The sequence below is a fragment of the Dyella sp. 2HG41-7 genome (genome assembly GCF_021390675.1).
Classification (GTDB): domain Bacteria; phylum Pseudomonadota; class Gammaproteobacteria; order Xanthomonadales; family Rhodanobacteraceae; genus Dyella_B.
This window is the reverse complement of sequence record NZ_JAJEJV010000004.1, coordinates 1,782,962-1,838,875: the sequence shown is the minus strand read 5'-3', so window position 1 is coordinate 1,838,875 and position 55,914 is coordinate 1,782,962. Positions and strand designations below refer to the sequence as shown.

Sequence of the window (55,914 nt, the reverse complement as noted above, 5' to 3'; positions counted from 1 at the left end):
TGACGTAAAGGCCGTTATCGCTATCACCGCCCTGTCGCTCTTAACCGCCTGCAGCCACGTGGCGCAAAAGCCCGTATCTCTCCCGCCCGCCGTGGCAAAAGGCCAGACTTCAACGGGTATTCCGGGCTGCGATGCGTACCTGAACAACTATCTGGCGTGCCATGAGGCCGCGGGTATTTACGACCGCGGCTTGCTGCAAACCCACTACCAAACCATGCGGGAGACGCTGCTCCAGGAAGCCAGCGACCCAAGCGTGCGTCCGTATCTTGCCGATCGCTGCGCTGGGCTTACGCGGCAGCTGAACGATGCGTTGCAGGGCCGTTCCTGCACGCCGCAGAACACGGTTAAACCTGTCACGCAGCACTGAGACTGCGCCAGTGAGCCCGCAACGCGGCCGATACCTGCGCCGGCTTGCATCGCCCAAGTTTTACCTTCGGCGTTCCATGCCATGAGGCTGTCGCCGCAACGGCCTGCGCCAATTCGGCGATGGTACGTTCATTGGGTGAAACGCCTTCTTCGAAATACAGCGCCTTGATTTCGAATACGCCTTCCGCACGATGCGCTTTCGCGTCAAGCCGCCCGATCAATTTTCCACGATGCAGAATCGGCAGTACGTAGTAGCCGTAACGACGCTTGGCGGCGGGTACATAGCATTCGATGGTGTAGTCGAAATCGAACATCGCGCGCACGCGTGCGCGGTCCCACACGATTGGATCGAACGGCGAAAGCAGCGCTGTATGCGTGGCGCGCAGGCGTCCCTCGCGCGCTTTATCGAGCAGATCGGCATGGTCGCGATGCACGTAGGCAACGCTGTCCCAGCCGGCCACCTGCACGCTGATCAACGCTCCGGAGGCGACCAAAGGCGCAAGTTCGCGATCGTCGACAGATGGCTTCAAGCGAAAGTAATCGGCGATCCAACGCGACTGCGCAATACCGAGCGCACGCACGCTGTCGAGAATAAAGCGCTGTCGAAGCGCATCGGAAGACAATGCGGCTGCCGCTGCATCGAAGGGCGGATCGAGTTTAGCCAGCACGCGTTCGGCAAGGTCGTACACGCGTTGAAAACGTTCGCGTCGCGTCACCATTAGTTCGCCGGATGCAAACCACGCTTCGAGCCAGCGCTTCTCCGGCTTCCATTCCCACCATCCTGAAACGCCGCGATCCGCGCGTTCGAAATCGGAGGCGCGTACGGGGCCGGAGATTCGCACGCGTTCGAGCAGCGCATCCATTTCTTTGAGATTGGCATCCCGCGCACGCGCAGCATGTCGGTCCGCCCAATGGCGGCTTTCGATCTGCGCACGCCACGCGCGATGCATGCCAATATCCGTGGCAGCGACGAAACAAGCTTCGTGCGCCCAGCATTCGGCAATATTCCCCAGCTCGAGCGCCTCCTCCAACCATGCTTGTGGGTAGGCGCCAAGCCGCGCATGCAACACCAAGTAAGGACTGCGCGCAACGACGTGGATGCTGTCGATCTGCAACAGGCGCATGCGTTGAATCGTTGTGAGCAAATCGCCGCGGCGCGCGCGTCGTTTAGGCGTTTGCAATAATCCTTGTGCGGCCAGCTGGAGCGCACGTGCTTGTGCAAGCGTTACAACCTTATTGCCGGATGAAAGTTTGCTCAACGCCGCAACGCCTTCACAAAATGGATACGCCATTATTGTGCTGGTATTTATGGGCGTGTTGTTAACTTGCCAATCAAGCTTGGTTGATCGATAGCGTGCCAAGCGCGATGGGTCGTTCGTCGGCGACGACGCAAGCCGTACGACCGCGGCCCGCATCCAAGGCTAACTTGCATGGAGCGACCATCATGATCTATCGCACACCTACTCTTATCTCTCTTCTCGGTATCGGCCTGTTTGTCGCGGGCTCCGGATTCGCGCAAACGCAAAGCCAACCGATGACGCCTGCCCAACCCGCTGCGCCTGCACAACAAGCCACGCCTGCGCAGCCCGCAACATCGGCGCAGCCTGCCATGCCCACGCAATCGGCCATGCCTGCACAAACTGCGACACCAGCGCAGCCTGCAACACCTGCGCAGTCCACAGCACCGGCACAACCGGCGGCGCCAGCACAGCCCGCAGCGCCTGCACAGCCGACGCAGTCGATGCAATCAGCGCCTTCGACACAAACCACATCAAGCATGTCCTCGTCATCCGAAGGCGGCAAGAGCGCGACATACAACACGGCTAAAGGCCAAGTCACGGTCAACTCGACCGTCGGGCAAGGTCCGTCCACCGCATCGCCCCCGTCGTTCGAGCAACTTTCCGGTGGGAAGAAATTCATCACCAAAGACCAGGCGAATGCCTACCCGCCGTTGGCCAACGATTTTCTGTACGTCGCAGGCCCCAACGGCTCGCGCATTACCAAAGCTCAATACGAGCATTGGCTGAAGAATTTGAATTGAGCGATCAGTCAGACGTCTGGTGACGGATGTCTCACACCGGCCATCGTCAGGATGGCCGGTTTTTTTATCCTTCGCGCAAATCGCTAGACTTGCCACAACAGCGCCGAGCACGGCGTTCGAGGATGCATCCATGAAACCTCTGCCCCGCAGTCTGCTGATCGGCGCGAGCGCCGGCTTGATAGCATTGCCGCTTTATGCGCAGAACATCGATCCCGCCACGATTCAAGCGTGTGCCGGCATCAATAACGATGCCCAGCGCTTGACCTGCTACGACCGCGCAACCGGACGCGATCAAACCGAAGTCGCACAGAAGCACGCCGAATCAAGCGCAGCGCCTACGTCTAAGGTTTTTAAGCACGATCAAGAAGCAACAGCTGCTGCAGGCGCGAAAAACGCGCCGTCTTCATTGTTGGAAAGCCGCTGGGAACTCTCGCCGGAAAGCAAGCTGGGCACCTTCAACATTCGCGGGTACAAGCCGATCTACGTGATGCCGGTATTCGCGACAACCAATCAGAACAACCTTCCCTACAGTCCAAACCCCACCAATGCGGTGCACACACCGCAAGGCATGCAAGATGTGGAAGGCAAATTCGAGATCAGCCTGAAAACGAAGATCTGGCAAGGTGTCTTCGGCGATGCCGGCGATCTGTGGGTGGGCTATACCCAGGATTCGTACTGGCAGGTCTACAACGCCAAGAACTCGCGCCCGTTCCGCGAGACCGACTACGAGCCCGAAGCGATGCTGGTCTTCAACACCGACTATCACGTGTTCGGCTGGGATGGCCGGCTGCTGAGTATCGGCGTGGATCACCAATCCAACGGGCAATCCGATCCGCTTTCGCGCAGCTGGAATCGCGTGATGGCGCAGGTCGGTTTCGAACGCGAGAACTGGACGATTTTATTTCGCCCTTGGTGGCGCATTCCCGAACCTGCCAAAGACGACAATAATCCCGATATCAGCAATTACATCGGCCGCGCCGATGTGGAAATCATCCACGAATGGCACGGTCAGGAATTCGGCCTGATGTTGCGCGACTCGCTACGCGGCGGCAGTCAGCAACACGGCGCCGGTCGCTTTACCTGGAGCTTCCCGCTGGTGGGAAATCTTCGCGGCTATATGGAACTGTTCAAGGGTTACGGCGAGAATATTCTGGATTACAACCACAATGCCACGTATCTAGGCGCGGGCATCTCGCTCGTCGATTGGTACTGAGCGCCAATCGAGTAACTTGCGATGCAAAGCCCGCCGACGATGTCGACGGGCTCGATCAGCATTAGTGGTGATGACCACCGGCGCCATGCACGTGTCCGTGCGCAAGTTCTTCTTCGCTGGCGGCGCGCACGTCGGTCACCTGGATATCGAAATGCAGCGTCTGGCCGGCGAGCGGGTGATTGCCGTCGATATGCACGGTCTGGCCGTCCACCTTGGTGACGGTCACGTGGATCACGCCCTGCGGACCCTGGCCCTGGAACTGCATGCCGGGCTGAATATCTTCCACACCCTGGAACGCATCGCGGGGCAGCTCTTGCACCAGCTCCGGATGATGCACGCCGTAACCTTCGGCGGGGGCAACGTCCACTTTGAACTGATCGCCGGCCACGCGGCCGGTCATGGCCTTCTCCAAGCCCGGCACGATCTGACCGCTGCCATGCAGATAGGTGAGCGGATCACGACCTTCGGAACTGTCGATCACCTGACCGTTGTCGTCGGTGAGCGTGTAGTGAAAGGAGGCAACTGAATTTTCGGCGATCTGCATGATGGTCTCGCTTAACGTGAAAGAGCGCCGACCTGCGCCGACGGTAAAGAATGCAAGGGTACCACCTCGCCCTCGCCCACCGCCGCAAACGTGCCAGAATGCCGGCAACTGCCCCGTGAAACCTCATGACGACGTTCATCGAAGCCTGGCGCCACCGCCCGACTCATCGGCAAGTGTGGGCGCTGGCCACGCCCATGATCCTGTCCAATCTCACCGTGCCCTTGGTGGCACTTGTGGACAGCACCGTGGCCGGTCACCTGCCGAGCACGCAGGATCTTGGCGCAGTGACGGTCGGCAGCGCGGTGTACGCGCTACCGGTTTGGAGTCTGGGTTTTCTGCGCATGGGCACGACCGGTTTTGCCGCGCAGGCCAAAGGCGCGAACGACGCTTCCGCTTTGCGCACCGTGCAGGCGCAGGCGCTGCTGCTTGCAACGGTGTTCGGCGTGCTGGTGGGTTTGTTGATGGTGCCGCTGCTGCCTTGGCTGGTCGGCCAAATGCATTCGACGCCGGCCATGACCTGGCGCGCATTGGGTTATCTGCACGTGCGACTTTTCGGATTGCCCGCCGCGCTGCTCAATTACGCGCTGGCAGGTTGGTTTATCGGTGCGCAGCGTGCGCGCACGACGCTGGGTCTGTTGCTGGTCACCAACGTGGTAAACATCGCGTTGAACCTTTTGTTTGTGCCGGTGTTTGGTTGGGGCGTTCCGGGTATTGCATGGGCATCGGTCGCTGGCGAATGGTGCGGTGTGCTGTATGGCATGTGGCGAGCACGCCAGCTGGTTCGCGATCTCGACGGTTTTGTCGATTGGCAAGCGATGCGCGAGTGGCCGCATTGGCGTCCTTTGCTGATGGTGAATCGCGATATTTTTCTGCGCACCTTGGCGCTCGAAGGCGTGTTTTTCAGTCTTTCGCTGCTCGGGGCACGACTGGGTGATGCCACGGTTGCCGCGAACGCCTTGCTGCTCAATGGTCTGATGCTGACCGCCTTCGGCCTCGACGGCCTCGCCAACGCGGTGGAGGCGCTATGTGGCCACGCCATTGGCGCTCGCGACCACCATGCGTTGCGGCGCGCGCTGGTGGTGGCCGGCGGCTGGTCGCTGATCGGCAGCGTGTGTTACGCCTTGTTCTTCGGCGGCGCCGGTCATCTTTTCGTAAATCTGCAAACCAACTTGCCCGAGGTACGGGACACGGCCTATCGCGACTTGCCCTGGTTGACGGCTTTGCCGGTGGTCGCGGTATGGAGTTATTTGCTCGACGGCTTGTTTATCGGCGCAACGCGCGCACGAGAAATGCGCAACGGCATGTTTCTGTCCGTCATCTTTTTTGCGTTACTGGCCTGGTTGACGCGCGGCCTTGGCAACCACGGACTGTGGTTTACGTTCCTCGCCTTTATGGCGATACGCGGATTAAGCTTGGCCTGGCTGGGATTGCGCATTCGCCGACGTCACGCATGGATTGCTTGAACCACGATGCTAACTACTCATAGGTCTATGACACCCGCCTTATCGCGTTATTTGTTGCGAACATGCACTGCGTGCATGCTGGTAGCGACTGCCGTTGCCACACCGGTCGCCGCGGCCGACTCCCGCATTTCCGCAACGGCAACGCCGCAGCAACTTACCGCGGCTATCGATACGCAAATCGAAGAGCCTCGATTTGCTTCTGCAAGCTGGGGCATCTCCGTGGTGTCGCTCGATACGGGCCGCACGCTCTACGCGCACGATGCCGATCGTCTCTTACAACCGGCGTCGACTGCCAAGCTGTACACCGCCGCGTTGGTGCTCAACACCATTGGCACGGATTACCGCATTCCTACACAGCTACTGACGACGCGACCGATCGTGCAGGGCCGGCTGGAAGGTCCGCTGATCCTGCGCGGCATGGGCGACCCGACGCTGGGCACACCTGATACGAACATGGATTGGGCCGATCAATTGGCCGAACAATTGGCGGCCAGCGGCATCCACGATGTGCAAGGGGATCTAATCGCTGACGATAGCTACTTCACCGGCTCGCCGGTCGGCTCCGGTTGGGAGGCCCGCGATCTGCAGAACTGGTTCGCCGTACCGTCTTCTGCGCTGAGCGTGCAGGAAAATACCGTCGGTCTCACCATAACTCCCGCGAACTCGCCCGGGCGTCCCGCGTCGCTGATGCTCGATCCATCCGGCGCCATTTCGCATGTATCGAACACGCTGATTACCGGCGTCAGCAATACGCGAGGCGATATCAATCTTTATCGCGCGCCTGGCGATCCCACGTTGTACGCATTCGGCAGCATCGCCGCGCATAGTGAACCGCAAACGTTCAAGCTCGCCATCGTCGATCCTGCATGGTTTGCCGGGATGCAACTGCGCGAAGCGCTGACGCGACACGGAATACATGTTCGCGGCAGCTTGCGCGTGCAGCATTGGCCCAATCAAAACACCGTCGAACTCGCTAAAGCCGTCGAACTTGCGCAAGTGCTTTCGCCACCGGTGATGGAAATTTTGACGCGAGGGTTGAAGCGTTCGCAGAATCTCTATCTGCAAAATCTGCTGCAAATTGCTGGCGTAAAAGCGCAGGCCAACGCGACGCAAACCAATGAACCGGCACCAGGCTTTCTCAGCAGCGAAGCATGGGGCATCCGTGCGCTAAGCGAGTTGCTCGATCAGATCGGCGTTGCTCCAGGCGCTGCGCAAATCGAAGATGGCGCCGGCTTGTCGCGGCAGGATTTATCCACGCCCACGGCGATGGTCCAACTGCTGACCTATCTCTCGAATCAACCGTATGGCGCGCAGTTGCGCGATGCCTTGCCGTCCGCCGGTGTCGACGGCACGCTTGAATGGCGCATGCGCGATACGGCCGCCGCGGACAACGTTCACGCCAAAACCGGCAGCATGACCAATGTGCGCTGTCTCGTCGGTTACGTCACGACCGCAGCAGGCGAACGACTGGCGTTCGCCATCATGCTCAACAACTACGTGCGCGATGCGGACGATCCCAGCCCAAGCCGCAATCTGGACGCTATCGTGGAATTGCTCGCGTCATTCCAGGGGCACAGCTGACGGCAGAGCCCTCGTCATTCCGGCGTAACCCGGAATGACGATCGAACGCGCGGCTTATCGCTTGCCCAAATCCTTCCCGATTTTCTCCGGCGTGTCGTTCGGCGCATAACGCTTCACGACATTGCCTTGCGCATCGATCAGGAACTTGGTGAAATTCCATTTGATCGACTCGCTTCCCAGCAGACCTTTGGCCTGCTTTTTCATCCATTGGTAAAGCGGATGCGTGCCGTCGCCATTCACCTCGATTTTGGCGAACATCGGAAACGTTACGTCGTAAGAGGTGGAACAGAACTGCTTGATCTCCGCCTCGTCACCCGGCTCCTGATGACCGAATTGATCACACGGGAAGCCAAGCACGATCAAACCTTGGTCGCGGTGCGTGCGCCACAGTTCTTCCAAACCTTTGTATTGCGGCGTGAAGCCGCATTTGGAAGCCACATTGACGATCAACATTTGCTTGCCGCGCCATTCCCCGAGCGAACGCTCGGTGCCGTCAATATCGCGTGCGCTAAAGTCGTAGGCCGTGGTCATGTCGTCGCTCCGTTATATCGATATGGCAGTCTACTTCAGACGGCCATCGACGTTGTGACTTAGAATGCCGGTTTCGACCATCAGCCAGGGTTCGTCGTGATCCGCTTTATCGATGTCCACAAGTCCTACCGCGTCGGCGGCAAGGATATTCCGGCCCTGGAGCCATTCGGCCTGGAGATTGCGGATGGCGAGGTGTTTGGCATTATCGGCCACTCCGGCGCCGGCAAATCTACGCTAATACGCCTGATCAATCTGCTGGAGCGCCCCAGTGGCGGCCGGATTCTGATCGGCGATACGGATATGACTGCCCTGCCCGAAGCCGAATTGCGCGCGGCGCGGCAACGCATCGGCATGATCTTTCAGCACTTCAATCTGCTGTCTTCGCAAACGGTCGCGGAGAACATCGCATTTCCGATGCGACTGGCCGGCCATAACGACGACAAGGCGATTCGCGCGCGCGTCGATGAGCTGCTGCAACGCGTCGGGTTGATCGCGCACGCAGACAAATACCCCTCGCAGCTTTCCGGCGGCCAGAAACAACGCGTGGGCATTGCGCGCGCGTTGGCGAACCGACCTTCCATCTTGTTGTGCGATGAGGCCACCAGCGCGCTCGATCCGCAAACCACCGCATCCGTGCTGGAGTTGCTCGCCGAAATCAATCGCGAGTTGAAACTGACCATCGTGCTGATCACGCACGAGATGGACGTCGTGCGGCGCGTGTGCGATCGCGTGGCCGTGCTCGATTCGGGGCGTATCGTGGAACACGGCACCGTGGCCGATGTGTTTCTGCATCCCGAACATGCCACCACGCGTCGCTTCGTCGAAGAAGCGCTGCCGGAGGAAGCGGCCGGCGAACGCGTGCCGTATCAAAACGTTCCCGGGCGCATTTTGCGTTTGTCGTTTCGCGGCGAAGCCACGTGGTCGCCGACGCTCGGTCGCGTTACGCGCGAAACGGGCGTGGATTTCAATATTCTTGCCGGTCGCATCGACCGCATCAAAGACCTTCCCTACGGCCAGCTGACGCTCGCCATGCAGGGCGCTAATGTGGATGCCGCGCTGCATGCCTTGCGCGACGCCGGCATCGAAGTCGAGGAGCTTGCACGATGATGGCCACGCACCAACCGCTGCTGCAGACCTTGTTCCCCAATATCGACGATTGGGGCGAAATGGGGCGTGCGTGCATCGACACGCTGCTGATGCTGGGCGGCTCGCTGTTGCTTACGGTGATCATCGGTTTGCCGCTGGGCGTGCTGCTGTTCCTTACGGGTAAGGGTCAGCTGCATGCCACGCCCAAGCTTTATGGCGTGCTGTCGCTGGTGGTCAACGTATTGCGCTCGATTCCTTTCATCATCCTGATGATCGTATTGATGCCGCTCACGTACGTGCTTGTAGGAACCAAGCTCGGTATTCGCGGCGCCATTCCGCCGCTCGTTATCGGCGCGGCCCCCTTCTTCGCGCGGCTGGTGGAAACGGCGCTGCGAGAGGTGGAGCAAGGTGTTATCGAAGCGTCGCAGGCGATGGGCGCCAGCACATGGCAGATCGTCCGCCATGTGCTGCTGCCCGAAGCGCGCGCCAGCCTATGGGCCGGTATCACGGTGACCGCCATCGCCCTGGTTGGCTACACAGCGATGGGCGGCGCCATTGGCGCGGGCGGACTGGGCGATCTGGCTTATCGTTACGGCTATCTCAGTTACAAATCCGACTACATGGTCGTCACGGTGCTGCTGCTGATCGTGCTGGTGCAACTGCTGCAGATGCTGGGCGACCGCATCGTGGCGCACTACAGCCGCCGCTGATTGGCTCGAACGAACCATCGGATAAGTCCGGCTTCTTTGCATCCGGCCGTATGGACGGCTATTCTGGTGCACCGCATCAGGATTGCCCTCCCCCATGAACAAGCTGATGGTTTTTCTGGCCGCCACCCTGCTCGTGGCCGGCTGCTCGTCATCGAGCCCCGGCAACTCGGACGGCCAGACGCTTACCGTGGCCGCCACTGCCGTTCCGCATGCGGAAATTCTCAAGGAAGTGAAGCCTATTCTGGCGAAGGAAGGCGTGGATCTTCAGATCAAGGTTTTCGCCGACTACGTGCAACCCAATACGCAGGTGGTGGAGAAAACTATCGATTTGAACTATTTCCAGACCAAGCCTTATCTGGATACGTTCAATCGCGAACACAACACGCATCTGGTGACGATTACCGGCGTGCACATCGAGCCGTTCGGTGCGTACTCGCACAAGTACAAATCGATGGACCAACTTCCGAACGGAGCCACCGTCACCCTGCCGAACGATCCGGCCAACGGCGGGCGCGCCCTGCTGTTGCTTGCGCGAAACGGCGTGATCACGTTGAAAGACCCGAATAACGAGTTGGCGACCCCGAAAGACGTAACCGTCAATCCGAAGAACCTCGTCTTCAAGCCGTTGGAAGCCGCCATGTTGCCGCGCACGCTGGACGAGGTGGATTTGGCGTTGATCAACACCAACTACGCGCTGGCCGCCGGCCTCAATCCGACCAAGGATGCGCTGCTGCTTGAGAGCAAAGACTCACCATATGTGAATTACCTGGTGGGCCGTGAGGACAATCAGAATGATCCGCGCGTGCAGAAACTCGCCAAGGCGCTGACCAGTCCCGAGATCAAAGCGTTTATCGAACAGAAGTACCACGGGGCCGTGTTGCCCGCGTTCTAAGCAAATCCTGTGTACGAAAAAGCCCGCATCGTTGATGCGGGCTTTTTTAATGCCTAGAAAAATGTCTCGCTTCAACCCGCCATTAAGCGACGGACTCCTCTTCGACCAACACGGGAATATCGAACACCTGTCGCAGATAAGCGATATACGCCCCGTCCTCGCACATGTTTTTCCCGGGCGAATCGCTGAGTTTCGCAACGGGCTGCCCATTGCAGCGAATCATCTTGATAACGATATTGAGCGGCGCGGGACCCACATCGTTGGTGAGATTGGTGCCGACACCGAACGCCAACTGGCAGCGACCATGAAAGTGATGAAATAGCTTCATCACCTTGGGAATGTCCAGGCTGTCGCTGAAAACCAGAACCTTGCTGCGCGGATCAACGCGATTGGCCTGGTAATGCGCCAGCACGCGCTCGCCCCAGGCGAAGGGATCGCCCGAATCGTGCCGCGTGCCGTCGAACAGTTTGCAGAAATACATATCGAAATCGCGCAGGAATGCGGTCAAGCCGTAGACGTCGGAAAGCGCGATGCCGAGGTCGCCGCGATACTCCTTCGCCCAGGCTTCCAACGCTGCCACCTGCGAATCGCGCAGGCGCGGACCTAAGGCTTGATGCGCCTGCAGATATTCGTGCGCCAAGGTACCGAGCGGACGCAGTCCCAGTTGCCACGCCAGCCAGACATTGCTGGTGCCGGCGAGCTGAGCACCCAATCCGTCGTGAAGCGTTGCGGCCACTTCGCGGTGCCACTCGCGGGAAAAGCGGCGACGCGTGCCGTAATCGGCAATTCGACATTCCGTGTAACCGGGCGTATCGCGCAACAACGCGATCTTATCCTTGAGTCGGCGACGGCCTTCGGCCAGATCCAAACCAGGATGCGTGTTGCGGAAATACACTTCGTTGACGATCGCCAACAACGGCACTTCGAACAAAATGGTGTGCAACCACGGACCGCAAATGCGTATCTCGATCTCGCCGTTGTTCAACGTCGACGGCGCGATCTCCACGTACTTGGCGTTGAGCTGAAACAGGCCGAGAAAGTCGATGAAATCGCTTTTGATAAAGCGCCAGCTGCGCAGGTAATCCAGTTCCTGCTCGGTGAACCGCAAGCTGCAAAGCGCGTGCAATTCGTCGCGAATTTCATCGATATACGGAACCAGATCGACGCCGGAGTTTCGGCACTTGAAGCGATATTCCACGTGCGCGGCTGGGTACTGATGCAGTACGACTTGCATCATGGAAAATTTGTAGAGATCGGTATCGAGCAATGAGCTGACGATCATGGAGTGTCCATGTCGAAGGGATAAGGAACATCGCGCACTGGGGATGCTCTGATCCATTCTACGCAGGCGTCACCGGCTTGTCCGTTTGCAGGCCACAGGACCATCGGCGAAGGCAGACTGGCTGTCTGTCGAGACGATGGGCCGAAGGCATACAAACGGACAAGCCGGCCCGAAGGGTGATGTCCAGAGGGCGCGCAGGCTGCGCCGCATGGCTTGAACAGACGGCCAGTCTGCCCTGCGCCACGCAACACACCCTGCGCGCCCTCTGGGCATCATGCCGCCTACGTAGAATGGATCAGAGCATCCCTAGCGCAACGTGCGACATTATCCCGCCGAAGTCGCCGTTCTGAAAAGTGAGCGCTGTGCGCTGAAAAGATAAAACCCCGGCAGCCAGGGGAATAACTGCCGGGGCTTGTTAGGTCGCGTTCCGGGGGGAGGGTAAACTAGGAACCGACCCCTAGATGCCACGATGTGTTGCGGCATCCGGTCGTCGCCTCACGGCGATACGAAGGATTAGTGTGGTTGGTGCGGATGAAGTTCAAGGCGACGATCGAATCGGTTCAGCTTTCCGATAGCTAACAACCTCAACACCGCATGGTTTCATTTGCATCGATTGCTAAGTACTTGTCAGCACAAGGACAGGAGTGGATTGAATGGATGTGATGCGTCGCTGTCTCGCTCTTTTTGCCCTGTGCTTCATCCTGCCGCTGCATGCAGCCGACCTTCGCATCGATACGGGTCGTGGCGTACGCGTCTGGACAACGACGCAGCTGCTGGCGCGTGCAGACATCAAATCCGTGAACATCCCTGACGACGTCGCGTTCGGCCGAACGATGGACTACCGCGCCGTGCCGTTGCGCGCCCTACTGCCGGGTTTGGCGCCCGGCGATCGCTTGAAGTTCGTCGCGAACGACGGCTTCTCTGTCGATATCGATGCCGCCGCCTTACTCAATCAAGCAGGCGCACAAGCCTGGCTCGCCGTGGAAGATCCAAAGCAGCCATGGCCGCCGCTTCCGCATGGTAAGGGCGATGCAGGGCCTTTCTATGTGGTGTGGCTCAATCCTGCCGCCGCACACATTGGCGGTGAGCAATGGCCGTATCAGCTCGCGCGCATCGAACGCACGCATGACACGGCTACGCGCTTCCCCGCCACGGTACCCGACGCATCGGTGCCGGCGAATAGCCCAGTTCGTCACGGCTACGCCGTATTTCAGCGCACGTGCTTTGCCTGCCACACGCTCAACGGCCAAGGTGATGCGCGCATGGGGCCGGACCTCAATATTCCGTATAGCCCCACGGAATACCTGAGTACGGCCATGCTGCGCGCCTTCATTCGCAATCCACAATCGCTGCGGCGTTGGCCGCAAGGCAAAATGACGGGATTTCCCACGCAGGCGTCACTATCGGATACAGATCTCGATGCGGTGTTGGCTTATCTGCAATATATGGCCAAGCACAAAGTACGGCCGTAGCGCTGCGACTAGCCCGCTGCATTCGTCAATAAATCGTGCAGCTGGCGTTCCCGTTCGACTTTCGGTTTCTTCGCCAGCACACGCACACGCTCGAAGAATTCCGGCCATTGGCCGTTGGCGTGCTTGAAGATCGCCGCAAAGGCGGGCACCCATTGATCGTATAGGCCGAACGGCAACAACGTCGCGTTGTTGATCGGTTGCGCCACCCATTTGTCGTAACGGTGATCGTTGGGCCAGTTTTTATCGCGCCACGCGGCATAGCGTGCGCGGAAGCCTTCGATCTCGCGCTGCTTGCCGGCCGCCATGGACTGCTCGTCCGCGCCGCTGGCGTAAAGCTTTTTCAAACGTTCACGAAGATCGAGCACCAGACGCGTAAATTCGTCGGACATCACTTGGTCGCGATCGTCGCCAACCGGTTCGTTACGCGAGCGATGCCACTGGCGAAGGCCTTCTTCTTCCACAAACGTGGCATAGCTCTCATTGAACGCCGAGTCGTCTTTCACATAAATCTTCTGGTGAGCAAGTTCGTGAAAAATAGTGCCCGCCAATTCATCGTCGTCCCAACGCATCATGCTGCTGAGAATGGGATCGGAGAACCAACCTAGCGTGGAATACGCGGAAACGCCGCCGACGTAGACATCGTTGCCTTGCGCGCGCAGTTGCTCCGCGTTTTTCTTCGCCTTTTTCTCGTCAAACCAACCGCGATAGGCCACGCAACCGGCGAATGGAAAACATTGCAACACCGCATCCACGGAAAAACGCTTCGTGGTGAAAACATTCCACACCACGTAAGGGCGCTGCAGCTGGACGAAGTAGGTATAACTGCGATTGCGCGGCAAATCGAGCCGATCCGACGCAAACTGCCGCGCCTGCTGAGAAAGCTGCAGCCGCGAAGCGAGTTTTGGATCTGTCGAAGGGTCGGCGATGACTTTATGCACGGAACGTCGCTGCCATAGCAGCGCGCCCTCGCCATGCGTAACGTGTGCGTAGTAACCGAGGTGCGCGCAGGCATTGAGCACGGTGACGAGCACAATGCAGAAAATTAGCCGACGGAAAAATAGGTGAATGCGAGGACGGTACATCCCCGCATTCTGACGGATGTATCAATGTCCGTTGTAGTGACCACCGGAATAGCTTCCACGGCCTGCCGAATGGCTATAGCCACCGCCATGGTAGCCGCCACCATGCCAGTCGTGTCCGCCACCGTGCCCCCAATAGCGACCGCGACCGTAGTAGCCACCATAGCAACAGCCGTAATAGCCGCCGCCCCAGTAACCATAGGGATAACCGTAAGGATAGTAACCACCGTATACGACGGCGGGCGCGGTTCCGTAATAGGCATCGCCTGCGTAGCCATTGGCGCGCACGTAGCCGTAATCCGGCGCGATATAGCAGCCGGATAACAAGCCGATCGTACCGACCAGCGCGACGCCAGCGAGCACACGTTTAACGGAGATATTCATGGCGGGGACTCCATGCGATCTACGGGTTTACGTTAATCCTGTTCCGATAAATGCGCCCTGAGCGGAAAAAGACAAGGCCAGCTGCGTTTAAGCGCAAGCTGGCCTTGTGAATTTAGTAAACCGTTACGAACGCGCGATCAACCTTTGCCGTTCTTGGTTTGATCGCCGCGCGCGTGAGTCAGGTGATGTGCCGGGGCGTTTGCGGTTGCCGCGCCACCATGCGAATTGCCGTTGTTATTGCCGCTCGGGCTTGACCCGGCGCCAGGCCAGGTGGGTCCGCGTTTATTGCGTTCCTGTTTTTCCTGCAGCAACGCTTGAATATGTGCCACCGCTTCCTCGGCGCTGATATGGGGCGCCTCAGAGGGAGGAATTGTGGGCACCACCGGTTGGGAAACCTTCTTCGGCGCCTTGGGCTTGCTGGGTTTGGCGACCGACGGCTTCGCCTTGGCGGACGGAGACGGCTTGGCTGCCGCCGGGGCAGCCGGCTTTTTGACCTTGCTGGTCTTCGCCGCGGATGTCTTGCCAACCGCCGAGCTCTTCTTTGCTGCGGGTTTCGCCGCAGGTTTGCGTGCAACCGTCTTCTTTACCGCTTTCTTGGCGGCGCCTGCGGCCTTCGCCTTCTTTGCGGCCGCTTTCGGCGCGGCCTTGGGTGCGGCCTTCTTCACCGCTTTCTTGGTGGAAACCGCCTTTTTAGCGGCTTTTTTTGCTACCGGCTTCGATTTGCCTGCCGGCTTCTTTTTAGTCGAGCTTGCGCGTTTGGATGCCTTGCGAGCCGCGGATTTCTTCGCGGCAGACTTGCGGGTCGTTGCCATGCGTACCTACTCCAGCGGTGGGCGGTGATGACATCATCGCGAACTAAATGTGTTCGGCAAGTGCCGGTCGGCCCGCTCCCTACATACCTGGCTGCGACATGGCGCCCAGGAAATGGGGCACCACCTCCGGCTGCGCCAGCACCGTAAACACCACGCCATAGGCCGCGCCCCAAAGGTGCGCGCTGTGGTTGACGTTATCTTGGCCGCTTCGATCCATGTAGATCGAATAACCGACGTAAAGCACGGCGTAAATAATCGCCGGCACCTTGATAAAAAACACGTAAATGCGCGTCCATGGCGAGTACAAAATAAAGGCGAATAACACCGCGGACACCGCGCCCGATGCGCCGAGACTGCGGTAATTCGTGTTGTGCCGATTCTTAAGATACGTCGGCAGAATCGAGACGATCAGCCCGCCCAGATAAAACAAACCGAAACCGAACGCGCCCAAGATGGAGTTGTAAATCGGCTCCATGATCCGCCCGAAGAAAAACAGCGTGATCATGTTGAAGAGCAAATGCATCGGGTCGGCATGAATCAACCCGTACGTCACCAGCCGGTAGTATTCGCGCTTACGCTCGATGGCCGGCGGCCACAGAATAAGGTCGTCGATAAGGCGCCGATTATTGAACGCCATAAACGAGACGATGCAGGTGGCGGCAAGGATGATCAGCAGCGTAGTTGGCATATGACGAATCTGACAATGTCTGGAATGGGCGCATCTTGACGTTCGCGAGCCAGGTTGTCGACCGCTAGAATGCACAGTTTCTCGTTCGCGCCGCTCCCAAGTCGTATGAACCCGATCCGCTACATGCACCTGGACGTTTTCGCCGCCAGCCCCTGTGGCGGCAATCACCTGGGCGTGGTGACCGACGCAAGCGGCTGGACCGATGCGCAAATGCAGCGCTACGCGCGCTGGACCGATCTGGTGGAAACCACCTTTTTGTTGCCGCCCACCGATCCCAAAGCCAGCTATCGCGTCCGCATCTTTACCCCGCAGAAGGAAATCGCGTTTGCGGGACATCCCAGCGTCGGCAGCGCACACGCCGTGCTCGAATGCGGACTAGCGGAACCCAAAGACGGCGTGTTGTGGCAAGAATGTGGCGCGGGCGTGCTGCCCATTCGCGTGGAAGGCAGCGGACCTCAGCGTGTTTTGATGTTGCAGTCGCCCGAAGCGCGCGTCGTCAAGACAGGCTTGCATGCCCATCCCATGCTCGCCGCCACGCTGGACAGCATCGGTCTGGGCAAACTGCCGCCCGCTCTGGTGGATGGTGGCCGTCGCTGGTGGTTGGCCGAATGCGCGGACGAAGCCAGCCTGCGCGCATGGCAGCCCGATCACAGCGCCATCGGCGCGCTTGCGGTCGCCAGCGGCAGCATGGGGCTGTGCGCGTTTGCCCGCAGCCAACATCCGGATTATCAGTTGGTCGTGCGCGCATTTCCGTCCGGCGTGGGTATTGTGGAAGACCCCGCTTCCGGCGCGGCGAACGGCTTGATCGCCGCTTATATCGCACACGCCGAACCCAACGGCCCACTCGCACGCGGCTATTCCGTAAGCCAAGGGCGCGAGATGGGGCACGACGCGTTGTTGATTGCGCATATCGTCGACGGCGTCATCTGGATCGGTGGGCGCACGAACACCGTGATCGATGGAAGCCTGCACTGGAACGGCGGCTGAGCGCGCGAAGCGCTCGCACCACGTCAACGTTTTATTGAGCGACTGGTTTCTTCGCGTCCGCTCAAATTCGCGCGGCGTTCGGATGCGCGCGCGAGCGCTGAGAGATCCATACCTTCGGCACCGTCGGCCAACGCTTCCAGCAAACTATCGCGCAGCACGCCTGCCAACGGCATCGGCACACGCTCAGAGAATGCAGCATCCTGAGCGAGCATCACATCCTTCAATCCCAGCGGCAACGCAAAACCCGGCGGGGTAAAACGCTGTTCCGCGATGGCTCTGCCGTAAATCTGATAGACCGGCGACGCAAACAGCGTACTGGTCATCAACTCGATGAAATCCGCAGCGTTCACGCCATAAGCGCGCGTCAGCACCGTTGCTTCGGACAAACTCTCGATCGCCGACACGATCAAGAAGTTGCCGGCCAGCTTCACCACATTGGCCCGCTCGGGGTTATCGCCCAAGGGCCACAGTTTGCCCGCCATTTTTTCGAGTAGCGGCTTTACCTTTTCGATTGCGGCATGCGGACCTGCGAGCAGCATATTGAGCTTTCCGGCTGCAGCAACGTCTGGACGGCCAAATACCGGCGCCGCCACGTACGCCAAACCACGCTTGGCATGTTCTTCCGCCAGTTGGCGCGCCAACGCGACCGAAATCGTTGCGTGATTGACATGCACCGTATCAGGGTCCATCGCGTCGAGCAGACCGCCGTCGAGAAAAACCTCACGCACCGCCTGATCATTCGCCAGCATGCTGTGCAACACATCGCCTTGCGCCGCACGGTCAGGCGTGCTCGCCACTTTGGCGCCCAGCGACGCCAGCTTTTCCGTGGCCGCTTCGGAGCGGTTCCACACCGTCACGTGATAACCCGCAGCGACGAGATTGCTCGCCATGGCAGCGCCCATCGCGCCGAGACCAATAAAGCCGACTTTCATAATGCATCTCCTGCAACAGACGCCCAGTTAACCATGCGGCATGTTCAGCCCAGGCGAAACGCTAGGGCCTGCTCGCACTATTTGCGTGGCCCGCGCCGGGAGCTGTTTGCGCGCCAGCCAAGGAAGAGCGAGGGAGTGTACGTCCGTACACGACTGAGCGATGACGTAGGATGGCGTGCAAACAGACCCGGCCCTTCGGGTTGCCGTTGAGTGGCCGCCATGCGGCAGCGCGCGGCTTGGCTTGACAGCCAGTCAAGCCGGCGCCACGCACTACCACCTGACGGCCACTCATCGACAACACGGGCTACGCAAATAGTGCGAGCAGACCCTAGGCGACCTCGCCGGCCGCGCGGCCCGACGCCCAGGCCCATTGAAAGTTGTAGCCGCCTAACCAACCCGTTACGTCGACGACTTCGCCGATGAAATAGAGGCCGGGCACATGTTTGGATTGCATGGTGCTGGACGAAAGCCCATCCGTATCCACGCCGCCCAAGGTGACTTCCGCCGTGCGGTAGCCCTCCGTGCCGCTGGCGACGATTGGCCAATCGTGCAATTGCGCACCGATATCGCTCAGCTCCGCCTCGCGGTATTGGCGCATCGGTTTGCTGTGCAACCAAAGCTCGCACAAACGCTGCGCCAATCGACGTGGCAAGAGATCGCCCAACACATTGCGCAGTTCTGCCGCGGGTCGCGCCATGCGCTGCTCTATGAGCCATTCGCCGATGTCTTGCTCCGGCGATAGATCGATACGCAGATCGTCACCGGGCTGCCAGTACGACGAAATCTGCAAGACCGATGGGCCGCTGACGCCGCGGTGCGTGAACAGCAATCCTGCGCGAAAACTGCGCTTGCCTACGCGTGTTGCCGCCATCGGCAACGCGACGCCCGCGAGATCCTGGTAGTGATCCATATGCTTGCCGCTCAACGTCAACGGCACCAAACCGGCGCGCGTCGGCAACACGTTGTGTCCGAACTGTTTCGCTAATTCGTAACCGAATCCCGTCGCACCCATCGTGGGAATCGACAAACCGCCGGAAGCAATCACCAGCGAATCGGCGTGCACTTCGCCGTGCGCAGTGAGCACCGTAAAACCTTCTTCGGTTTTTCGCACGCGCTTGACGGCGCAACTGGTCTCGACGCGTACGTTTGCTTGTGCACATTCGTCCAACAGCATGCGTACGATCAGCTTGGAGGATTCATCGCAAAACAGCTGCCCCAATTCTTTCTCGTGATAGGCGATGCGATGCTTCTCAACCAGCGCGATAAAGTCCCACGGCGTATAGCGCGCAAGCGCCGATTTGCAGAAATGGGGATTGGCCGAAAGGAACTGCGCGGGCGTGACGCCCAGATTGGTGAAATTACACCGCCCACCACCGGACATTAAAATCTTTTTGCCCGGCTTGTTGGCGTGATCGAGCACCAGCACCTGCCGCCCGCGCTGCCCCGCCGTGATGGCGCACATCAACCCTGCGGCGCCCGCGCCGATGACCAAGACATCCACTTTCACGCCATCACCGCCATGCGAGCACCACGTTGCACATCCACGCATTATCCAACAGGCATGCCCTAAGGATGCTCTGATCAATGCTACGTAGGCGGCATGATGTCCAGATGGCGCGCAGGCTGTGTTGCGTGGCGCCGGGAAGACTGGCCGTCTTGCCAAGCCACGCGGCGCAGCCTGCGCGCCATCTGGACATCACCCTTCGGGCCGGCTTGTCCGTTTACATGCCTTCGGCCCATCGTCTCGACAGACAGCCAGTCTGCCTTCCTCGCTCCTCAAAGCAGCGGCCATCCATGGCCGCTCCCCGCGTGCGCCGATGGTCCTGTGGCCTGCAAACGGACAAGCCGGTGACGCCTGCGTAGCATTGATCAGAACATCCTTATACTGGGCATCTACCTTGCTCAGGACCGTCCCATGCCCTCCTTCGACGTTATTTCCGAAGTCGACAAGCACGAATTGACCAATGCGGTCGACCAGGCCAATCGCGAGCTGACCAATCGCTTCGACTTCAAAGGCACCGACGCCAAGTACGAACTGGACAAGTTCGTGATCACGCAGAGCGCGCCCAGCGATTTTCAGCTGCAGCAGATGCTGGACATCCTGCGCGGGCGGCTTGCAGCGCGAAAGATCGATCTTCGCGCACTGGACGTTGCCGATCCCGACGTGAATCTGGCCGGCGCGCGGCAAAAGATCACCGTCAAGCAAGGCATCGAACAGCCCGTCGCCAAAAAATTGGTGGCGACACTGAAGGAAGCCAAGCTGAAAGTCGAAGCGCAGATCAATGGCGACAAGCTGCGCGTGACCGGCAAGAAGCGCGACGATCTGCAACTCGCCATGGCGGTATTGCGCAAAGCGGACGTCGAACTTCCGTTGCAATTCGACAACTTCCGCGATTGACGTTTAGGCGCGCTAAGCCAATCCGGCAGCAATATTCACGCTGATCGCAATAATGAAAACATTAAAGAAAAACGCCACCACGCTGTGCAGCAGCGCGGTGCGGCGCAAGGTGCGGCTGGTGATCTGCACATCGGACACCTGAAAGCACATGCCGATGACGAAGGCGAAATACACGAAATCCCAATAGTCCGGCTTTTTGGTACCAGGAAATTCCAAGCCCGCATGCTGCTGGCCGAAGTCGCCGTAGTAACCGTGCGCGTAGTGCAGCGCGTACATCGTGTTCATAAACAGCCACGACAACACGATACTGAGCGCCGCCATGCCCATCGCCTGGGCGCCGCCGCCCTTGGCGGCATGCAGTTCCGTGGATAAGGCCACCAACACCACGGTAGAAAGCCCCACCGCCACCCACAACGTGGTGCGTCGACCGGTGTCTTGCGTGCACGCCAGTCGCGCCATGTGATCGGCGTTTGTACGCGTGAACATGCGCGCGAGCAGCGACAGATACAGCAACGCGCCGAGATCGAAACTCAGCAGCAACGCAGAGGCCGGTTTGACGCCCGATGTCGACAATGCAATGCAGGCGACCAAAAAGAGTACGCCGGACACAGCCAGAAACGGTCGCGCGCGAACATAACGAATCGGCGCCCAAGGCCTGCGCTTCGGGCCGGTCGTCGCCGGATTTACGTGCTGCTCATCGTGCGAATCCATGGAAGGACTCACGCGCGCAGATCGGCAAATTCTGGATGGCGCTCCATCCACGCCTGCGCATAGCTGCACGCCGGCACCACTTTCCAACCATGGCTGCGCGCGGTTTCCATCGCCGTGCGCACCAGTTCGCCGGCGATGCCGCGACCGCCGACCTCCTCGGGCACGCCGGTGTGCGTGATGCTCATCACCTTGCCTTGCAAGCTGTAATCGAGCTCGCAAACAAAACCGTCCACCGTGGTTTCGAAACGATGCGACGACGTGTTGTGACGAATATCCAAAGCCATGATGTCGTTCCGTTAGCGATCAACCACGTAAGCATGCCTGCTCCGGCGCGAAGACGCTATGCAGCGGCTTGTTCGGCCAGACGCACGCGACGCACGCGCACGGCCTTTGCCAACCTTTCCAGCACGTCGACCGTCGTGTCCCAGCCAATGCAGCCATCGGTAATGCTTTGCCCGTAGGTGAGTTCGCAACCCGGCACCAGATCCTGCCTGCCCGCGACCAGATGGCTTTCCACCATTACGCCTTGAATACGCGTTTCGCCGGCTTCGATTTGCGCGGCGATATCGGCCACCACGCGTGGCTGATTCTCCGGCTGCTTGCCGCTGTTGGCGTGGCTGGCGTCGATCATCAGGCGCTCGGCCACGCCCGCTTTGGCCAGCGCACTGCATGCGGCCGTCACGCTCGCGGCATCGTAGTTGGGCAACTTGCCGCCGCGCAGAATGACGTGGCAATCCTCGTTGCCGGCCGTCGCGGCAATCGCGTTGCGTCCGCGCTTGGTGACCGCCATGAAATGGTGCGGCCGCGCCGCAGCGAGCACCGCGTCTACAGCGATCTTGATATTACCGTCGGTACCGTTCTTGAAACCCACGGGGCACGACAAACCGGAAGCAAGTTCGCGATGCGACTGGCTTTCCGTCGTGCGCGCGCCGATAGCGCCCCATGCAACCAGATCCGCGATGTATTGCGGCGTAATCAGATCGAGGAATTCGCAACCTGCCGGCAGACCGAGCGCATTGATATCGCACAAAAGCCGACGCGCGAGATGCAAACCTTTGTCGATGTGATAGCTCTCGTCCAAATCGGGGTCGTTGATCAATCCCTTCCAGCCCACCGTGGTACGCGGTTTTTCGAAATACACGCGCATCACGATCTCCAGTGTGTCGGCATGACGTTCGCGCTCGGCGACCAGCCGTCGCGCGTATTCCATGGCGGCATCGGGATCGTGAATGGAGCACGGACCAATCACCACGGCGAGGCGGTCGACTTCGCCGTGAAGAATCCGGTGCAAGGCGCCGCGCGAAGCGGCCACGGTCGCGAGGGCATCTTCGGTGGGCAGGCAATCCAGCATGATCTCGGCGGGGGTGGGAACCTCCTTGATTTCGCGGATGCGCAGGTCGTCGGTACGGCTGGTCATACTAAGAACTCCTTGTTGGGTACCCTGCAGCCCATAAAAAAAGCCGCCAGGGTGGCTGGCGGCTTTTTGAGGTAAGTGGGTGATCTTGCTAGTTACGATCGCGCACCATGCTCCGCCGCCGGCTTCGGATAGCCATAAAACCAAAAGTAATAGCGGCGGGAGGCGAGGATCATAGGGGTTTAGTGATACCACATCGGGGTGGATATGCAAACCGTCACGATACGGCTTGACCGCTGGCGGCGATGCGTTAACGTCCCGCCACCCCTATTCGGAGTTCGTTTCATGCTGCGTCCGCTCGCCCTTTTCGCTACCGCCCTGTTCGCGCTGTGCGCACTCAGCCCGCTGGCCGCTCTCGCTGACGATGTCGTCGGCTTGGTGATCAAGGACGTGGTGGTGGGTACCGGCAGCGTGGCGCGGGACGATGCCGAAGTGCGGATCCAGTACACCGGCTGGTTGTACGACGCCAAGGCGCCGGATCACCACGGCGCGAAGTTCGACAGTTCCTACGACAGCGGTCGCCCGCTCAGCTTCACCGTGGGCGCGGACGAGGTGATTTCGGGCATGGATAGCGGCGTACGCGGCATGCGCGTCGGCGGCAAGCGCACCGTGATCATTCCCTCCACCCTTGGCTACGGCCACAAAGGCGCCGGTCCTGAAATTCCGCCCAATAGCGCCCTGGTGTTCGATATCGAGCTGCTCGACGTGCGTTGAGCCGCCGAGCCGCGATGCATTTGGCCGTAAAAACGGTCATGATGACCTGGCATTAAGGGTGCTCTGACCAATTCTACGTAGGCATCACCGGCTTGTCCGTTTGCAGGCCACATGACCATCGGCGAAGGCAGACTGGCCGTCTGTCGAGACGATGGGCCGAAGGCATGCAAACGGACAAGCCGGCCCGAAGGGTGATGTCCAGAGGGCGCGCAGGCTGCGCCGCATGGCTTGAACAGACAGCCAGTCTGCCCTGCGCCACGCAACACACCCTGCGCGCCCTCTGGACATCATGCCGCCTACGTAGAATTGGTCAGAGCACCCTTGACGTCGTACATCCACCCATGCCGGAGGATCGATCGATGAAACGCGTGCTGTGGTCGCTTGCGACCGCTCTTATGATGTTGACTCCTGCGGCCGCTTTCGCGGCGGACGGCTATACCGTCGCCACCGTGAATATGCTCGCAGGACCCGATCCGCAATATCCCGTTGTCCTCACTTTGGGACCGGGCATGCCGGTCGATGTGCAAGGTTGCACCGAAGGCTGGGAGTGGTGCGACGTGATCGCCGCGGGCAATCGCGGCTGGGTCGCCGGGCCGTATATCGAATATCTGTACAACAGTCAGCCGGTGATCGTCACCGACTACGGCGCGCGTATTGGCATTCCTATCGTCACCTTCACCATCGGTGCGTATTGGGGGCGTTACTACGTCAACCGGCCGTTTTATCGCGATCGTGCGCGCTGGTATGGGCGTCCTGTTCCGGTGCGACCCTTCCCGGGACCTAGGCCGCCCATTCGGCCGATACCGCCAGGAGGCCATCGACCACCGGGCTATCGTCCGCCTGGCGGACAACGTCCACAGCCTCCGGGCGGTAACCGTCCGCAACCACCCGGGAACGGAAATCGACCGCAACCGCCGGGCGGCGGCAATCGGCCCCAACCGCCAGGTGGTGGAAATCGACCGCAACCACCCGGTGGGGGCAATCGGCCTCAACCGCCTCCAGGCGACAATCGGCCGCCACAGAACGGCGGAAATCGTCCCCCGCAAAATGCGCGGCCGGCTCCTAAACAGCCACCGCAACAGGCAACAATGGAAATGACAGCGGGGGCTAAGTGGTTTCTTCCATCACACGATCGGGGCGCGACATCGCGCCCCGATTCGTTTTATGAACTACAGGAAAGCATCGAGCACCCTGCGCGCGTCTTCGCCCACTCGGGCCGCTTTTGCGCGAAGTGCTCCCGTCCGGGTTGTTCGTCGTAGGGACGTCGCATCACATCGAGCAAGGTATGGATGCCTTCGTAATCGCCCTGCGTCGCGCGGTCGATGGCTTCTTGCGCGAGATAGTTGCGCAGCACGTAGCAAGGATTGGCCGTATGCATGCACTGCTGTCGCTGCTCCGACGTCCATGCATCCTCGCGCACGCGGGCTGCGTAATCGTCGAGCCAATGCTGGAAATCGACTTCTGCAGCTTGCCGCTTGGCATCGTCGTAAAACGCGTGACGCAACGGCCCCAACGACGGCGCTTGAATATCGATCTGGCTCAGCGCGCGGAAAAACAGCGTCATGTCCACGTCGGCTTCATGCATCAGGCGCTGCAACGATTCCATGCGCGCGACGTCGTCGTCGCGACACTCGTAGAGACCGAGTTTGGCCGCCGCATCGCGGCGGGTCTGCGACATGTATTCGGCTACGTAGCGATCCAAGCCTGCTTGCAACGGCGCAACGTCTCCAAACAACGGCGCCAGCGCCGCCGCGAGCCGGCTGAGATTCCACCACGCCACATTCGGCTGCTGTCCAAAACGGTAGCGGCGACGCATGGCGTCGGTCGTGTTGGGCGTCCAATCGGGATCGAAGTTGTCGACCCAGCCGTATGGGCCGTAATCGATCGTGAGACCGAGTATCGACATGTTGTCCGTGTTCATCACGCCGTGCACGAAACCCACTCGCATCCAATGCGCGATCATGATGGCGGTGCGCGCGCAGACTTGCGAAAACCAGTCGCCGTAGCGGTTTTCGTCGCTGCCGCTTAACTCGGGAAAATCGCGACGAATGGTGAAATCGACCAACTGGCGCAACAGCGTGGTGTCGTTGCGCGATGCGGGCAATTCGAAATGCCCGAAGCGAATGAACGATGGCGCCACGCGGCACACGATGGCTCCGGCTTCGTCCTGCGGATGGCCGTCGTAGAACATGTCGCGCTCGACCGTTTCGCCGGTAACCACCAGACTCAGCGCACGCGTGGTCGGTACGCCCAAATGGTGCATCGCTTCGCTGCAAAGGAATTCACGGATCGACGAGCGCAACACCGCGCGGCCGTCCGCACCGCGCGAATACGGTGTGGCGCCAGCGCCCTTTAGCTGCAATTCCAGTCGCTTTCCGCGCTGTGTAAGGGCTTCACCCAGCGAAATCGCCCGTCCGTCGCCAAGCTGACCGGCCCATACGCCGAATTGATGCCCACCGTAGTTGGACGCCCACGGCTGCATGCCTTCCAGCACGCCATTGCCGCCGAACACCTGCGCGAAAAACGGACTTGCGATGTCGTCCTCGCTGAGTCCGAGCTCATCCGCCATCTCACGTGACCATGCAACAGTGCGCGGCGCGGCAACCGGACTGGGATCGATGCGCGAATACAGCGCGCCCTGAACTTGCCGCGCACCGCGGCCATGGTCGAGGTCGCCCGGTAAATCGCGGACGAATGCGTTATCGAATGTCAGTGACGTCAAAGGCATGGCGAGGGATATTCAAGCAATGTCAGCGTGGTGCAAGACAGCAAAATTGCGACGAAAAACTCATATTCACGCACTCTATACATTCACGATTAAAGCTTGGTACAGTTTGCTCGCGGCTACGCAGGGGTAGTCGATGGAGTAAACAACATGCACATGCTTCTCGCTCGTTCCGCCTTAGTGCGCGGAATGCAGCTGGTAGCAGGGATGCTCTCAGTATCGATCAAGCAGGACGCCGTAAAAGAAAGCAACACGCTCTCGGAGCTCAAGTTGGTCTCATGGACGTCCAGTGCTCGATCCCGCCGCGAAGACGAAATGGCGCGGATTCAGCAGATGCAAGCCAAGTCGTGACATACGCGTCGGCGGATTAACTATCCGCCGATTCGAATATTTGCGCGATATCGTTCGTTTCAAGCTGACGCCACGCGCCGGCTTGCAAACCATCCGTCGACAAACGCCCCAGCGCCGTGCGCTGCAAGGTATCGACGTGGTTGCCGGTCGCCGCAAACATTCGGCGCACCTGGTGATAGCGCCCTTCGGTAATCGACAAACGAACATGACGCGGCGCGAACACATCCAGCTTGGCCGGAAGCAGCGGCGTCGTCTCCGATTCCAACATCATCGTTCCGCTAGCAAACAACGCTTGCTCGTCGCCGCGCAGATCCTGAGCCAACGTCGCTTCGTAAACCTTGGTGACGTTCGCACGCGGCGAAATGATCCGATGCAACATCGCACCGTCGTCGGTCAATAACAACAAACCGGACGTGTCGCGATCCAATCTTCCGACCGTGGAAAGCGCAGGGCTACGCTGGCGATAGCGCAGCGGTAGCAAGTCGTACACCACGCGGCCGGGATCTTTGCGCGAGCACGTGACGCCCAACGGTTTATTCATCATCAGCACAATGCCCGTGGGCGGGTCGAGCGGTTCGCCGTCAATGCGGATGTGCGCGTGTTCGACTTTGTCGTCGGCATAAAGCACTTCGCCGTCGGGATCGGTGATGCGCCCCTCACGGAACATCCACGCCACCTCTTTGCGGCTGCCGTAGCCAAGGTTTGCAATCAGCTTGACCAACCTCATCCGCGTACACCTCTTCCTTCGATGACTTTGAAACCGTCTTGCACGACCACGGTGCGCACGTGCTCGAAATGATCGGCAAGCGTGGCTTCGTACGGTAAATGACGATTGGCCACCAACCACAATCGTCCCTGTGTCTGCAAAGCGCGCGCCGCTTGCGCGATAAACGCGCGGCCTAGATCCGGCAGATCCGCCCTGCCCTGGTGAAACGGCGGATTGCTGACGATGGCGTCGTATCGCCGTTCGACGCCGGTTGTGACGTCGTGCCAGTAAAAACCGATCGCAAGTTGACGCGCATGATCGCGCATGGCTTGTTCGATATTCAGGCGCGCCGGTTCCAGCGCGCGCGCTTCGGCTTCGTACAAATCGAGCTCGGCAATCTGCGAACAGCGCGCAATGATGCGTGATGCAAGATACCCGTAGCTCGCGCCGAAATCCGCAACGCGCCCGTGCAAATCGTCTGGCAAATGCGCCGCCAGCAGCGCCGATGCAGTATCCACGCGATCCCACGCGAACAAGCCGGGCCTACTCCAATAACCCGCTGCATTCGTCTGCGGTGCATCGAGCGCAAGCCACGATTCGAACGTCGCATGATTGATCGACGACGATGACCTTCCCCAAAACACCCGGCACCTGTGCTTGGAAAGATGACTCACCGATCCAAGCAAGGCAGCGAGATCGGCCTGCGCGGACTTCGCGCCTTCGGCATTGGGCACGCACGCCACCACTACGCCGCCGTCTTCAAGATGATGTAGCGCTTTGGCAAATAACGCGCGCGCTTCGTCGCGTTGCCGCGGCGGCAGAAGCAGCACCACCTTGAAACGCGCATCGTGCGCGACGTCGCCTACCGGCAAACCGCTGTGCTTCAGCGCTTCGGCAAACGGCTTGAAACTTTGTTCGCAAAGCCAGTCTTGACGCGCGACCTCACGCATTCGAAACCCGTCGCGCGCTCGCAAAAACAACACGCGTCCATCGGCGGGCCATCGTAAGACGCCGTCCGTAAAGGGCAAAAACAAGGCATCCAGCACGTCTTCGGACGCGGATGCATGGAAACCGGCGAGCGACAAGCGATGGCGTTCCGTGGAAAGGGAGCGATTATTTTACCCGCGTTCCACGTTCCCTCTCCTCCGAAAAGGAGAGGGCGTGCCTACAACAGGGCGTCAGCTCTTCTGACCCAGGCGGCTGATCCAGCGATACATCGCAAACGTCACCGCGATAAACGCGACGCTGCCGACCCACACAGAGGCGTTCTCGAAGCTGTCGCCGACCAGGGCGAACGGCGCCGGCTTGCCCATAAACACCACGCAGGCGGCCACGATCACGCCGATGATGCTTTCGCCCACGATCATGCCCGACGCCAGCAACACACCAAGTTGCTTGGTCGCGTCCGCTTTCGGGGTGCGGTCTGCACGCTTGTCGAAGTACCAACCGACGATCGCGCCTACCACGATCATCAACGTCGTGGAGGTCGGCAGGTATATACCCAGGCCCACCGCGAGCGGCGGCAAACGTGCCGACTTGGCGGTCTTGGCCAAAATGGCGTCGAGCACGATGATGCCCACGCCCACGAGCGCACCGATGCCGATCAGGCTCCAGTCGATATTGTTTTGAATCACGCCCTGCGCGAGCGCCGAAATCAGCCCGGCCTGCGGCGCAGGCAAAGCATGCGCGGGATCGACGCCCGGCGCGCCGAGAAAGCCGTACGCCTTGTTGAGCAGATCCAGCACCGGTGGAATCACAATCGCACCGGCGATCACGCCGATCACCAGCGCCGCCTGCTGTCGCCACGGCGTCGCATCGACGAGCTGGCCCGTTTTCAAATCCTGCAGATTGTTGTTGGCGATCGCAGCGACGGCGAACACCACCGATGTAATGAAGAGCGCAAACGCCACTAGCGCCTTGCCCGAATCGGCCGGCAGATCGGATTTCACGCCCAACACCAACAGCAGCGCGGCGATGATCACCACCAGGATGCCGATACCCGACAACGGACTGTTGGACGAACCGATCAAGCCCGCCATGTAGCCGCACACCGTCGACACCAGGAAGCTGAGAATCAGCACGAAAATCACGCCACCGATCACCAGCAACGCGGTGTGCGAAGCCAGGCCGCTGACGACGCTGAAATGCCCCAGCAGGTAGGCGATAGGCAACATGCAGATCAGCACGATCAAACCCACGATGCCGATCGGAATGTCTTGTTCGGTGCGCGGCAAGGTGTCGCCCTTGCCCGCTTTGCGCACGCGCGACGCGGCCATCGCCGAGGAAAGGCCACTCACAACGGGCTTCACTAACTTGGCCAGCGTCCAGATCGCCGCCACGCCGATGGCGCCCGCGCCGACAAAGCGCACGTAATGACTCCACGCGGCTTGCGCCACATCGGAGACATCGCCGGTGGCCGGATGCAGCAAGGTGAAATGCGGTACCGCCCAGCCCCAACCGATGATCGCGCCGAACAACATCGCGAGACCGACCCACAGGCCGACCAGATGCCCCACGGCAAACAGCGCGAACGAAAGCGAGAAGTCATAACCGCTCGCCGCGCCGCGATCGCCGATGCGGAAGTACTGCGCCATATCGCTGGCGAAAATCTTGGTCTGCACCACGATGTAGAACACCGCCGAAACGATGGAACCAACGACCACCGCCATCAGGCCGCTGGTGCCGCCTTCCACCGCCGCCGAATCCGATGCCTCCACCACTTCGCCCGAACCCACTTTCAGGACTTCGGCGCACGCGACGCCTTCGGGATACGGCAGATCGGAATCGGTGACCAGCGCGCGACGCAGCGGGATGGTGTACATGACGCCGAGAATGCCGCCCGCCGCGCAGATGCCGAACGACATCCAGAACGGGAAACCCGTCCACCACCCGATGATGATCAGACCCGGCAACACGAAAATGATCGACGACAGCGTGCCGGCGGCCGACGCCACCGTCTGCACGATGTTGTTTTCCTGGATCGTCGCGTTCTTCATGGCGCGCAGGATGGCCATCGAAATCACCGCCGCCGGAATCGACGTGGCGAAGGTCAGGCCGGCCTTCAGGCCGAAGAACACATTGGCCGCCGTGAACACGAGCGTGATCACGATGCCTATGATCAGGCCACGTAAGGTGAATTCGGCGCGTGGCGCGTCGGGTCCAGATACTGCATTCACGGGCGGTCTCCCCAAACTGTCCAGCTAACAAGATAGCGTGGATCGTCAGGTGAGTGTTGGCCCTCGACGTGGCGCCCGCCCCTCGAACGAGCGGCGGGGACCGCTATCAGTGCGCGATTTTGCGGATATCGCCGCGCATTTGGTTCGCGATATCGCCAGCGCCGTCGGCAAGAAGCTTCGGGAGCGCCTGTGCGTAGGCCTGATCGACCGCGCCACTGCCCACGGCGGTGGACACTTGCGTTTTGTAGTCGCGACCGGCGTCGAAACCGTGCGCCCAGATCGAGCAATGCACGGCGAGGTTCATGGCGACGTTGCCGGGGGACTTGTCCTCGTTCACGCGTAAATCCGTGGAGAGCGACGAGCAAGTGACCACCAAATCCGGCACGTAACTGGACTGAAGCTGGGCGCCGAGCTGCGATTGCACGGCGGCCGCCAGCGCCGGCGACGGCTCCAGCGTGAGCTTATGATCGAGACCGCGCACATCGAGCGTGTCCCCACCACCCGTCACCGTGAGCCACGGCGCGGCGCCTGGTTTCACCAGATCGCCCAACGAAGCGGGAGCATGCACTTTTTGACCACCGCACGCGCTAAGCAGCGCTGTGGCGCTGATCACCCAAAGACGTTTCATCGAGAATTCCCCCTATCCAAGGCTGCCAATTTAATGCAGCGCAACATCAGCATCAATGCCTCGTGGCTTGAGATGCGATGCGGTTCCCATCCATGCCTTTGAGCACGGTGCACGAGAAGCGTGCTTGGGTAGCCTTATGAACCGGGGTCCACGCCCGGATGACGCTCGCGCCATGCCGCAAGGGCCTCGCGATAATGCTGCCTCGCTTCTTCGTACAGATCGAAGATGCACGGATCGCAACCGTTTCCGCAGCAGTCGCCGGGATCGGGCTCGACCGGTTTACGCGGCGGCGGATCGTCGCGCAGAACAGTATCGTTAGAGGTCGATGCGTCGTTCATGAGAAATAGCAAGTCCGAATGCCGTCAACATGGTGATTCGTCATGTCGACGTCAAGCGCAACGTCTCGCGAGATACGATCACCACGATCGGCAGATTTCCTAAGGAGTGCATTGATGCGTCACGCTTTCTCTCGTCCAGGCCGAATGCTGGCCGGATTGTTCCTGCCTTTGCTCGTCGCCATGAGCGGCGCTGCTTTTGCGCAATCGTCGCCGCCGTATCGCATCGTCGGTTACGCCACCGGCTGGATTCCGTCGCAAACCAAAGATGTCGGCAAGATCGATACGCTGATCTTCGCGTTTGCACAGCTCAAGAACGGTAACGTCGGCCTCGACGACGATCACGCGAAAGGATTGCAGACGCTGATTGCGCTGAAGTCGGTCAATCCGAAACTGAAAGTCGCAGTATCGGTCGGCGGCTGGACCGTCGGCGGATTTTCCGAAGCCGCCAGCACGGCCGCGGGTCGCCAGCAATTCGCCGACAGCGCCGCACGCATGATTTCCACGCATCACGCCGATGGCCTCGATGTGGATTGGGAATACCCCGGACATCACGAGTCGGGCATTAAATCCAGTCCGCAAGACAAAGCCAATTTCACCCTGCTATTGAAGTCGGTTCGCGCTAGCCTCGATCGCGTCGGCGCGAAAGATCACAAGCATTACACGCTGAGCATTGCGATTGCGGACGGTCCGTTTGTCAGCGATATCGATATCGCCGCCATCAATCCGTCGTTGGATTGGTTCAATCTGATGACGTACGACTTCGTCAACGCGAACACGCCGACCACGGGACATCACACAGGCCTACATGCTTCGGCATTGATCGCGGGCGACGGCCGCACTACCGATCGCGCCGTAAAAGAGTTTCTGGCCGCCGGCGTTCCGCCGCAAAAGCTGGTGATCGGCGCGGCGCTTTACGGCCGCGAATTCGCCGATGTAAAGCCCGATCACAACGGGCTGTATCAAACCTACGGCCATTTTCAGAGCGGCCACAATTGGCCGGAACTGAAACAGGACTTCATCAATAAACAGGGCTACGTGCGTTATTGGGACGACGCCGCGCAAGCGCCCTGGTTATGGAACGCAACCACCCATCGCTTTATCACGTACGACGATCCGCAATCGATTGCGGCCAAGATGGCTTACATCAAAGCCGAACATCTGGGCGGAATCATGTATTGGGAACAAACCAACGATCCCGCCGACGAATTGCTGAACGATATGTGGAAAGGCTTGAACAACTGACCGCGAAAATCATTGCGCTGATTTCTCCCCTTCGAAACATGTTCGAAGGGGAGAAAGTCGCAAGCATCAATTGGGTTTGCGGAACCGGAACATAAATTGATCCGTGTGGCCGCGGATCGATTTGTCGAATACTTTGTTGGTATGCGGATCGTTCGGGTTGTGCAACACACCGCTCTCGCCGGCAAACACGAAGCCCGCCGATTCCACTTGTTTTTTGACGATATCCGGATCGATGCGATGCAGGGTATCCGTATCGGCCATGCCCGAGCCCTCGGGCGCGACGTGATCGATCACGATAAACAATCCGCCCGGCTTCAACGCCGCGAAAACCTGTTTATCGAACGCCACTGGATCGACCTTGCCCATAAAGGCATCCGGATAATCGTGATAATTCTGCGACGTAAATACGATATCTACCGGCTCCGGTACGCTCAGCTGCGCAGCAGGCTGCTTGAGCATCGATACGTTTGCGTAGTGCGAATCGGACAAAATTTTCTCAAACCCGGTCACTTCATCGGCATCTTCTTTCACGTATTCGTTCGGCCATAGTGCATAAACGTGGCCCTGCGCACCGACCACTGCACTGAAGACGCGCGTGAAATAGCCAGAACCCGGAATCAGCTCGAGCACCTTCTGACCAGGTTTCACCTGGCTGAAAACCATGACGTCGGTAATTTTGCGGCGCGCATCGTTACTGGCGTCTTGAGCGCGAATGGGGTCGGCGACAGCGGTGCGAACGTAAGGCGGTATGTATTGCAGCGCGTGCAGATGATTCGGCTGCGAAGTTTGTGCTACCAGGGTTGCCCCTGGAAGCGTCAACGCAGCAAGCAGAACGACGGATATCGAACGCATGACAACCTCCTGACAGGTGGGGAGCCGCTGGATTGTGCGCTCCGGCGGCACGCGCGCCTACCTGACTTGTGGCCCATGCTGGATCAGGCGTTGGATTTGGACAGCGGCCAGCTTCCAAGAATTCGGTAACTGCCCTTCCCCACAATGTTATGAATCAGCACAAATCGATCCACGGACCATTCGATAGGCGTTAACGATGTCGCATCGGGCAGCGCGCGCCGGGCATAGGCGAGCGTTACGTGTGGCGTAAACTGACGTTCTACGCGCAGATGCAGATCCGCCTTGGCGAGCGCCTCATGCATCGTGCGCCACAACGCAAGGAGCAAATCCGGAACGTGCGTGCTGCGCAGAACGCACGGCGGCTCACGACCGCGAAAGCTGGCGACATAGTCGAGCGTCCAGACAAACGACTCCGCGTGCACCCTCGCCGCCGCATCGCTTGCTTTATCCACCACATCTTGTGGAAACACCGGGTAATCGCCCAGAAAATTCAATGTGGCGTGAAACCGCTCAGGCTTCACCCATCGCGCGCGTAATTCCGGATGCTGCTGTTGCATAAATACCGAAACATCGCGAAAAACGATGCGCGTCGCCAAGTCGGGCATCAAGGCAAAAAATAGGCGATGAATTTCTTTTGGCGTGGGAGGCGGCAGGCCTAAAATTTGGCCCTGTCTCGCGCCTGACCCGCCAATGCTCATGGCGGCAGCGTACCTCATTTCTACTCCGCTGGATTGCGACCGACCAAAGCCTCAACCCGCCTCGCGCAAAAACACGGGCAAATCGGTGGTCGGTGGAGGCACAGACATGCCATACATCATCGTGGCGATATGTCCGCGATGATACGTGCCGTGATTGACCACATGCAGCAGCATATCGCCGCGACGCATTTGACCTTCTCCACCGCCGATAAACGTGAATCGAACCGTTTCATCGCAGGCTTGCTCGTCGAGCGATTCGGCGTACGCGATATACCACTCGCCGATAGCCGCTTGCCCGGAACGAAGTATTTCGAACGCAGGACATTCCTCTGGATTGCGCGACGTAAACCCATGTGGAACACCTTGCAGATGCGCCTTCCACACCTGGTCCATGCAATACACATGATTCAGCGTACGCAACACGCTGCCAAAAATAATCGGCTGCGCCGCCGTCAATGCATGCTCGGGCACATCGGCCAGCGACTGATAAAGCAGCCGGTCCGCCCAAGCACGATAGCGGGCAAACGTTCGGAGAGATTGAAGCTGCGACATGCCATGTCCTTGGTGAATGCGCGAACCTTGGGGAGGGCCAACGCGCTCGTTAAAACATCGGAATTCGTGACTTTCTAAGGTAAAACTAAGCCAGTCGTTTACCTGCTATTTGGAAAACGCCAAAACCAGACAGCACAATGTGTTGCAAGACATACGCAGCGCCATGTGGTCGCTTGCCTGCTGAACGACGATGAACTTATCACGCTTCATGATGGCAACGTGACGGACTTTCCCGCGTTTTCTCTTGTAGGGTGCAATCCCAGGAGGAAACGCCATGAAAGCCATCAGCGTTACGCAACACGTTTCGGCGAAGCACACGTTGCTCGTGCGTGCCTTGGCAGGCGTGCTCGGCGCGATCGCTGCGTTCGCCGCACTCCCGCAAAAAGCGGAAGCCGGCGTGTTTATCGGCGTCGGTGTTTCGGTGGGCTTCCCGCCGCCCGCGCTGCCGGTCTACGAACAGCCGCCGATTCCCGGTCCTGGTTATATCTGGACGCCGGGCTATTGGGCATGGGATGGCGGCGAGTATTACTGGGTACCGGGTGCTTGGATTCTCGCGCCGTATTACGGTGCGCTGTGGACGCCTGGCTATTGGGGCTGGGACGGTACGGTGTACCTGTTCCATGCTGGCTATTGGGGCGATCACGTCGGCTTCTACGGCGGCATCAACTACGGCTGGGGCTACACCGGCATCGGTTACGCCGGCGGTTATTGGGGCCATGGCGGCTTTTACTACAACCGTTCGGTCAATCGCATCGACAACGTACATGTAACCAACATCTACAACCGCACCGTCATCAATAACTTCAACGGCAACCACGTCAGTTACAACGGCGGTCGCGGCGGCACCATGGCGCGCGCGACGCCGCAACAAATGGCGTTTGCACGCCAGTCGCGCATGGGACCGGTTGCGGCGCAGCAGCGGCAGATGACGACGGCCAGCCACGATCCTGCGATGCGCGCGTCGGTCAATCACGGCAATCCGTCGATGGCGGCCGCCTCGCACGTCAGTGCGTTGGCAGGCGCAGGCGCCCCGGCGGCTCGCGGCAGCCAATTCTCCCCGGCCGCCGCCAATGCGCAGCGGATCAATGCAAACACAATCCATGCACCGCAGCAGACCAACAACACTGCTTTGCGTTCGGCCGGTTTCGCGCCGCATGCAAATATGACCAACACGGCCAACGCGTCGCATACGGCGGCAAACTTTGGCAACAACTATCGTCCGCAAGGTGCAGCTCCGGCGGCGAATATGGCGCGTCCGACAAACAACACGGCACGCCCGATGAACAACATGGCGAACACCGTGTCGCGCCCCACCAACAACATAGCTCGTCCGGTGAACGCGTATCGTCCGCAGCAAACGGCGTATCGACCCGCACCGACGCCGCAGTTCCGTCAACAACCTCAATATCAGCCGCAATTCCACGCGGCGCCGCAACCGCAGTATCAGGCCTATCATGCGGCACCGGCTCCGCGTCCTGTGAGCGGCGGTGGTGGACAACCGCGCGGTGGTGGTGGTCAGCCGCACGGCGGCGGCGGTGGCAGCGGTGGACGCGATACGCATCACGGATGACAGACACGCTACGCGCAGCAACGAAAAGGCCCGCTTTTAGCGGGCCTTTTCTTGTCGCGTCGATGTCGACGCTTACTCAATGTCCAACTTGGCCGCCAACCACCAGTTCGCGGATCATGCGCAACTTCGCTTTCATTTGCGCCTCGTTGGCAGCGCCAAGGCGCACCATCAGCTTTTGTCCGTTCGACAACGACTGCAGTTGCGGATCGACAAACACATAGTGCGAACTCGATTTCGTCACCGCGACGGGATCGTGACTATCCGGCGCCGAAAGCATGTCGTCGATCGCGACGATCAAGCGGTCGTTGAAGTAGCCGTGCGGATAACCCAGCTGGCGATACGCCTCCTGAAACAACGGGTAATTGTGCTTGTACCAAGCCACCAGGGTGTGCGGATCGACTTTTTCGAGCACCGCCATATACGGCGCGTAGCGATCGGCATTGGCTGCAGCGATCACGGTATTTCCGTTCGACTGTTGCGTCTGCATCGCTCCTCTGGGCGTACGCAGCGGAAGAATGTTGGTGTTTCCCAAACCTTGACGCGGAAGCACGTCCACCGTTGCGACGACGCGCGAAATAATTTGACTCGTCATCAGCAACGACTCCAGATCGCCGCCATTCACCATGCCACGCAACGCTTCGCGCACGCTGTCGTCGCTGTCGAACAATGACGGCAGCGCAGCCGTGGATGCGGGCGCAGGGCCGGCAGAAGCCTGAGCAATCGGATGTTGAATAACAGTGGAGGCGCTTGCCGGCGCGGGCGATGGCGCAGGCGCGGCAGCGGTCACCGGCGCGTTGGCCGCGGGCGTCGGATGCAACGCCTTTTCGACCAAATAAACGCCAGCTGCCACAACACCCAGTACGACGATGATGGCGAGGAGCCATCCACCATAGGACCGATCGGGATTACGAACTGATGGACTCACGATACCGCCTGTTTCCCAACGAAGTAGTACTCATTGTGACAGGCATGATAGCCAATCGTTCGAAAACTCCGCCGCGCTTCTTCACATTTGCTCCACGACGCGCGCTCTTCGGCACGCCATGCAACATCGCTCGAAAGCGCTCAGGCAACGCGAAAACGCGTTTTTCCGGCCTGCGCACGGACATCGCCAAACGTTGCGGCACCCTCTTCCACACGCTTTGCGGGATGCGCAAAAGTCGGTGCGCCGAAGCCGTCATCGCGATCATAGGCAAGGCTGCTCGCCGCGTAGAGCTCCTCGTAGGAGCTCAATTGCTCGCGCAGCCATTCACGCAACTGCGGGCCAAATAACGCCTCCGCCTTGCTATCCGCCTGGTGCGGCAAACCGCTAAGCGCACCTTGCTTCCAAGGTTCCGCTTTGAGATCGGCGATGTGTTGGCGACACGCGCGATCCATTTCGACTTCGGCAGGCAAAGACAGAAACGCGCATATCCGATGCCATTCTTCCACCGGTTCGCGGACGAGATCTTCCAGAAAAACGAAGTGATGATGCCGCACGCCAATGCGCGAACGATGGATTTCCACTGCACGATTCCAGCGCCTCGCCCACAACTTCAATCCGCCGTTGAAGGAGTTGTTGTCGTAACGCAGATGCGCATCCATGATCGAAGCGAGCACATCCATCCCCGGGCGAATCACGTGAATGAAGCGCGCATTGGGAAGATGTCGCTCGATCTCAGGCAGATAAAGAAGATGATGCGGCGTCTTTTCGATCCACGTGTCGCGCCCGGCGCGCTCGGTCAGATCATCCAGCATGCCAATGAAACGCTTGATGCATGTATCCAAAAACCAAGGTGCGCGCGTGACGTTGGCGCCGGACAACGAACGCTGCAGTTCCACGAATTCGCGGCGCCCGTAACGACGCGCCAACCCAAGACGACGGGCCAGATTGTGACGGCGCGTCGACGCGCCTTCGTCACCGTACCGGTAGTCGATGCCACCGAGGAGGCGCGGAAAAAAACCGGTTTCGGGAAGAGTGAAAACTTGAGGATGCCGGGCCAGCATGGCCTGCACGAGGGTGGTGCCGGAGCGCGGACACCCGATAACAAACGTACGTTGCATGAGCGGCGGCGCCCCCTGCTTTCTTATTAACCACTGACTGTGCATCGCGCCAGGCCGACGTAGAAAATTATCGACGTCAGCCTGTCGTAAGTTGACGCAACTTACACAGATGTCCGCACGCTGTCCACAAAAAGTTCTTTCGTTGCAAAGTGTTAAGTCGAAAGTAGTTTCGTCAATGGCATACCGTCGCGACACTACTGTTCAGTTTTATGTCTGTAAGCGACTGACTTCTATAGCGTCGCGCCAGGAGAGCAAACCCCTGTTTGTCTGCTTGGGCCACGGCGAAAAGCATCTACTGAAGCGCTGAACACAACCCAAGAAAAAGCCACCGGCACGTCGTGCCGGTGGCCCGCCCCTCTCATCCGCAGCGGATCGGGCATGCCTCCCGATCCGCTGCGAATCCCCTGCTCCTACGCTGCTACTTGCCGATGTCTTTTAAGATCTCGTTGGTAAAGGCCAACACGCCCGCACTCGGATACGAGTTGCAGGTCGCCGACGCTCCGCCCGCGGCGCACGGCGTGTCGCGATCCAACGACCAGAAGTGCACGCCAGCCAACCCGTTGGCCGTGGCATAGTTGGTGATCGTGTCGATATCCGCCAGCGTGGTGACTTCGCTGGCGCTGTCGTTTTGCCCAATCATCGGCGTCAGTTCGATGTGGCTGGCGGGAATGCCGTAGCTGTGCTCCAGATTCACCGCCGCTTGCACCGCGGACTGGCCCATCTCGCAGGCGCCGTTCACCACTACGCAATTGGCGGAACTGGTACCGCCGAAGTCCATCGTCATCAGATTGATGGTGTAGTTGTTGAGCGCGGGGCTGGACGACTTAATCGCTTGCACCACCCATTGACCCAACTGATTGATGCCGCCGTAGCTGCCGTCCGACGCACCCAAGGTCGCTAGCGTGAACGAGAACCGCAGGTTCGGATACTGCGATTGCGCTGCAGCCACGTCGGCGACGAGCTGCTGCACTTCGGCTTGCGTTTGCCCGCCTTCGATGTCGAAGTCGACGCCCACCATTTGCGCGGTGTAGTACTTCGCGATAAAGCTTTGGAACGCGGAGGCCGATCCGCACGTGAACACGCCAGCCTCGCCGCCCGTGGACACGATGTATTTCAAACCCGCACTCGCAAGCGAATTCGCCGCGCCTGGCGTGATATTGGCGCTGATGAATTCCGACGGCGTAACGCCTGCCCAACTTTCGCTTCCGCATTCGCCCGTGGCGAACGCCAGCGTGATGGCGGGAAGATTCGGCTCTTGCGTCGAATAAAGACTGCCGCTGCCGGCCACGGGAATCAGCGTACCCGTCACGTCCGTCGACATGGCGTACGTGTTCCAGTTCATGTTGATGCTCATGTCCTTGTACGGGCTGAAGATAAAGCCCGTAGGAGTGGGTGTCGGGGTTGGAGTGGGTGTCGGCGTCGGGGTGGGTGTCGGCGTCGGCGTCGGGGTTGGGGTTGGAGTCGGCGTGGGCGTTGGTGTGGGCGAGCCACTGCACGAACCCAATGATGTCCACGGCGCACCACTGCCGGCAGGACCGTTATTGGTCGCAGGATCGTTACCTTCCGTCCAGAAATTCGCTTTGTAGTTGATGCTGTTTTCGCTCACCAACGCGCCGCCGTTGTATGCGGTCGACGAATTCCAAGCCGCATCGCAACCGGACGGTGTCGGCGTTGGTGTGGGTGTCGGCGTCGGCGAACCGCCGCAAGCGCCTTGCGATGTCCAGGGTTGGCCGCTTCCGGCGCCGCCGTTGCTGGTGGCTGGATCGTTGCCCTGCGTCCAGAAATTCGCAACGTAATTGACGCCGCTTTCGCTCACTTCATTACCGGCGGTGTACACGTTCGTCGATACCCACGCGGCCGCGCAGCTTGATTGCGCATGCACGGTTTGCACGGGCGCTACCGTAAGCGCCGTGGTGGAAAGCGCAGCAAAAATCGCCGTGCTCAACGAACTAAAGGTCAGTGACTTCACATGCATAGGAATGTCTCCAGAGTTGGACTGAACCGCAACAGTTGAGAAACATCGGCTTTCGTCAGGCTGCAATTCCGGCAGCCGGGCGGGACGAACGCCATTACGCATCCATGCATCCAAACTGCGTGTAATGGTTTGCATCGTTTAGTTGTGCCGCGCACGTATGTACCGCTACGCGCAGCACACCTGCATATCTGTCGCGCGTCGTACCCCGTTCGGCCCGCGACAGCATTTCCCCGCTCCCTCGACTTGAAATGGCTTGCCGAGGTTTTTCGAGCACTCCTTCGCGAACATCGCCTGTCATGGCGTTGCAAAGTGGCGCGAGTATCGGCCTGTTATGACAACGTTGTCCAGTCGATTTGGCCGATTTGCCCACGCCAGAACGTGATTCGTATCGCAAAGGAAAAATTGTCATGTCTGCGCGACATGCATTCACATCGCATGCACATAAAACCCTACAGAACGGCTTAAAACATGGCCTTTTCCGTTGCAACGCAACACTTGGAACGCGCCCACGCACAGTCAAATGCAACGGACTCGAATGCCCCGAAGCACGTCGTGCGGATAAAACGCGACACAGATAAGCCAGACACAGCGACGCAAAAACTTACAGACATGACTGACAACGATAGCCAGCGCGGACAACACCCGAGTCGAGCGCCGCGTTGCACTATGTCGATTTCGCACCGCCTCGCTCGTCGTATCAGCAAGGCTTCCCCTCATGGCGAACCGGAGGTATCCATGAACACGCGATTCCAGCGCATTACGCCGTTTCTGTGGTTCAACGACGAGGCGGAAGAAGCGGCGCATCGCTATGTGTCGATCTTCGAAAACGCGCGTATCCTCGCCACAACGCGATACGACAACGAATCGGCCAACGCCGCGCATCGACCGGCCGGCTCGGTGATGACCGTCGCGTTCGAATTGGATGGACACGCATTCACCGCACTCAATGGCGGCCCCGCTTTTCATTTCACGCCTGCGGTATCGCTGGTGGTGAATTGTCGCGATCAAGCGGAGATCGATCACTACTGGAACGCACTATCGAAAGACGGCGATCCGTCTTTCCAACAATGCGGTTGGCTGCAAGACCGTTACGGACTCAGTTGGCAAATCGTGCCTGCGCAATTGATCGAACTGCTAACCGCTGGCGACGCAACCAAGGCGCAACGCGTCATGAAAGCCGTATTGAGCATGAAAAAGATCGACCTGTCCGTACTGGAGAAAGCGGCGGCCTAGCGTCGAAAATTTCGGGGCACGGACGAAAAAATCCCGGGATTTGCAGCGTCGTCGCACATCAATGACGCATCGCACCATGACGGCGTATAATGCGTCGTCATTCTGCTTCCCCGTCAGATCCCCTGCTTTATGGCTGATGCCTCCCGTTCCGTCGCGACCGTCGAAGGTCGCCAGTCCGGCGTGTTGCTGTCGATCCTCAGCACGGTCGCGTTTACGTTCATGGCCTATCTCACGATCGGGCTTTCGTTGGCCGTGCTACCAAGGTTTGTCGATACGAACCTCGGCTTCGGCGCCATGCTCGCCGGCTTGGCGATCAGCGTGCAGTACGTCGCGACATTGCTCAGTCGCCCACATGCGGGACGCATGGCCGATTCGAAAGGTCCCAAGCGAACGGTAATCACAGGTCTTGTGATGTGCGCGGCCAGCGGTGCGTTGTTGCTGATGGGCGCATTCGCCAGCCACTTACCTTGGCTCAGTCTTGGATTGATCTTCCTCGCCCGTCTTGCGCTGGGTTGTTCGGAAAGCTGCGTCGGCACCGGCGCCATCGCGTGGGGCATGGGTCAGGTGGGACATCGCCATACCGCGCGCGTCATTTCATGGAACGGTGTGGCGACCTACGGCGCCCTCGCCGCCGGCGCGCCGCTGGGTGTAGTAATCGATCATCGCTTCGGCTTTGCGGCGGTGGGCGCAATATCGTTGTTGATCGCACTGGCCGCACTGCCTTTCGCGCGCATGAAACGCGCGACGCATGTCGCAGCGGAAGAACGCGCGCCGTTTCGCACCGTGGCCGCGCGCGTGGTGCCTTATGGCATCGGCCTGGCGCTCGGCTCCGTCGGCTTCGGTTGCATCGCTACCTTCATCACGCTCTTTTACGCCGCGCACGGTTGGGACAATGCCGCGCTCGCGCTCACCGTATTCGGCGTGGTGTTCGTCAGCGTTCGCTTTATCTTCGCGCGCACGATTTCTACGCTCGGCGGCTATCGGGTCGCGATGGTGTCGCTCTCGGTAGAAGCCATCGGGTTGATCATATTGTGCCTGGCTCACACCGCGACCATGGCCGGCATCGGCGCGGCGGTAGCGGGCATCGGTTTCTCGTTGGTGTTTCCCGCGCTCGGCGTGGAAGCCGTGCATCGCGTTCCCGCGCATAGCAGCGGTTCCGCGCTCGGCGTGTATTCCGTGTTTATGGATGTCGCGATGGCGATCACCGGTCCGCTCGGCGGATGGATCGCCAGTGGCATGGGTTACAACGCGATCTACGGCTTCGCCGCGCTCGCCGCCGTGTCGTCGGTGGTGCTTGCGTTGGTCTTGCAAGCGCAATCGATGCGCGAAAAAGCATTGGCGCACGCAAGCATGGAAAGCGTGTAGCAGAGGCTTCGATGCGAAATCGCAACACATCTGTCAAACAGCTGAAACATAAGGTTTTTTAGCATTTTCAGCGCTCAAGTCGAAGCAACTTTTGCCGACTAGGGAGCATCCCCCTCCCCAGGTGCGCCATGCCTCGCCTCCCGCTTCGCTTGTTCCGTGTCACGCTGCGCCGGCTGTTGTTGCTTCGCCTTGCCGGCATTCTCGCGCTCCTGATCGTCGTGGGCGTGTTGTGCGCCATGGCGCTCACCAAGGCCGATCAGCGCATTCAATCCGTTGTCGGCGACACGCTCGCGCCGATCTCCGACGTCGGCCGCATTCAGAGCGATTACAACAACGATTTCCAGGCGCTGTCGCACGCCGTGTTGATGCGTCTGCCGTCCGCCGTGGACGATGCCGCCACCGCAATCAAAAGCAACCACGTGGATATCGAGCGCTATTGGAACCCGCTGTTGCAAAGCGGCCTCGGCGCCCAGCAGAAGTCCTTGCTTGCGCTCGCCATCCAGCACCGCAAGGATGCCGAGCAATCGATGGACGAAACGCTCACCCTGCTGCAAGCCGGCCAATTCGACATTGCGCAGCTGAAACTTGCGACCGACGTGCAACCTGCCCTGGTTCCGCTGCAAAGCGACTTCACCAATCTGTTCGAAAGCGCGCTGACGTCCGGCAAGACGGAGGCGCAAAGCCAGCATGTCGCCAATCGCCGCGGATTGATCACGCTGCTTATCGCCTTCGCCGGTGCGCTGCTGCTGGCAGCACTCAGCGACGGCATGCTGATACGCGCGCTTGGCGCACGCTTGCGCATGGCATCTGGCGTCGCTACGCGCATTGCACGTGGCGAACTGGGCGAAGCCATCACCGTCGGCCGCGACGACGAAATCGGCCAATTGCTGCGCGCGCTGGCCGCCATGGACCGACAGCTCGCGGATGTGGTGCACAAAGTTCGCTTGAGCGCCACCACCGTGCGCGAAGATGCGCAACTGCTGGAAGACAACACCCGCGCCTTGAACCGTCGCACGCAATCGCAAGCCGCCACGCTGGAGGAAAGTTCCGCCTCGATGGAAGAGATGGCGGCCAGCGTCGCAGAAGCCTCGGCGATGGCCGAACAGGCGCATCGCGTGGCTATCGCCTCACGCCAACTCGCCGAACAGGGGCAAGACGTCGTCGGGCAGACGGTCGCTGCGATGGACGCCATCGACCGCTCCGGCCAGCGCATCGCCGAATTTGTTGGCTTGATCAACGATGTGGCGTTCCAAACCAACCTGCTCGCCTTGAACGCCGCGGTGGAAGCGGCGCGCGCCGGCGAACACGGCCGCGGCTTTGCAGTAGTCGCCGCCGAAGTGCGGCAGCTTGCGCAACGCTGTTCGGCCGCCGCACGCGAGGTGAAGCAGTCGATCGAAGAAAGCCGTGACGCCGTGCAGGATGGCCGCCAATTCGCGCGACGTTCCGGCGAAGCACTCACGAATATCGTGGCTAGCGCGACGCAGGTTTCAGAAAAAGTAGCCGGCGCTGCAGACGCCAGTCGCGAACAAAAAGCCGGTATCGAGCAGGTCAATCAAGCCATCGCCGGCATGGACGCCGTCACCCAGGAAAACGCCGCACTCGTGCAACGCACCGCTCGCATGAGCAACGCCATGCACAGCAGCGCCGAAGCGCTCTTGCACCAGATGGGCTTCTTCCGCATCAAGGAAGGCGATGCGGAACCCGAACACGTCGTAAGCGGCAACGTCATTTCACTCAACGATCACGCCAAGCCCGTTCTGGATAAGGCCGCCTGACATTCGCCATGGTTTTCCTTCGCGACAACACACGCTCTCCCTCGCTGCTAGACCGTGCGCCACACGGTCTGACAGCCGTGTTTCAGCCGTTGATACGGTTAGACACCATGGACGTGATCGCGCATGAAGGCCTCGCCCGATCCACCGAACTGCTCGGCAATATCAGTACGCCGGAATTGTTGAACCTTGCGCGCTCCGGCGGCCGGCTTGGCGAATTCGAGCTGATCGCGGCGCGCACCGTGTGCAGCGCATTCGCGGCGCAAAAAACGCACGGTCGATTGCTCGTGAATCTGAGCGCGCAAGCGTTTATGCAGGAATCGATCAAGCCCGACGATTTATTAGCCGCACTTGGCTCCGGCGGCATGGATTTAAGCCGCATCACCATCGAATTGACCGAGCGCGATATCGTCGACGAACCTGCACGCCTCGCCAACGCGCTGGGTTATCTGCGCGCGCACGGCGTGCGCTTCGCGTTGGACGATTTCGGCAACGGCCATTCCAACTTCGAGATGTGGAACGAAATCCATCCCGAAGTCGTAAAGATCGATCGTTATCTGATTCATGGCCTAGCCAAAAGCGCCGAACGCCTCGCGATCGTGCGCGCGCTATGCCAGGTCGCCGAAACGCTCGGTGCCGACCTGGTTGGCGAAGGCGTCGAAGAAGTCGACGATTTGCGCATGCTGCGCGAGCTCGGCATTTCGTATGCGCAAGGATTTCTGCTCGGTCGCCCCGCGCCGCAAACGATCGATGTGATCGACAACACCGTGCGCGAGGCGCTGGATCGCACCACCATTGCCGTACTGCCGCGCCCGCGCGGGCCGGTGACGCAGCGTCCCATGCATCTGGGCCATCTGGTGATCGATGCACCGTCGTTGACGGTTCGTCACACCAATAACGATGTCGTCACCATCTTCTCGCAGTTTCCAGAACTGCACGCGCTGGCTGTGGTGGAGGACGAACGACCGATCGGCCTGATCAACCGACGCGTTTTCAGCGAGCGCATGGCGCAGCCTTACACGCGCGAACTTTACGGACGCAAAAGCTGCGCTGCGTTTATGCACGAAGCGCCGTTGATGTGCGACGTGCGCCAATCGCTGGAGAGCATGGCGGATATTCTGCGGGGACAGGATCAGCGCTACCTCAGCGACGGTTTTGTAATTACGCGCGAAGGCTTGTATCTGGGCCTTGGCACGGGCGAATCGTTGGTGCGGCGTGTAACAGAATTACGCATCGAAGCGGCGCGCTATGCGAACCCGCTTACGTTTCTGCCCGGCAATATTCCGGTCACCGAACATGTAGCGCGACTGCTCCGTGCCGAACTCCCCTTCACCGTGGCCTACGTCGATCTCAACCACTTCAAGCCGTTCAACGACCAATACGGTTATTTCCGCGGCGACGAAATGATCCGACTGCTGGCCGGCATTTTGACGGCGCACGTGAATCCGCGTTGCGATTTCGTCGGCCACATCGGCGGCGACGATTTTCTATTGGTGCTGCAGAGCCACGACTGGGAGGACCGCTGCCGCCATATGGTGGAATTGTTCAACCAGCGCGCTTACGCCTTGTTTACCGACGAGGATATCGCTCGTCGCGGCATCGTCGGCGAAGACCGCCACGGCAATACGCAGTTCTTTCCCATCACCACTGTCGCGATCGGCGCGGTGCGCGTTGCGCCGCCCTTCCCCGGACATCCGGAAACGCTCGCTACGTTGGCCGCGCGTGCGAAAAGGCACGCCAAGCGCGCGCAGGTGGGTTTCTATTTGCTCTCTGGGGAAACGCCGTGGCCTGCGCAGGCCGGCACGGCTTAAGGAAAGATCTTCGAATTCATCAGCACATGTGCAACCAGTGCACGAAGACGCCGTTGAGTTTGTCTTCTTCGCGAAAGCCTTCGCGACCTTCCGCCACCACACCCCAGACCGTTCGAAGGCTGTTCCCGACAACTCGGTCCACGCGCACGTGTTCGCCCTGCTGAATCACGAAACGGGTCTCGACCACCATCACGCGATCGCTTTCCCACACCAACACGGCGTCGCGCACAGAATTGGCGCCCCAACCGACGTGAACATGTACGCCCTGAGCCTGAAACGCGCCGCGGTTATCGAGCTTCCAGCCGTCCGTTTTGCGCAGCAACGCTTCCAAGCGCGGATCGTTCCAATCCACTTGGTTGTTGGACAGCTTCGAGCTGGACTTGATATGGCTCATGCAAATGGACATTCCATGGGGTGACGCCTACGCGTTCTTCTCCGCACATAACACCACGGTGCCATCCCTGCTACCGCGACAACCACAACTGCCTTCAACCGGCCTGCTCGCCACGCCAAGGCCGGGGGACCTGGACGCGGAGAATTCAGCGCCTTTGAGATCGAAAGCGCGCTTTAGGCTTCTTATCGGCGTATTGACGTTTTTCTTTAGCCCGGATGCATGACGCGCTTAAACGACTGTCGATCCAGCGAACCTCTGTTCGTCGTTAGTAAGACAATGGATGTGCCGGGCATGGCGTGGAGCCGTACCCGACAGTTTGTCCGCGCCATCCGCAGCCACGCCTACGAACGCAACCAGGGAGCGATGACATGAAAAAGACCCATCTTTTCAGCTGTTTGATTGCATCGTGCATATCCGCCATGCCGCTGACCGGCGCGGCCGCTTCGACCCCGTCGCCGCATAGCTACCCCAACATGGCGCCGCTTGCCCAATACCTGATGAGCGACCGCACCACAGAAATCGCGTTGGCGCGAAGCGCTGCGCCCCCGTCGATATCGGCGCAGGCCACCGTGCTTGTCCTGGAAGCGCACGGTTACGTAACGGCGGTCGAAGGCAAAAACGGCTTCGTTTGCGCGGTCGAACGTGGCTGGATGTCCCCGTTCGATGCGCCCAATTTCTGGAATCCGAAATTGCGGGGGCCGATTTGCTTCAATGCCGAAGCGGCCAAGTCGATTCTGCCGATGACGTACAAACGCACCTTGCTGGTGGTCGCTGGAAAGTCCCGAGAAGAAATCAAAAAGGCTATGGAGGCCGCCGTGGCCGCGAAGCAGCTTCCGCCGCTGGAGCCGGGCGCGATGTCGTACATGATGTCCAAGCAAGGCTACCTCGACGACCAGGCCGGCCACTGGATTCCGCACCTGATGTTCTACACCGCCACCAACGTCGACTGGGGCGCCGACAAAGAGGATTCGCCCATCATGTTGAATACGCAATTCCACGGCGCGCCCGAGCCGGTCAACGTGCTGATGATTCCTGCGGGGAAATGGTCGGACGGTACGGCTGCGCCAAGCATGTAGGCGCAATGTTTTACGCGCTAAGCAGAACGTCGCTGCCGGTGTCGACGATAAGTCGATTGCGTCCCGTGCGCTTGGCGCGATAGAGCGCCGAGTCTGCTTCGCGCCAAAGTTGATGCAGGTCGTAGCCGCAGGTTTCGGTGGAGACAAGACCGATACTGGCGGAAAACGCCACGACACATTCGTCTTTATCCATCGGCGTGGCTTCGATCGCCATGCGGATACGATCGGCAATGGCCGCGCCCTGATCGCGCGAACACCCCATTAGCAAAATACCGAATTCCTCACCGCCCAGGCGACCGAACAAATCGGTGGGACGCAGATGTTGTTTGCAGATAGCGACCGTGTGCTTCAACACCGCGTCGCCGATGGCATGGCCGTGCGTATCGTTGACTTGCTTGAAGTGATCCAGATCGATGGAGATCAAGCAAGCGACACCGTGCTTTTTCTCCAGCCCGCGAAGCGCACGCTCGGCCTCGCCGATAAAGTGCTGATGATTGAAAACACCAGTAAGACCGTCGAGGCGAGCCAGTATCTTGAAGCGAAGTTGCGAGCGCTTAAGCCGGAACAGCCAAAAAACAATAAACACCAGCACCATAATCAGCAGCACGATATACAGCCGGCTGGTCTCGACCGCCTTGGTGGCGAGTTGCTGCTGCAATCTCAGAATATTGTTCTGCTTGCTCAGTCTTTCGGTCTCGAATTTTTGCATCAGCATATTCTGCTGAGCCACTTCGTAAGCTAACGAACGCGCGCTGATGTCGTCGAGATAACCCTTGTCCTGAGCGGCGTAATGTTCGTAATACGAAAGCGCAGCGGCGCTGTGACCGAGCTTTTTTTCAGCCTTGTAAAGGACGTCGTACGCCACCATCAGCCACTCGCTGATTTCGTTCGGATGACTCATGCCGATGGCGGCGAGCGCTGCGGTTTTCGCGCTGTTGTCATCTCCGAGCTCTGCGTACGCCTGCGCGCGTTGCACCTGCGACGAAAGCATGTGCGGGTAGTAGTGGCTGGCGCGGATGGCCGGCTCGATGTGATCCAGCAGGGCCATGGCTTTGGCGGGCTGGTTTTCGTCCAGATGAAGGCTGACCAAAATCAGCCATGCCGCGTTGGCGGTTACCGGGTACTTCGAGGCATCGCACGTCTCGATGGCCTCGTGCAGTTCAGGGCTGCCCGACGTCAGCCGTTTGCCGTTGTAGAGCGCCGCAACCTGCAAGTAGTAAGGAAAACACAGCGAGCTGCCGGGAGGCGCGCTATCGGCCGCCATATGCGCGTATTGGATCGCCAGATCGATCTGGCCCGCATAGTTGGACATTTGCGACAGCTCGTAAAACAGCCAGAAACGCGTTTTGCGATCCGTGATTTGCGATAAGCCGGCCGTCAGGCGATTCGCCATCGCGAACGCCTCCTCGTAACGACGGTTCGTCGCAAGGTTGTCCATTAATTGCGCCAATGCCTTGGCGGCGAGCGTTGGATCACCGGAGTGATCGATAACGTCGCGAAGCTCAGTCTCCGACTTCGCATAGTCGCCTTCGAACATGGCTTCCCATGCATCGAGATAACGCAGGTGCCATTGCTCGGCGGGCTTCAATGGCGGCGCTTCGCGGTGAATTTGCGCCAGCATCTGCACGAATCGCGCATGATCGACCGCATGCACGCTTTCAGCCTGTTCCAGAAATTCGGCTGGATTGGAAATCGACATGGCCGCGTAACCGACCTGTACGAGCGCGCTCCAAGCCATGGCCACGATGATGGGCCATAGCGTGAAGCGGCTGCGTAGCCGGAGCATGTCGACGTCGTCTAGGCGCGAGGCAAGCGTTACGCCTTGCCCGGCGTCGGCGGTTGCGCGGGTGCGGGAGGCGCCGGAATTTCTTCCTCTTCCTCTTCGTGACCGGGCGTCTGCTGGGTGGACTGAGGCGGTGCGTGTTCCATGCGCCCGAATTCTGCGAACAACTGCTTGCTGTCACCGGTAATCACGGCAGCAGTCAATGCCTCAGACGCCTGCGCCTGTTCGAGCACTTCGGTCAGTGTTTCCGTCGAGGCGTAACGCAGCGACGCGTTCTGGCCGATGGCTTCCAACAACTCGATCGTATCTGTCATGTCTTTCCCCCTATTTCTGCAATCATGAAACAACAACTCGATGCCGTTTGCGCCCCAAAGCCATCTCGCCTAACCCAAATTGGCCCGGGCATTATGAGACCGAATGGTGACATCGCACGCTTCGGTCCTGTTTTTCCTAGTCACCCTGAATGGCCGATGCTGCGGCGCGCGCCATTCAGGCCGCGCTATTTGCCTCTTCCTGCTTATCCAAGGCCTCAAGCCGTTCCCGCATCGCGATATTCGGCTTGAGCGGTTCGGCCGGCGGCAGCACCACGGTTTCCTCGACCGTAAACGGCGTATAGGGCAAATCGCGCAAGGCCACGCGACGGATGCGCGGCTTTTCGATCGGCAGCGTAGCCCCGCGATAAATGATCACTTCGTGGTCGAGCGGATAGTCCTTGCTCAGCATATCCACCAGCACCTGCTTGTACGCGGGCCCGGTGTTGAAGCGCCCCAGCGAACGATCGCCGACCACGCCGACTTGCCACAGCACCAAATACGCCGCCAGATCGATGCGTCGCTCGTAGAAAAGCAGTTGGCTAGCTTCGTAATGCTGGCAACCGAACTTGCCGGGATCGATACCCAGATCGGCATAAAGACAGTCTTCAGCGGAAATGCCGGGCTCCATGTGCGCCTCGAAGCCTTCCGCGCGCGCAGCAGCGATGGCTTTGTGCGGCGACCACGCAAAGATGCCCGGATGCCCGTAAAACACGCCGCAAACCCGCTTGCCGGCGCGCACTTCGGTCATCATCACTTCGACCCATTCCTTGTAGGTCTTCAATCGCGACTTGCCTTCTTTGTAGTAAGGCTGAAGGCTGCGCACATCCGCATTCATGCGCTTGAGCCATAGCTCCACGATGCCGTCGGAAAGCCCGGCGAACACCACGTCCGCCTGCTCGATATGGCTGCGCGCCAGTGGCGTCAGGTGGGAGCCCAGGGTCATGCCCATGCCTACACAGGCCAGGCTGCCGCGCGAAATGTTGTGCTGAAGCGTTGTCGTATCCATTGGGTGACCAGAAGGCAAGTTCCGTGCCCGGTTCGCACTGAAAATAGGACCTGCAATATCCATCGCGCCCTTTCAAAAAAGGACGCGTAAATCGGTATCAGGAAAGCCAGGGTCCCCCACTTTCCAAACCATGACAGCTTATTCGTCAGGCGACGAATAGCGTCCACTTTAGACCCAAAGCGGACGTTCTGTCGTGTGACTGCCTGGTTCCGCGGATGCGCGTCCCCCGAGACCGATCCAGCTTCAGGTCACGAAGGCTCCCAGCGCTCGCCCTCCGCCACGACACGGTTGCGCCCTTCGGTCTTAGCCAGATACAGCGCGGTGTCGGCGCGTCGAATCAGGTCGAAAGCGTCTTTGTCTGGCGGTTGCAACCACGACACCCCGATGGAACACGTCAGTTCGACATGTGCATCATCGGCGCCGAAAACGCCTTTGGAAATGTGCTGCCGCAACGCCTCGAAGGGCGCGGGATCGTGGCGCGGGACGTTGGGCACCACCGCCAGAATTTCTTCGCCGCCATAACGCCCCAGCGTGCCGCCCGGCGGCAGCGCGGCGCGCAGGCGCGCGGAAGCTTCGATCAACACGGCGTCGCCGGTGAGATGGCCGTAGTGGTCGTTGATACGTTTGAAATGATCGAGATCGATCAACGCGACAGCCAAGGGCTGGTTTTGCTTGCGCGCATCGCGCATGGCCTGCGCCAGGATATCCAACACATGCGAGCGGTTGGGCAAACCCGTTAATGCGTCGTGCGTAGCTTGTTGCCACAACGCCGCGCGCGCGACTTCGAGCGCCTGTTTATCCACTTCCAACTCGCGTGTACGGGACGCGACCAAGGCTTCCAACGAACGCGCGCGCGCACGCAAATGTCGCGTTCGCATGTGCCACGCCAGCACGATGCCAAGCGCCAATAGCGTCAACATGCCAAGCACCGCCGGCGTCCGCTGCCACCACGGCGGCACGATGCGCACAGACAATTGCACGACGGGCGAGTACTGCCGATTGTCCGGATCGTAGGCCATCGCTTCAAAGGTGAAATTGCCGGGCGGCAGCGGCGGGTAATCGACGCGCGGTCGATCCGAACTCACCCAATCGCGTTCCAAGCCTTTCAAGCGGTAGCGATATTGCAAAGTGGTGCGCGTGGGCGCATTGAGCGTCGCCAGATACAGCGACAGCGAAAGTTTGTTCTTGTAGTTGAAACGGTAAGACGATGCCTGCGGCTGCGCGACAGCGCCGCGTGCGACAGCGGTGATGGCCACTTCCAAGGTATTTGGCGCGGTCAGCGACGCCGGCTCGAGAATATGGGAAATGCCGTTGCTGGTACCGATCCACACCGAGCCGTCGGTGTCTTCGAAGAATCCGTTTTCGGCGACGTCGTTCCAGATCAATCCGTCGTCCATGGTCAAGCGACGCCAGTGCTGGCCGTTAAAGAATTCCACCCCGTCCGTGCCGCCAATCCACAATCAGCCGCGGCGATCGTGCTCGATAAAATAGATGCGCGTGTCGTCGAGCAAATCGTCGACGACATGTTGCACGTCGATCGTGTCGCCGTCGGTCAACTGGCCCTTCCACAAACCATCGAAATTGCCGGCTAGGTACAACGTGCCGTCGCTGAGCACATCCAGATGCGCAAACGCCTTGTCGGAAGGCGCGCCGACAACGCGAACGTGCGTCCACACGCCATGATCAAAGCGAAACAACCCCGCTTCGCCGGCAAACCACATCCGGCCTTTGGCGTCTTCTTTCGCATCATGGAATACATTGTCGGGAACAACGTCGCCGCCAGCGTGCTGCAAGGTGTGGCCGTCGAATTGGTAGAGGCCACGCTCGGTGCACAGCCATAACCATCCGCGGCTGTCGCCCCACATGTTGTGGATGTAAGCCGGCGAATGCAGGATTTCTTCTGTCGTGCCTTGGCGTGCGTGATAGCGCAGCACCTCGCCCGAGTAATAAGCGGCCAGCATGTCGCCATCGGGTAGCGCATGAAGTCCGGTGGTTTCCTGCGCCAGCGGTGGCGCTTTCAGTGGCCACGGGGTCAGGCGCGTAGCGCCTGGCTTGAGCACGCTGCCGCCCAATTCATCGCCTACCCACAGCGTGCCGTCGCCGGCGCGCGCTATGGCCCAGCTTGGACTGCTGTCCAAACCTTGCGCCGCCTGCCAACTTTGAAATTGATCGTAGCCGCGCCATTGCAAGACGCCGTGCCCGTACGTGCCGATCCACAATACGTGGCTGCGGTCGTACAACAACGCGTCGATGCCGATGTTGGGCAGACCGTTGCTGCCGTTGAACACGCGCCACGCACGACCGTCCCAGCGCGCCAGGCCATCGTCGGCGCGTGTCAGCACGCGCGCCTGATCGTCTTCGATCATGTCCAAATACGCCGTGACGACGTGCGCGCCCGGCAAGTCATGATTCGCGAATGTGTTGCCGCCAGGCGACAATGCGCGAATATAAAGCGGGCTGCGCACCCACAGCGTGCCGTCGTGAGTGTGGAGGTAAGACGTCCAGGTATCTGCCGGAATACCTTGCGAATCGCCCCACACCTGCAAGTGGCCATCGACCGATTGGCACAGCGATTTGCCGCAACCGAACCACAGCGCATGGCCATCGGCGAAGACGCTGGTGACATCGTCCAGTGCGGGCGTCGCGCGGCGTGCGGCGTCATCGAACAGTTGGCTGGCGTGCCAACCGGTTCCCGCTGCGTCGATCGCCCACAACTGGTGCTGGCTTACCGCGTAAAGCCTGCCATGCAAATCCGCGAGGGTCTGACCGGGATCGACCAACAACGCATTCGACGGCTCACTAGCCGGTGTGAAATGCTGACCGTCGCCCACAAAAAGACCCGTGCGCGTGCCTACCCACAGACGTTCTGCGCTGTCCTGATGAATGGCCGCGATAAAGCTCGCGCGCAACCCGTTAGCTGCGCCGATACGCTGGAACACGTGGCCGTCGAATCGGAATAGACCGTTTTCTGTGCAGACGTACACAAACCCGCGTCGGTCTTGCGCCAGGCAATTGTCTTCCAGGCTGCCCAGCCCTTGGGCTTGTGTAAACGAAGCGAGGCTGATCGCTTGCGCATGCGCACGACCCGCCCATGCCAGCAAAACGATGCAAGCGATAACAACGACATCTGCTGCAAACCTGCGACGCCAGCTCTGCAGGGAGCTGGCCGCCAGGCCGTTCGCCTCTGCTTTCACCGCACCATGATCCCCGTGTTCGTGCCGCACGGACCACCCGAGCGTCCATGCGTCCGCGTCCTCGCGCACGGCACGCGAGTCCGAGGCAAACCATAGCGCAGGCCCATGTGCAAACGCCGTCTCCTGACAGCTTTAAATGTCAGGTGACTGAAAGCAAGAGTTGGGCCGCCGGGCCCGGCGAAGGCGCTAGCGCACCTGCAGCCAATAGATGTGGACGCCGTTCTTGCGATCCTCGTCGCGCGTCCCTTCCCGTCCATCGACGACCATGGCCCACAGCGTGCGGATGCGGTCGCCGAGGTGCTTGTCCACGCGGATCTGCTCGCCCTTCTCAATTGGGAACTTCGTTTCCAGCACGACTGCGTTGCCGCGCTCCCAAACCAATACGGCCGGCCGGCCGATCGATCCGCTCCAGCCGACGTAGATTTCCACGTCTTGCGGGGAGAAACCGCCTCGATTGTCGATGCTCCAGCTTTCGCTACGCTGCAGTAGCGAGGCAAGCTGCGGATCGTCCCAGTTCACGCGCGTGCCGGATACGTTGGTGTGCGCCTTGCGACTCATAGGAAAGGCCGTCCCGTTGTCATAGCCAAAACTTCGCGGCGGTGGCCGCAGTGATGGTTTTGCACGCGTGGCGTGAAGAAACAGTCGATTTGCTGTTTCCCCGCTGTTGCTCCGGCCTTTTGGGCTTTTACGGGTGGCGTTCGGATCACGATCTTTTTGACATTTTCCACCGTCATAAAGCGCATTTTGGCTCGAAATATCGCCGCATCGCACAAAAACACGCCACACCAAGGCGCTTAGAGCGCTCCTGTAAAGCGCCGCGGCCGAATGCCGCACTGCACGCTGATCTTGAGAATCGACCGCGTTAAGGTCGAGCTGTAGTTCGTAAGCAGCGTTCACAGCTCGGGGGAGTTGATGGCGAAGCACAGAACACTTCGCATCGGACATGTCGTTTCGGTGCACTGGCCAGCCGGCATCCTGCTCGGCGCGAGCGCGTACGTGGGCATCCACTACGGGCGCGGCGCGCACACGGCGGTGTATTCGTTATTGCTTTGGATGTTGCTGAGCGCGATCTGGGGTTGCGCGTTCGCCTCATGCCTGGGCTATCGCAAACGCATGCATCGTCTGGTCGTGCGCGACGAACTGTCGGAATTGCACACCATGCATTGGCGCGCCTTTGAAAATCGTCTGGCGCAGGCGTTTCGTTTCCGGGGCTATACGGTCGAGCATGCCGGGCAACCCGATGCGGACAACGGGCTGGACCTGATCCTGCGCAAGCACGGACTGACCACCCTGGTGCAGTGCCGCCATTGGCGCAATCGCAACGTCGAGATCAAAGACGTGCGCGAGATGCATCACCTGATGAAATTTCACCGTGCATCCGCCGTGAAGATCGTCGCCTGCGGCGATTACACCGAGGATGCGTGGAAATTCGTGGTCGGCAAACCCTTCGAGCTAATCTACGGGGAAACCTTGCTGGCCATGCTGAGCGATGCGCAGTTGCCCATCGACGCGGGCGTGGTGCCCTTCCGCGCGCCCTCCTCCCCGCCGCCTCTGCATCACCGACCGCGCACCGCGGCACGAACCTGATCCGACAAAAACCGCGCCTCGGCGCGGTTTTTTTTTGCGCACGATCAGGTGGCGTCGTGAAAAATAATCCCCACGGTAAATCGATGTCCGGCGCGAAGGCGGCTGACGCCGTGCCGCATTGTTACGCGATAGACGCCGCGCGAGCCCTGCACGGGTCGATGATGCACGGCGAAGATCACCGCATCGCCTTGTCGCAGCGGCACCACCTCCGGCCGCGATTGCA

General features: G+C 59.9%; 55 protein-coding genes (2 of these 55 only partly in view). 23 read left to right on the top strand and 32 right to left on the bottom strand.

The window, feature by feature from the left end; genetic code table 11:
- Positions 1 to 367, top strand: the 3' portion of a protein-coding gene (locus tag L0U79_RS09600; protein ID WP_233841964.1) for a hypothetical protein. Its footprint begins 5 nt before the window's first position; 367 of the gene's 372 nt are visible here — the last part of the coding sequence; its start codon lies beyond the left edge, outside the window; the stop codon is at positions 365 to 367.
- On the opposite strand, the gene L0U79_RS09595 is transcribed toward L0U79_RS09600, so the two are convergent.
- Complete coding sequence (locus tag L0U79_RS09595; RefSeq protein WP_345778430.1) at positions 354 to 1,490, bottom strand: crosslink repair DNA glycosylase YcaQ family protein; 1,137 nt, start codon at positions 1,488 to 1,490, stop codon at positions 354 to 356. The two genes, L0U79_RS09600 and L0U79_RS09595, sit on opposite strands and share 14 nt — an antisense overlap.
- Before the next feature lie 320 nt (positions 1,491 to 1,810).
- Between L0U79_RS09595 and L0U79_RS09590 the strand changes: the two genes are divergently transcribed.
- Positions 1,811 to 2,407 carry a hypothetical protein gene (locus L0U79_RS09590; RefSeq protein WP_233841960.1) on the top strand — a complete coding sequence of 199 codons (597 nt, stop codon included), beginning with the start codon at positions 1,811 to 1,813 and terminating at the stop codon, positions 2,405 to 2,407.
- Between the two features lie 130 nt (positions 2,408 to 2,537).
- Complete coding sequence (locus L0U79_RS09585; protein WP_233841959.1) at positions 2,538 to 3,620, top strand: phospholipase A; 1,083 nt, start codon at positions 2,538 to 2,540, stop codon at positions 3,618 to 3,620.
- Between the two features lie 61 nt (positions 3,621 to 3,681).
- On the opposite strand, the gene L0U79_RS09580 is transcribed toward L0U79_RS09585, so the two are convergent.
- A complete protein-coding gene (locus L0U79_RS09580) occupies positions 3,682 to 4,164 on the bottom strand; it encodes a peptidylprolyl isomerase (RefSeq protein WP_255682790.1) in 483 nt (160 codons plus the stop codon).
- Positions 4,165 to 4,289: 125 nt separating this feature from the next.
- Here L0U79_RS09580 and L0U79_RS09575 point away from each other — a divergent pair, with 125 nt between their 5' ends.
- Both L0U79_RS09575 and dacB read left to right on the top strand, forming a co-directional pair.
- Positions 4,290 to 5,627, top strand: coding sequence for an MATE family efflux transporter (locus tag L0U79_RS09575; protein WP_233841957.1), 1,338 nt, complete (start codon positions 4,290 to 4,292; stop codon positions 5,625 to 5,627).
- 75 nt (positions 5,628 to 5,702) lie between these two features.
- On the top strand, positions 5,703 to 7,208 hold the full coding sequence (gene dacB / locus L0U79_RS09570) for a D-alanyl-D-alanine carboxypeptidase/D-alanyl-D-alanine-endopeptidase (protein WP_233841955.1): 1,506 nt from the start codon (positions 5,703 to 5,705) through the stop codon (positions 7,206 to 7,208).
- A gap of 54 nt (positions 7,209 to 7,262) precedes the next feature.
- On the opposite strand, the gene L0U79_RS09565 is transcribed toward dacB, so the two are convergent.
- The gene (locus tag L0U79_RS09565) at positions 7,263 to 7,739 is read right to left on the bottom strand and encodes a glutathione peroxidase (protein ID WP_233841953.1); all 477 of its coding nucleotides are present in this window, start codon (positions 7,737 to 7,739) and stop codon (positions 7,263 to 7,265) included.
- A 96-nt stretch (positions 7,740 to 7,835) separates the two neighbouring features.
- Here L0U79_RS09565 and L0U79_RS09560 point away from each other — a divergent pair, with 96 nt between their 5' ends.
- From L0U79_RS09560 to L0U79_RS09550, 3 genes are all read left to right on the top strand, one after another.
- Positions 7,836 to 8,846, top strand: coding sequence for a methionine ABC transporter ATP-binding protein (locus L0U79_RS09560; protein ID WP_233841951.1), 1,011 nt, complete (start codon positions 7,836 to 7,838; stop codon positions 8,844 to 8,846).
- Complete coding sequence (locus tag L0U79_RS09555) at positions 8,846 to 9,535, top strand: methionine ABC transporter permease (protein WP_233843880.1); 690 nt, start codon at positions 8,846 to 8,848, stop codon at positions 9,533 to 9,535. Before L0U79_RS09560 ends, L0U79_RS09555 begins: the two co-directional genes overlap by 1 nt.
- Positions 9,536 to 9,629: 94 nt before the next feature.
- Positions 9,630 to 10,427 carry a MetQ/NlpA family ABC transporter substrate-binding protein gene (locus L0U79_RS09550; protein WP_233841949.1) on the top strand — a complete coding sequence of 266 codons (798 nt, stop codon included), beginning with the start codon at positions 9,630 to 9,632 and terminating at the stop codon, positions 10,425 to 10,427.
- A gap of 82 nt (positions 10,428 to 10,509) precedes the next feature.
- On the opposite strand, the gene pncB is transcribed toward L0U79_RS09550, so the two are convergent.
- The gene (pncB, locus tag L0U79_RS09545; protein WP_233841947.1) at positions 10,510 to 11,709 is read right to left on the bottom strand and encodes a nicotinate phosphoribosyltransferase; all 1,200 of its coding nucleotides are present in this window, start codon (positions 11,707 to 11,709) and stop codon (positions 10,510 to 10,512) included.
- Between the two features lie 653 nt (positions 11,710 to 12,362).
- Between pncB and L0U79_RS09540 the strand changes: the two genes are divergently transcribed.
- Positions 12,363 to 13,181, top strand: a complete 819-nt coding sequence (locus L0U79_RS09540) for a cytochrome c (RefSeq protein ID WP_233841945.1) — start codon at positions 12,363 to 12,365, stop codon at positions 13,179 to 13,181.
- 8 nt (positions 13,182 to 13,189) lie between these two features.
- On the opposite strand, the gene L0U79_RS09535 is transcribed toward L0U79_RS09540, so the two are convergent.
- Entirely contained in the window at positions 13,190 to 14,263 is a 1,074-nt protein-coding gene (locus L0U79_RS09535) for an aminopeptidase (protein ID WP_233841944.1), read from the bottom strand.
- A gap of 21 nt (positions 14,264 to 14,284) precedes the next feature.
- A complete protein-coding gene (locus tag L0U79_RS09530) occupies positions 14,285 to 14,644 on the bottom strand; it encodes a hypothetical protein (RefSeq protein ID WP_233841942.1) in 360 nt (119 codons plus the stop codon).
- 372 nt (positions 14,645 to 15,016) lie between these two features.
- Here L0U79_RS09530 and L0U79_RS09525 point away from each other — a divergent pair, with 372 nt between their 5' ends.
- Positions 15,017 to 15,484, top strand: a complete 468-nt coding sequence (locus L0U79_RS09525; RefSeq protein WP_233841940.1) for a hypothetical protein — start codon at positions 15,017 to 15,019, stop codon at positions 15,482 to 15,484.
- 51 nt (positions 15,485 to 15,535) lie between these two features.
- Here the strand turns inward: L0U79_RS09525 and L0U79_RS09520 are convergent, their stop codons facing one another.
- Positions 15,536 to 16,144 carry a rhomboid family intramembrane serine protease gene (locus L0U79_RS09520; RefSeq protein ID WP_233841938.1) on the bottom strand — a complete coding sequence of 203 codons (609 nt, stop codon included), beginning with the start codon at positions 16,142 to 16,144 and terminating at the stop codon, positions 15,536 to 15,538.
- A 105-nt stretch (positions 16,145 to 16,249) separates the two neighbouring features.
- Here L0U79_RS09520 and L0U79_RS09515 point away from each other — a divergent pair, with 105 nt between their 5' ends.
- Entirely contained in the window at positions 16,250 to 17,131 is an 882-nt protein-coding gene (locus L0U79_RS09515) for a PhzF family phenazine biosynthesis protein (RefSeq protein WP_233841936.1), read from the top strand.
- 23 nt (positions 17,132 to 17,154) lie between these two features.
- Here the strand turns inward: L0U79_RS09515 and L0U79_RS09510 are convergent, their stop codons facing one another.
- Together L0U79_RS09510 and L0U79_RS09505 are read right to left on the bottom strand one after the other, a co-directional pair.
- Positions 17,155 to 18,063, bottom strand: a complete 909-nt coding sequence (locus tag L0U79_RS09510; protein ID WP_233841934.1) for an NAD(P)-dependent oxidoreductase — start codon at positions 18,061 to 18,063, stop codon at positions 17,155 to 17,157.
- 328 nt (positions 18,064 to 18,391) lie between these two features.
- Entirely contained in the window at positions 18,392 to 19,570 is a 1,179-nt protein-coding gene (locus L0U79_RS09505; protein WP_233841932.1) for an NAD(P)/FAD-dependent oxidoreductase, read from the bottom strand.
- 408 nt (positions 19,571 to 19,978) lie between these two features.
- On the opposite strand from L0U79_RS09505, the gene L0U79_RS09500 reads away from it, so the two are divergent.
- Complete coding sequence (locus L0U79_RS09500; protein WP_233841930.1) at positions 19,979 to 20,461, top strand: YajQ family cyclic di-GMP-binding protein; 483 nt, start codon at positions 19,979 to 19,981, stop codon at positions 20,459 to 20,461.
- Positions 20,462 to 20,473: 12 nt separating this feature from the next.
- On the opposite strand, the gene L0U79_RS09495 is transcribed toward L0U79_RS09500, so the two are convergent.
- Genes L0U79_RS09495 through L0U79_RS09485 form a run of 3 tightly spaced genes read right to left on the bottom strand, consistent with a single transcriptional unit; the run spans position 20,474 to position 22,589 of the window.
- On the bottom strand, positions 20,474 to 21,172 hold the full coding sequence (locus L0U79_RS09495) for a DUF1345 domain-containing protein (protein WP_233841928.1): 699 nt from the start codon (positions 21,170 to 21,172) through the stop codon (positions 20,474 to 20,476).
- 8 nt (positions 21,173 to 21,180) lie between these two features.
- Positions 21,181 to 21,456 carry a GNAT family N-acetyltransferase gene (locus tag L0U79_RS09490; RefSeq protein ID WP_233841926.1) on the bottom strand — a complete coding sequence of 92 codons (276 nt, stop codon included), beginning with the start codon at positions 21,454 to 21,456 and terminating at the stop codon, positions 21,181 to 21,183.
- A 56-nt stretch (positions 21,457 to 21,512) separates the two neighbouring features.
- Positions 21,513 to 22,589 (bottom strand): 3-deoxy-7-phosphoheptulonate synthase, encoded by a 1,077-nt coding sequence (locus tag L0U79_RS09485; protein ID WP_233841924.1) that lies wholly within the window; start codon positions 22,587 to 22,589, stop codon positions 21,513 to 21,515.
- Positions 22,590 to 22,871: 282 nt separating this feature from the next.
- Between L0U79_RS09485 and L0U79_RS09480 the strand changes: the two genes are divergently transcribed.
- Complete coding sequence (locus L0U79_RS09480; RefSeq protein WP_233841922.1) at positions 22,872 to 23,300, top strand: FKBP-type peptidyl-prolyl cis-trans isomerase; 429 nt, start codon at positions 22,872 to 22,874, stop codon at positions 23,298 to 23,300.
- Positions 23,301 to 24,044: 744 nt separating this feature from the next.
- Positions 24,045 to 24,398 (top strand): hypothetical protein, encoded by a 354-nt coding sequence (locus tag L0U79_RS09475; RefSeq protein WP_233841920.1) that lies wholly within the window; start codon positions 24,045 to 24,047, stop codon positions 24,396 to 24,398.
- Between the two features lie 64 nt (positions 24,399 to 24,462).
- Here the strand turns inward: L0U79_RS09475 and L0U79_RS09470 are convergent, their stop codons facing one another.
- On the bottom strand, positions 24,463 to 26,028 hold the full coding sequence (locus L0U79_RS09470) for a protein adenylyltransferase SelO (protein ID WP_233841918.1): 1,566 nt from the start codon (positions 26,026 to 26,028) through the stop codon (positions 24,463 to 24,465).
- Positions 26,029 to 26,175: 147 nt separating this feature from the next.
- Here L0U79_RS09470 and L0U79_RS09465 point away from each other — a divergent pair, with 147 nt between their 5' ends.
- Positions 26,176 to 26,376, top strand: coding sequence for a hypothetical protein (locus L0U79_RS09465; protein WP_233841917.1), 201 nt, complete (start codon positions 26,176 to 26,178; stop codon positions 26,374 to 26,376).
- A gap of 16 nt (positions 26,377 to 26,392) precedes the next feature.
- Here the strand turns inward: L0U79_RS09465 and L0U79_RS09460 are convergent, their stop codons facing one another.
- The 5 genes from L0U79_RS09460 to L0U79_RS09440 all read right to left on the bottom strand — a co-directional run bounded on the left by L0U79_RS09460 (position 26,393) and on the right by L0U79_RS09440 (position 31,224).
- Complete coding sequence (locus L0U79_RS09460) at positions 26,393 to 27,103, bottom strand: pseudouridine synthase (RefSeq protein ID WP_233841915.1); 711 nt, start codon at positions 27,101 to 27,103, stop codon at positions 26,393 to 26,395.
- Positions 27,100 to 28,167, bottom strand: coding sequence for a class I SAM-dependent methyltransferase (locus tag L0U79_RS09455; protein WP_233841913.1), 1,068 nt, complete (start codon positions 28,165 to 28,167; stop codon positions 27,100 to 27,102). The genes L0U79_RS09460 and L0U79_RS09455 overlap by 4 nt, the downstream gene beginning before the upstream one ends.
- Before the next feature lie 93 nt (positions 28,168 to 28,260).
- Positions 28,261 to 30,258: an oligopeptide transporter, OPT family gene (locus L0U79_RS09450; RefSeq protein WP_233841911.1), complete on the bottom strand. Its 1,998-nt coding sequence runs from the start codon at positions 30,256 to 30,258 to the stop codon at positions 28,261 to 28,263.
- A gap of 106 nt (positions 30,259 to 30,364) precedes the next feature.
- On the bottom strand, positions 30,365 to 30,886 hold the full coding sequence (locus tag L0U79_RS09445) for a hypothetical protein (RefSeq protein ID WP_233841909.1): 522 nt from the start codon (positions 30,884 to 30,886) through the stop codon (positions 30,365 to 30,367).
- 134 nt (positions 30,887 to 31,020) lie between these two features.
- Positions 31,021 to 31,224, bottom strand: a complete 204-nt coding sequence (locus L0U79_RS09440) for an oxidoreductase-like domain-containing protein (RefSeq protein ID WP_233841907.1) — start codon at positions 31,222 to 31,224, stop codon at positions 31,021 to 31,023.
- Between the two features lie 114 nt (positions 31,225 to 31,338).
- On the opposite strand from L0U79_RS09440, the gene L0U79_RS09435 reads away from it, so the two are divergent.
- Entirely contained in the window at positions 31,339 to 32,466 is a 1,128-nt protein-coding gene (locus tag L0U79_RS09435) for a glycoside hydrolase family 18 protein (protein ID WP_233841905.1), read from the top strand.
- A 66-nt stretch (positions 32,467 to 32,532) separates the two neighbouring features.
- Here the strand turns inward: L0U79_RS09435 and L0U79_RS09430 are convergent, their stop codons facing one another.
- From L0U79_RS09430 to L0U79_RS09420, 3 genes are all read right to left on the bottom strand, one after another.
- On the bottom strand, positions 32,533 to 33,318 hold the full coding sequence (locus tag L0U79_RS09430) for a methyltransferase (protein ID WP_233841904.1): 786 nt from the start codon (positions 33,316 to 33,318) through the stop codon (positions 32,533 to 32,535).
- A gap of 83 nt (positions 33,319 to 33,401) precedes the next feature.
- Positions 33,402 to 34,016, bottom strand: a complete 615-nt coding sequence (gene thpR / locus L0U79_RS09425) for an RNA 2',3'-cyclic phosphodiesterase (protein ID WP_255682914.1) — start codon at positions 34,014 to 34,016, stop codon at positions 33,402 to 33,404.
- A 51-nt stretch (positions 34,017 to 34,067) separates the two neighbouring features.
- Positions 34,068 to 34,568 carry a DinB family protein gene (locus tag L0U79_RS09420; RefSeq protein ID WP_233841900.1) on the bottom strand — a complete coding sequence of 167 codons (501 nt, stop codon included), beginning with the start codon at positions 34,566 to 34,568 and terminating at the stop codon, positions 34,068 to 34,070.
- Positions 34,569 to 34,842: 274 nt separating this feature from the next.
- Between L0U79_RS09420 and L0U79_RS09415 the strand changes: the two genes are divergently transcribed.
- Positions 34,843 to 36,138 carry a hypothetical protein gene (locus L0U79_RS09415; RefSeq protein WP_233841898.1) on the top strand — a complete coding sequence of 432 codons (1,296 nt, stop codon included), beginning with the start codon at positions 34,843 to 34,845 and terminating at the stop codon, positions 36,136 to 36,138.
- 76 nt (positions 36,139 to 36,214) lie between these two features.
- On the opposite strand, the gene L0U79_RS09410 is transcribed toward L0U79_RS09415, so the two are convergent.
- From L0U79_RS09410 to L0U79_RS09400, 3 genes are all read right to left on the bottom strand, one after another.
- Entirely contained in the window at positions 36,215 to 37,063 is an 849-nt protein-coding gene (locus tag L0U79_RS09410; protein WP_233841897.1) for a DUF3014 domain-containing protein, read from the bottom strand.
- A 140-nt stretch (positions 37,064 to 37,203) separates the two neighbouring features.
- Complete coding sequence (locus L0U79_RS09405; RefSeq protein ID WP_233841895.1) at positions 37,204 to 38,181, bottom strand: sulfotransferase; 978 nt, start codon at positions 38,179 to 38,181, stop codon at positions 37,204 to 37,206.
- Between the two features lie 418 nt (positions 38,182 to 38,599).
- Positions 38,600 to 40,156 (bottom strand): carbohydrate-binding protein, encoded by a 1,557-nt coding sequence (locus L0U79_RS09400; protein ID WP_233841893.1) that lies wholly within the window; start codon positions 40,154 to 40,156, stop codon positions 38,600 to 38,602.
- 735 nt (positions 40,157 to 40,891) lie between these two features.
- Here L0U79_RS09400 and L0U79_RS09395 point away from each other — a divergent pair.
- From L0U79_RS09395 to L0U79_RS09380, 4 genes are all read left to right on the top strand, one after another.
- Positions 40,892 to 41,389: a VOC family protein gene (locus L0U79_RS09395; protein ID WP_233841891.1), complete on the top strand. Its 498-nt coding sequence runs from the start codon at positions 40,892 to 40,894 to the stop codon at positions 41,387 to 41,389.
- A gap of 129 nt (positions 41,390 to 41,518) precedes the next feature.
- Positions 41,519 to 42,754, top strand: coding sequence for an MFS transporter (locus L0U79_RS09390; protein ID WP_233841889.1), 1,236 nt, complete (start codon positions 41,519 to 41,521; stop codon positions 42,752 to 42,754).
- 128 nt (positions 42,755 to 42,882) lie between these two features.
- Positions 42,883 to 44,529, top strand: coding sequence for a methyl-accepting chemotaxis protein (locus L0U79_RS09385; RefSeq protein WP_233841887.1), 1,647 nt, complete (start codon positions 42,883 to 42,885; stop codon positions 44,527 to 44,529).
- An 8-nt stretch (positions 44,530 to 44,537) separates the two neighbouring features.
- Positions 44,538 to 46,337, top strand: coding sequence for a GGDEF domain-containing protein (locus tag L0U79_RS09380; RefSeq protein ID WP_255682787.1), 1,800 nt, complete (start codon positions 44,538 to 44,540; stop codon positions 46,335 to 46,337).
- Between the two features lie 19 nt (positions 46,338 to 46,356).
- Here the strand turns inward: L0U79_RS09380 and L0U79_RS09375 are convergent, their stop codons facing one another.
- Positions 46,357 to 46,731, bottom strand: coding sequence for a hypothetical protein (locus L0U79_RS09375; RefSeq protein WP_233841883.1), 375 nt, complete (start codon positions 46,729 to 46,731; stop codon positions 46,357 to 46,359).
- A 368-nt stretch (positions 46,732 to 47,099) separates the two neighbouring features.
- Between L0U79_RS09375 and L0U79_RS09370 the strand changes: the two genes are divergently transcribed.
- On the top strand, positions 47,100 to 47,807 hold the full coding sequence (locus L0U79_RS09370) for a hypothetical protein (RefSeq protein WP_233841881.1): 708 nt from the start codon (positions 47,100 to 47,102) through the stop codon (positions 47,805 to 47,807).
- A 10-nt stretch (positions 47,808 to 47,817) separates the two neighbouring features.
- Here L0U79_RS09370 and L0U79_RS09365 read toward each other — a convergent pair whose 3' ends face one another.
- The 6 genes from L0U79_RS09365 to L0U79_RS09340 all read right to left on the bottom strand — a co-directional run bounded on the left by L0U79_RS09365 (position 47,818) and on the right by L0U79_RS09340 (position 54,662).
- Entirely contained in the window at positions 47,818 to 49,593 is a 1,776-nt protein-coding gene (locus L0U79_RS09365; protein WP_233841879.1) for a GGDEF domain-containing protein, read from the bottom strand.
- Between the two features lie 29 nt (positions 49,594 to 49,622).
- Complete coding sequence (locus L0U79_RS09360) at positions 49,623 to 49,904, bottom strand: hypothetical protein (protein WP_233841877.1); 282 nt, start codon at positions 49,902 to 49,904, stop codon at positions 49,623 to 49,625.
- A gap of 175 nt (positions 49,905 to 50,079) precedes the next feature.
- Entirely contained in the window at positions 50,080 to 50,910 is an 831-nt protein-coding gene (locus L0U79_RS09355; protein WP_255682786.1) for an SAM-dependent methyltransferase, read from the bottom strand.
- 248 nt (positions 50,911 to 51,158) lie between these two features.
- Positions 51,159 to 52,346, bottom strand: a complete 1,188-nt coding sequence (locus L0U79_RS09350) for a GGDEF domain-containing protein (RefSeq protein ID WP_233841873.1) — start codon at positions 52,344 to 52,346, stop codon at positions 51,159 to 51,161.
- Between the two features lie 24 nt (positions 52,347 to 52,370).
- Positions 52,371 to 54,173 carry a hypothetical protein gene (locus tag L0U79_RS09345; RefSeq protein WP_233841871.1) on the bottom strand — a complete coding sequence of 601 codons (1,803 nt, stop codon included), beginning with the start codon at positions 54,171 to 54,173 and terminating at the stop codon, positions 52,371 to 52,373.
- Between the two features lie 117 nt (positions 54,174 to 54,290).
- Positions 54,291 to 54,662, bottom strand: a complete 372-nt coding sequence (locus L0U79_RS09340) for a hypothetical protein (protein ID WP_233841869.1) — start codon at positions 54,660 to 54,662, stop codon at positions 54,291 to 54,293.
- Between the two features lie 354 nt (positions 54,663 to 55,016).
- On the opposite strand from L0U79_RS09340, the gene L0U79_RS09335 reads away from it, so the two are divergent.
- A complete protein-coding gene (locus tag L0U79_RS09335; RefSeq protein WP_233841867.1) occupies positions 55,017 to 55,691 on the top strand; it encodes a restriction endonuclease in 675 nt (224 codons plus the stop codon).
- A gap of 44 nt (positions 55,692 to 55,735) precedes the next feature.
- On the opposite strand, the gene L0U79_RS09330 is transcribed toward L0U79_RS09335, so the two are convergent.
- Positions 55,736 to 55,914, bottom strand: partial view of a 2OG-Fe(II) oxygenase gene (locus L0U79_RS09330; RefSeq protein ID WP_233841865.1) — the final stretch only. It continues 559 nt past the right edge of the window; 179 of the gene's 738 nt are visible here — the last part of the coding sequence; its start codon lies beyond the right edge, outside the window; the stop codon is at positions 55,736 to 55,738.

Excerpts from the sequence above, each read along its gene's own strand:
- L0U79_RS09340 (WP_233841869.1), bottom strand. The coding sequence starts at position 54,662 with ATGAGTCGCAAGGCGCACACCAACGTATCCGGCACGCGCGTGAACTGG.
- L0U79_RS09335 (WP_233841867.1), top strand. The coding sequence starts at position 55,017 with ATGGCGAAGCACAGAACACTTCGCATCGGACATGTCGTTTCGGTGCAC.
- L0U79_RS09555 (WP_233843880.1), top strand. The coding sequence starts at position 8,846 with ATGGCCACGCACCAACCGCTGCTGCAGACCTTGTTCCCCAATATCGAC.
- L0U79_RS09470 (WP_233841918.1), bottom strand. The coding sequence starts at position 26,028 with ATGCCTTTGACGTCACTGACATTCGATAACGCATTCGTCCGCGATTTA.
- L0U79_RS09565 (WP_233841953.1), bottom strand. The coding sequence starts at position 7,739 with ATGACCACGGCCTACGACTTTAGCGCACGCGATATTGACGGCACCGAG.
- L0U79_RS09550 (WP_233841949.1), top strand. The coding sequence starts at position 9,630 with ATGAACAAGCTGATGGTTTTTCTGGCCGCCACCCTGCTCGTGGCCGGC.
- L0U79_RS09530 (WP_233841942.1), bottom strand. The coding sequence starts at position 14,644 with ATGAATATCTCCGTTAAACGTGTGCTCGCTGGCGTCGCGCTGGTCGGT.
- L0U79_RS09595 (WP_345778430.1), bottom strand. The coding sequence starts at position 1,490 with ATGCGCCTGTTGCAGATCGACAGCATCCACGTCGTTGCGCGCAGTCCT.
- L0U79_RS09540 (WP_233841945.1), top strand. The coding sequence starts at position 12,363 with ATGGATGTGATGCGTCGCTGTCTCGCTCTTTTTGCCCTGTGCTTCATC.
- L0U79_RS09495 (WP_233841928.1), bottom strand. The coding sequence starts at position 21,172 with ATGGATTCGCACGATGAGCAGCACGTAAATCCGGCGACGACCGGCCCG.
- L0U79_RS09590 (WP_233841960.1), top strand. The coding sequence starts at position 1,811 with ATGATCTATCGCACACCTACTCTTATCTCTCTTCTCGGTATCGGCCTG.
- L0U79_RS09580 (WP_255682790.1), bottom strand. The coding sequence starts at position 4,164 with ATGCAGATCGCCGAAAATTCAGTTGCCTCCTTTCACTACACGCTCACC.
- L0U79_RS09460 (WP_233841915.1), bottom strand. The coding sequence starts at position 27,103 with ATGAGGTTGGTCAAGCTGATTGCAAACCTTGGCTACGGCAGCCGCAAA.
- L0U79_RS09355 (WP_255682786.1), bottom strand. The coding sequence starts at position 50,910 with ATGGATACGACAACGCTTCAGCACAACATTTCGCGCGGCAGCCTGGCC.
- L0U79_RS09370 (WP_233841881.1), top strand. The coding sequence starts at position 47,100 with ATGAAAAAGACCCATCTTTTCAGCTGTTTGATTGCATCGTGCATATCC.
- L0U79_RS09475 (WP_233841920.1), top strand. The coding sequence starts at position 24,045 with ATGGGCGTCCTGTTCCGGTGCGACCCTTCCCGGGACCTAGGCCGCCCA.
- L0U79_RS09375 (WP_233841883.1), bottom strand. The coding sequence starts at position 46,731 with ATGAGCCATATCAAGTCCAGCTCGAAGCTGTCCAACAACCAAGTGGAT.
- L0U79_RS09515 (WP_233841936.1), top strand. The coding sequence starts at position 16,250 with ATGAACCCGATCCGCTACATGCACCTGGACGTTTTCGCCGCCAGCCCC.
- L0U79_RS09385 (WP_233841887.1), top strand. The coding sequence starts at position 42,883 with ATGCCTCGCCTCCCGCTTCGCTTGTTCCGTGTCACGCTGCGCCGGCTG.
- L0U79_RS09360 (WP_233841877.1), bottom strand. The coding sequence starts at position 49,904 with ATGACAGATACGATCGAGTTGTTGGAAGCCATCGGCCAGAACGCGTCG.
- pncB (WP_233841947.1), bottom strand. The coding sequence starts at position 11,709 with ATGATCGTCAGCTCATTGCTCGATACCGATCTCTACAAATTTTCCATG.
- L0U79_RS09440 (WP_233841907.1), bottom strand. The coding sequence starts at position 31,224 with ATGAACGACGCATCGACCTCTAACGATACTGTTCTGCGCGACGATCCG.
- L0U79_RS09575 (WP_233841957.1), top strand. The coding sequence starts at position 4,290 with ATGACGACGTTCATCGAAGCCTGGCGCCACCGCCCGACTCATCGGCAA.
- L0U79_RS09510 (WP_233841934.1), bottom strand. The coding sequence starts at position 18,063 with ATGAAAGTCGGCTTTATTGGTCTCGGCGCGATGGGCGCTGCCATGGCG.
- L0U79_RS09405 (WP_233841895.1), bottom strand. The coding sequence starts at position 38,181 with ATGCAACGTACGTTTGTTATCGGGTGTCCGCGCTCCGGCACCACCCTC.
- L0U79_RS09490 (WP_233841926.1), bottom strand. The coding sequence starts at position 21,456 with ATGGCTTTGGATATTCGTCACAACACGTCGTCGCATCGTTTCGAAACC.
- L0U79_RS09365 (WP_233841879.1), bottom strand. The coding sequence starts at position 49,593 with ATGCTCCGGCTACGCAGCCGCTTCACGCTATGGCCCATCATCGTGGCC.
- thpR (WP_255682914.1), bottom strand. The coding sequence starts at position 34,016 with ATGAGCATTGGCGGGTCAGGCGCGAGACAGGGCCAAATTTTAGGCCTG.
- L0U79_RS09445 (WP_233841909.1), bottom strand. The coding sequence starts at position 30,886 with ATGAAACGTCTTTGGGTGATCAGCGCCACAGCGCTGCTTAGCGCGTGC.
- L0U79_RS09435 (WP_233841905.1), top strand. The coding sequence starts at position 31,339 with ATGCGTCACGCTTTCTCTCGTCCAGGCCGAATGCTGGCCGGATTGTTC.
- L0U79_RS09465 (WP_233841917.1), top strand. The coding sequence starts at position 26,176 with ATGCACATGCTTCTCGCTCGTTCCGCCTTAGTGCGCGGAATGCAGCTG.
- L0U79_RS09485 (WP_233841924.1), bottom strand. The coding sequence starts at position 22,589 with ATGACCAGCCGTACCGACGACCTGCGCATCCGCGAAATCAAGGAGGTT.
- L0U79_RS09415 (WP_233841898.1), top strand. The coding sequence starts at position 34,843 with ATGAAAGCCATCAGCGTTACGCAACACGTTTCGGCGAAGCACACGTTG.
- L0U79_RS09480 (WP_233841922.1), top strand. The coding sequence starts at position 22,872 with ATGCTGCGTCCGCTCGCCCTTTTCGCTACCGCCCTGTTCGCGCTGTGC.
- L0U79_RS09420 (WP_233841900.1), bottom strand. The coding sequence starts at position 34,568 with ATGTCGCAGCTTCAATCTCTCCGAACGTTTGCCCGCTATCGTGCTTGG.
- L0U79_RS09500 (WP_233841930.1), top strand. The coding sequence starts at position 19,979 with ATGCCCTCCTTCGACGTTATTTCCGAAGTCGACAAGCACGAATTGACC.
- L0U79_RS09380 (WP_255682787.1), top strand. The coding sequence starts at position 44,538 with ATGGTTTTCCTTCGCGACAACACACGCTCTCCCTCGCTGCTAGACCGT.
- L0U79_RS09395 (WP_233841891.1), top strand. The coding sequence starts at position 40,892 with ATGAACACGCGATTCCAGCGCATTACGCCGTTTCTGTGGTTCAACGAC.
- dacB (WP_233841955.1), top strand. The coding sequence starts at position 5,703 with ATGCTGGTAGCGACTGCCGTTGCCACACCGGTCGCCGCGGCCGACTCC.
- L0U79_RS09400 (WP_233841893.1), bottom strand. The coding sequence starts at position 40,156 with ATGCATGTGAAGTCACTGACCTTTAGTTCGTTGAGCACGGCGATTTTT.
- L0U79_RS09585 (WP_233841959.1), top strand. The coding sequence starts at position 2,538 with ATGAAACCTCTGCCCCGCAGTCTGCTGATCGGCGCGAGCGCCGGCTTG.
- L0U79_RS09520 (WP_233841938.1), bottom strand. The coding sequence starts at position 16,144 with ATGCCAACTACGCTGCTGATCATCCTTGCCGCCACCTGCATCGTCTCG.
- L0U79_RS09535 (WP_233841944.1), bottom strand. The coding sequence starts at position 14,263 with ATGTACCGTCCTCGCATTCACCTATTTTTCCGTCGGCTAATTTTCTGC.
- L0U79_RS09390 (WP_233841889.1), top strand. The coding sequence starts at position 41,519 with ATGGCTGATGCCTCCCGTTCCGTCGCGACCGTCGAAGGTCGCCAGTCC.
- L0U79_RS09430 (WP_233841904.1), bottom strand. The coding sequence starts at position 33,318 with ATGCGTTCGATATCCGTCGTTCTGCTTGCTGCGTTGACGCTTCCAGGG.